This is a genomic window from Streptomyces sp. SudanB25_2051, assembly GCF_964272635.1.
Lineage (GTDB): Bacteria > Actinomycetota > Actinomycetes > Streptomycetales > Streptomycetaceae > Streptomyces.
The window spans coordinates 5,164,644-5,222,314 of record NZ_OZ186787.1 but is presented as its reverse complement, the minus strand read 5'-3'; the positions used below and the strand labels follow the sequence as shown (position 1 = coordinate 5,222,314).

Below are 57,671 nucleotides of genomic sequence, written 5' to 3'. Positions count from 1 at the left end.
CGGCGCTGGCCAAGGCCAAGCTGGAGACGACCGACCTGGACCTGGTGGAGATCAACGAGGCGTTCGCCGCCGTCGGGATCGTCTCCACCGAGCAGCTCGGCGTCAGCCCGGACATCGTGAACGTCGACGGCGGGGCCATCGCGCTCGGCCACCCGATCGGCGCCTCGGGCGCCCGGCTCATCGTGCACCTGGCGTACGAGCTGCGCCGCCGCGGCGGCGGTCTCGGCGCGGCCGCGCTGTGCGGCGGCGGCGGTCAGGGCGACGCCCTGCTGCTGCGCGTACCGTCCGCCTGACGCCCCGTCCACCCGCCCGGCGGCCCCGCACCGGGGCCGCCGGGCGGTCGTGGTCCTGGTTTCAGCGCGCGTATACCGGGCCCGCCCGCGGCCGTCCCAGGGCGTGGGTGCCGGGTCCAGTCGCGCGGCCCTCAAGGCGTGGGCGCCCGGTCCGCCCCTGCGGGTCTCACCGCGGGGAGCAGCGTGCACACCAGGGCGGCGCACAGGATGTTGACCGCCATGGCCGCGATGAACACCCGGTGGTAGGAGGCGATACCGCCGGGGTCGGGGCCCGACGCCATGATCGCGGCGAAGCCGGCGACTCCCACCGCGCCGCCGATCTGGCGCACCGTCAGCGTCATCCCGAGGCCGCCCGCGAACAGCGGCGGCGGCACCGCCCCGGCCGCCAGCGACGACAGGCAGGTGAGGGCCAGGCCCAGCCCGCCGCCGCCGAGGACCGCCGCCGGGAGCCAGCCGCCCAGGAAGTCGGGCGTGGGGCCGAAGAGGTCGGACGCCCAGAGGGCGTTGCTGCCGGTGAAGGAGAGCGCCCCCAGCACCGCCGTCTTCACCTGGGCCGCCGGCCGGGTGAGCCGTCCGGCGGCCAGGGAGCCGACCGTCGAGGCGACGGCCCCGACGCTCAGCGCGCCGGCCGTCCGCAGGACCGGCCAGTTCCAGATGTGGGCGGCGAAGAGCGGCGCGGCCAGCATCCAGGCGAACATCGTCGCGTTCAGCATGCCGAGGCCCGCGTTCGCCGTCCGGTAGACGGGGCTGCGCCACACGACCGGCTCCAGGGCAGGCGCCGCGTGGCCGCGTGAGCGCAGCACGGTCACGCCGACCAGCGCGAGCCCGCCGAGCCCGAGCCCGGCGGTCCGGATGTCGCCCCAGCCCCAGGCGTGCCCCTCGGTGAGCGCGGTCACCACCCCGCCGACGCCCAGGACGAGCGCGGCGCTGCCCACCGCGTCCGGCAGCCGGCCCCCGCTGCCGCGCGACCACCCTCTCGGCAGGGCCACGGCCGCGGCGGCCAGCATGGCCCCGCACAGCGGGAGGTTGACGAAGAACACCGACCGCCAGCCGAAGCCGCGCAGCAGCAGCCCGCCGGCGGCCGGGCCGACGACGGCGGAGAACCCGGCCACCGCGGACCAGGTGCCGACCGCCCGGGCGATCCGCCCGCGCGGTGTCGCGGCGAGGATCAGACCGAGGGCTGCGGGGATCATGCCGCCGGCCGCCGCGCCCTGGACGCACCGGGCCGCGATCAGCCACCAGAGGGACGGCGCCACGGCGCACAGGAGCGAGGCGGCGGTGAAGGCCCCCAGGGACCAGAGGAACACGGTGCGCCGGCCGACGCTGTCGGCGATCCGCCCGGCGGGGGTGAGCACCGCCGCCAGCAGGACCGTGTAGCCGCCGAGGACCCAGGCCGCGGTGTCGAGCGAGGCGCCGGGGAAGTCGTCCAGGACGTCCGGGAAGGCGAGGGTGACGATCGACAGGTCGAGGAAGGCCATGAAGCCGGCGCCGCTGCACAGCGCCAGTACGAGCGCGGGGTCCGCCGGGCGCGAGGGGCTTCGCGCGCCGCCGTCCCGGCCGTGGGCCGGCTCCTCGGGCATGTCGGTCGGCCCCCTCGGCTCGTCTGCGCCTCGTACCCCGCGGTGATCAACTGACTGTGCGGACCGGCTGGTTGAGGTGGTGCGGGGACAGCAAGTGTGCCCGGCTCGGCGTCGAACGCAAGGGCGAATCACAGGACCGGTCCATGTGATCACCATCACCCGCGATTGGCTCGAAGATCTTCGCCGTCATGCCTTGCGGTCGCTCTCGCGGCAGGCCAATGATGGGCGAGGCGCCCGGGAGGAACCGGCGCGACGGCGAGGGGGCCGCTACCGCCCCCTCCCCTGCGAGCGCACCCCGCGGCCCGGTACTTCCGCACGTCCGCACGACCGCATTCGCACGACCGCACCCGCACGACAGCGTTCACGACAGCGACAGCGTCCACGACAGCGTTTCCACACGACAGCACTTGCGCATCCGGCAGTTCAGCACTCTGGCGTACTTGCAATCCTGACAGCGCGGACGGCTCACGGAGCAGCCCTCACATGACTGCTCGTGGGACGGTCGCCGCTCGATCTCGGGGGGATCGGCACGGGCGCACGGGGGACCGACCCCGTGCGCGCGTTGTGTTCCGGCACGGGGCCCTCACAAGGGCAGCCCCGGATGCCGTGTGCCCCTGACCCGGGACCGGGCGGCGCTCACCCGACGCGCCGCGGGCCTTCACGGGGAGACACGGCTTTGACTTCTTTGAGTTCCGTCCTGATCGGCAGCGGAAGCGTCCTCGCGCGCTGCGGCGAGGCACTCGTGGCGAAGGGGCACCGGATCACGGCCGTGGTGACCAGCGACGCCACCGCGCGGTCCTGGGCGGTCAAGGCGGGCGTCCCGCACCACGAACTCGCCGAGGCCGTGGCCCTCGCACCGAGGCTGACCTGCGACCTCCTGCTGAGCGTGGGCAACTACGCGGTCGTGCCCGAGGCGCTGCTGCGCTGCGCGGAGCGCGCCGCCGTCAACTACCACTACGGCCCCCTCCCCGAGTACGCGGGCCTGCACGCGCCGTCGTGGGCCATCGCCGAAGGGGCGCGCGAGTACGGCATCACCTGGCACCGGATGGCGCGGACCGTCGACACCGGCGAGGTGCTGGGGCGGGTGCCGGTGGCGATCGAGCCGGATGACACCGCGCTCTCGCTGGGCCTGAAGTGCGACGACGCGGCGGTCGCCGGCCTGGGCGAACTGGTCGACGCGATCGCGGAGGGCCGCGAGACCCCGGTGCCGCAGGACTCCGCGACGCGCCGCTACTTCTCACGGCACACCCAGTTCCCCGCCGAGGGGCTGATCGACTGGAGCCTCCCGGCCGAGCGCGTCGCCGCCATGGTCCGGGCCACCGACCACGGACCGTTCGCCAGCCCGCTGGTGTGGCCCAAGACCGGTGCCGGCGGGCGGTTCTACGCCGTGCGTGAGGCCCGCGCCGACGCCGGCGGCGCCGCCCCGGCCGCCGGTGGCACCGCCTCACAGGCCGCCGCTCCCGGCACGGTCCTGGCCTGCGACGACGCGTCGGGCCTGCGGGTGGCCACGGGATCCGGAAGCGTCACGCTGACCCGGCTGTGCACCCTGGAGGGCGAGGAGCGGAGCGTCGGCGCGGTCGCCGCGGCCCTCGGGATCCGGCCCGGCACGGTCCTGGACCGCCCCGGCGACGAGGCGGGCGCCCGGCTGACGGAGGCGGGCGTACGCGCGTCGAAGGCCGCCCGCCACTGGCGTGAGCGCCTGGCCGGGGACGGCTCGCACCCCTACCGCCTCCCCTTCCCGAGGCCCCGCGCCGCGGACGCCGCGCCGGAGGCGGAGCCCGTACGCGTACGCTGCCACGTCCCGCCCGCGCAGGGCGGCGACGGTCCGGACGCCGCCGCGGCGGCCGCCGCCCATCTGGCCGGCGCGCTGGCCGTGTTCCTGAGCCGGGCGAGCGGCGTTCCGGAGGTCCGGCTCGCGATGGCGGCCCCGCGCGAGGGCGTCGACCCCGCGCACCGGGACCTGTTCGCGGCCTGGCTGCCGCTGCCGTGCCGGGTCGACGCGGGCGCGACGATCGCCGAGAACCTGCGGGCGGTGCGGGAGGAGTTCACCGCCGGCCAGGAGCGGGGCTGGCTGCGCCGCGACGCGATCGGCCGGGACGAGGCGCTCCGGGAGCGCTGGAGCGGCGGCGCCCTCACCCCGGACGTCCTCGTCTCCTGGGGCCCCCGCGCCGCCGGGACGGACACCGGTGTCCGGGGCGGCGACCGCCCGGCTCTGGAACTCCACATCGAATCCGACGGCTCCGAAGACGGCGTCCTCGTCGCCTTCCACCACGACGGCACGCGTCTGGCAGCACGTGACGTCGCCCGGCTGGCCGGGCAGTTCGGCGCCTGGTGCGGCCGTCTGCCCGCCGCCGCGGAGCAGCTCACGGCCGCCGCCGACCTGCTCACCGCCGCGGAACGCGCGCTGTTCGTCGAGGAGTTCAACGACACCGGCGCGGCGGACCTCCCCGACCGGGCGCTGCACCGGCTCTTCGAGGAGGCCGCGCGCGCCCACGCCGACAAGACCGCGCTGCTGTGCGGGGACACCGGCCTGACCTACGCCGGGCTCGACTCCCGCGCCAACCGGCTCGCCCGCGCGCTGGCCGACCGGGGCGTGGGCCGGGGCGACCTGGTCGGCGTGGCCCTGGACCGCTCGATCGACCTGGTCGTCGCCCTGCTGGCGGTGCTGAAGACCGGCGCCGCGTACATGCCCGTCGACCCCCGGTTCCCGGCCGAGCGCGTCCACCAGATGATCGAGGACGCCGCTCCGGCGCTCGTCGTCACGCCCGCCGCCACCCCGGCCGCTCTGGCCGCCTGGGAGGACCGCTGTGTCAGCGTCCACGCGGGCGCGGAGGGGGACGCCGACGCGGACCTCGCCGTCGAGGTGGGCGCCGACGACCTCGCGTACGTCATCTACACCTCGGGCTCGACCGGCCGCCCCAAGGGCGTCGAGATCACCCACGGGGCGCTGTGCAACTTCCTCGGCGCCATGCGCGAGCGGCCCGGGTGCGACGCCGGCGACCGGCTGCTGGCGGTGACCACCGTGTCCTTCGACATCTCCGTGCTGGAGCTGTTCCTGCCCCTGCTGGCCGGCGCGACCGCGGTCATCGCCGAGGCGCGGGAGACCCTGGACGCGAAGGCGCTGAGCGGTCTGCTGGAGCGGCACGCGATCACCGTCATGCAGGGCACCCCCGCGACGTGGCAGCTGCTGCTGGACGGGGGCTGGCAGGGCACCCCGTCCCTGCGCAAGATCCTCTGCGGCGGCGAGGCGCTGCCCCGCGACCTGGCGGACCGGCTGCTCGCCGCCGCGGGCGAGGGCTCGGTGTGGAACATGTACGGCCCCACCGAGACCACCGTGTGGTCCACGGTCTGGGAGGTGGAGGACCGGGCCGGGCAGGACGGCGTCCTCATCGGCCGCCCCATCGACCGCACGCGGGTCTACGTCCTGGACGAGAACCTGGCGCCCGTGCCGCCCGGCTTCCCCGGTGAGCTGTGCATCGGCGGCGCCGGCGTGGCGCGCGGCTACCGCGGCGACCCGGAGCAGACCCGGCTGCGCTTCGCGGACAACCCGTTCCACCCCGGCACCCTCTACCGCACCGGCGACCTCGCCCGCTTCACCGCGCCCGGCGAGCTGACCCTGCTGGGCCGCAACGACCGCCAGGTCAAGCTGCGCGGCCACCGCATCGAGCCGGCCGACGTCGAGGCGGCCCTCGTCCGCCACGAGCAGGTCTGCCGCGCCGTGGTCGTCGGCCGCGACGAGCAGCTGGTCGCCTACTGCGTCCGCGACACCGCGGCGGCCGGCGGGGCCGCCGCGGACCGGGGCACCGCCCTCGCCGAGTGGGCCGCCGCCTGGGACCGCGCCTACGAAGCCGACACCGGCGCCTTGGACGGCGGCACCGGCGCCACCGCTCCCGGCGGGGACTCCGGCACCGGCCCCGCCACCGCCGACGCCCCGTTCAACCTGGCGGGCTGGCGCAACAGCTACGACGGACTGCCCTTCGCCGAGCGGGAGATGCGCGACTGGCAGCAGGCGTCCGTCCGGCGCGTCCTCTCCCACGCGCCTTCGAGCGTCTTCGAGATCGGCTCCGGCAGCGGTCTGATGCTGTTCGCCCTGGCGCCGCACTGCCGCGCCTACCACGCCGTGGACGCCTCCGCGGCGGCCGTCGAGGCGACCCGCAGGCACCTGGCCTCCCTGCCGCACGTGACCTGCGAGCAGCGCCCCGCGCACGAGCTGCCCGAGGTGGCCGAGGGCGCCTACGACACCGTGGTCGTCAACTCGGTCGCCCAGTACTTCCCCGACGCCGACTACCTGACGTCGGTGCTGGAGTGGGCGACCAGGGCGGTCACCAGGGGACGGGTGTTCCTCGGCGACGTCCGCGACCTGTCGCTCCTCGAGGTGTTCCACGCCGACGTCGCGGAGTTCCGCGCGGGCGCCGAGGGCGGTCTGCCCGCCGCCGACGAGCTGGCCCGCCGGGCCGAGCGCGGCCTGCGCGCCGAGCGCGAACTGGTCCTCGACCGGGCGTACTTCGCCGGACTCCAGGCCCGCTTCCCGCAGATCGCCCGGGTCGACATCGCCCTGCGCGAGGGCCGGTACGTCAACGAGATGACGCGGTACCGCTACGACGTCACCCTCCACATCGGTGAGGACACCCCGCCCGCGACGCCGGCGCGGGAGCGGGACTGGCAGGCCGACGGCCTCGACCGGGCCGCGCTCCGCGCCGAGCTGGACACCGTCACCGACCGCCCGCTCCGGCTGAACGGCGTCCCCAACGGCCGCCTCGCCGAGGTGTCCGGCCGGGTCGCCGCCGTCCTGGAGGCCATGGGCGCGGACACCTCCCCGGTGCCCGCGTCCTGGGTCGACCCCGCGGACCTCGCGGACCTCGCCGGTGAGGCCGGCCTGGAGCTGGCGCTGCTGCCCAGCGGCTCCGGCGACACCTGGCGGTGCGACGCCGTGTTCTGGCGGCCGGGCCAGACCCCCGACCTGAGCCCGCGCCCCGGCGCGCCGGCCGGCGACGCCGCCACCCGGTACGCCAACACGCCGGCCGTCGGCGAGCCCGACAGGGCCCCGCTGTCCCGCGTCCTGCGGCCCTGGCTGGCCGAGCGGCTGCCGGAGTACATGGTGCCGGCGTTCATCGTGGAGCTGGACGAGCTTCCCCTGACCCCGAACGGCAAGATCGACGAGAAGGCCCTGCCGGACCCCGTCGTGGAGGCCGACACCACGGCCAGGCCCGCCACCGAACTGGAGCGGGACATCATCGCCGTCTGGTCGGAGGTCCTCGGCCACGACCGGATCGGCGTCAACCAGAACTTCTTCGAGATCGGCGGCAACTCGCTGCGGGTCGTCCGCGTCCAGTCGCGCCTGGAGGAACTGCTGGGACGCCCCGTCCCGGGCGCCAAGCTGTTCGAGCACTTCACCGTCAAGTCCCTGGCCGCCTACCTGGCCGGCGACGACACCCGCGCCGGCCGGCAGGCCGTGCCCGGTCTGCGCCGCGCCGTCCACGACGAACCCATCGCCATCATCGGCATGGCCTGCCGCCTCCCCGGCGACGCCAACACCCCGGAGGAGTACTGGGAGCTGCTGGAGCGCGGCGGCGACGGCATCGTCGAGGCCCCCAAGGACCGCTGGGACGCCGAGGCCCTGTACAACCCGGACCCGGAGGTGCCCGGCACCTCGTACTGCAGCCGGGGCGGGTTCGTCTCCTCCCCCGTCGACCTGTTCGACGCGCCCTTCTTCGGCATCTCCCCGCGCGAGGCCCGCTCGCTCGACCCGATGCAGCGGATGGTGCTGGAGACCACCTGGGAGGCGTTCGAACGCGCCGGTTACACCATGGACCGGCTGCGCGGCAGCCAGACCGGCACCTTCGTCGGCGTCGGCAAGACCTCCGCGTACCACGAGTACGGCCTCACCATGGCGGGCGGGCTGGCCGACCTCGACGGCTATGTCGGGCCCGGCTCCGCCGGCGGCACCATGTCCGGCCGGGTGTCGTACGTGTTCGGCCTGGAGGGCCCGACCCTCACCCTGGACACGGCGTGCTCGTCGTCGCTGGTCACCACCCACCTGGCGTGCAACGCGCTGCGCAACGGCGAGTGCGACCTCGCGGTGTCGGCCGGTGTGAGCCTGATGCTCACCCCGGAGCTGCACGTCGAGTTCAGCCGCCTGCGCAACATGTCCCCGGACGGGCGCTGCCGCTCGTTCTCCGCCGACACCGAGGGCACCGGCTGGAGCGAGGGCTCCGCCGCGGTGGTCCTCAAGCGGCTGTCCGACGCCCAGCGCGACGGTGACCCGATCCTCGCCGTGCTGCGCGGCACCGCCGTCAACCACGACGGGCACAGCGCCAGCCTGACCACGCCCAGCGGCCCCGCCCAGCAGCGGGTCATCCGCGCCGCGCTGGGCGCGTCCGGGCTCCAGCCCGACGACATCGACTACCTGGAGGCGCACGGCACCGGGACCAAGCTCGGCGACCCCATCGAGGGCACCGCGCTCGCGGAGGTCTTCGGCGGCAGCCACTCCGGCCGGGAACCGCTGTGGGTCGGCTCGGCCAAGTCGAACCTCGGCCACACCCAGGCCGCCGCCGGCCTCGCCGGTGTCATGAAGGTCGTCCTGGCCCTGCGCAACGACACGCTGCCCCGCACCCTGCACGTCAGCGAGCCCACGCCGACCGTGGACTGGGAGGGCGCGGGCATGGCGCTCCTGCGGGAGCAGCGGCCGTGGCCGGCGAAGGACGTGCCGCGCCGCGCCGGCGTCAGCTCGTTCGGCATCGGCGGCACCAACGCCCATGTGATCGTCGAGGAGCCGCCGCGGCCCGCCGCGAAGGACGCGGAGGAGAGCGCGTCCGCGCCGCCGCCCACGCTGCCGTTCCTGGTGTCCGGCCACACCGACGCGGCGCTGCGCGCCCAGGCGGAGAGCCTGCACCTGCACATGGGCATGAACATCCAGGACCGCCTCGGCGACGTGGCGCGCTCCCTGGCGACGACCCGCAGCCACTTCCGCCACCGGCTGGTGCTGCTGGCCAAGGACAAGGCGGAACTCCTCGACAGGCTGGCCTCGTTCGCCCGTACCGGCGAGGTGCCCGCGGAGTCGGTGCGCAGCGGGAGTCTGACCGAGGAGCCGTCCCTGGCCGTGCTGTTCACCGGACAGGGCAGCCAGCTCCCCGGCATGGGCAAGGACCTGTACGACGTCCACCCGGTCTTCCGGGAGGCGCTGGACGAGGTCGCCGCCCGCTTCACCGGCCTGGAGCGGCCGCTGCTCGACGTGATGTGGGCCGCCCCGGACAGCGAGGACGCGGCGCTGCTGCACCGCACCGACTTCACCCAGCCCGCCCTGTTCGCCCTCGAGGTGGCGCTGTGGCGGCTGTGGGACAGCTGGGGCGTGCGCCCGGAGCTGCTGCTCGGGCACAGCATCGGCGAGCTGGCCGCCGCCCATGTGGCGGGGGTGTTCGACCTGGACGACGCCTGCCGGCTGGTCGCGGCGCGCGGCCGGCTGATGCAGGCCCTGCCCGCCCGCGGCGCCATGGTGTCGCTGGAGGCCGACGGCGCGGAGGCGGAGGCCGCCATCGACGCGCTGGGGCTGCGCGGCGCGCTGGACGTCGCCGGGCTCAACACCCCGACGCAGACCGTGCTGTCCGGTGACACCGAGGCCGTGGAGGCGATCGCCGCGCACTTCGCGGAGCGGGGCCGCAAGGCCAAGCGGCTGACGGTGTCCCACGCCTTCCACTCCCACCACATGGACGGCATGCTCGACGAGTTCCGGGCCGTCGCTGAGACCGTCCGCTTCCGCCCGGCGCGGATCCCCCTGGTCAGCAGCCTCACCGGGGAACTCGCCGCGCCCGGCGAACTGGAGCGGCCCGGCTACTGGGTGCGCCAGGTGCGCCACGCGGTCCGCTTCAGCGACGGCATGCGCGGCCTGCGCCGGGAGGGCGCCAACACCTTCCTGGAGCTCGGGCCGCAGCCGGTACTGTCCGGTCTGGGCGCGTCCTGCCTGGCCGACGAGGGCCCGGTGTCCTGGGTGCCGTCCTGCAAGGCCGACGGGAACGGGGCCACGGTCGTCCAGCGGGCGCTGGCCGAGCTGCACGTGCGGGGCGTCGCGGTCGACTGGGACGGCTACTTCGCGCCGTTCGGCAGCGGCCGGGTGGACCTGCCGACGTACGCCTTCCAGCGGGAGCGGTTCTGGTTCGAGCCGCCGGTGTCGCGTGAGGTCGGCGCGGGTCTCGACCCGACCGGGCACGCGCTGCTGGGCGGCGGTGTGGAGATCGCCGGGACCGGGCTGTCGCTGTTCACCACCGTCGTGGCGGCCGACCAGCCGGTGTGGGTGCAGGAGCACCGGGTGATGGACGCCGTCCTGATGCCGGGCACCGCGTTCTTCGAGGCCATGCGGGCGGCGGGCGACGCGGCCCACGAGGGCCAGTGGGACCTGTCGGACGTGGTCATCGCCTCGCCCCTGGTCCTCGCCTCCGGGGTGCCGGTGCGGATGCAGGTCACCGTGGGCCCCGAGGTCGGCGACAGCCGTCCCGTGCAGGTCTACAGCGCGCCCGAGGGCGAGGACGGCGGCTGGCAGCTGCACGCGGAGGGCCGGATCAGCCCCGCGCGGGACATGGCCGGCGCCGCCGTGACGGTGCCGCCCCGCGGCGCCGAGCCGCTCGACGCGTCCGCCCTCTACCGCGACCTGGACGCCCTCGGCTACGGCTACGGGCCGACCTTCCAGGGCATCAAGGAGGCCTGGCACGTGGGCGGGGAGGTGTGGGCGAGGGCCGCGCTGCCGGAGAGCGCCGAGCAGACGGCCGCCGGCTACGTCCTGCATCCGGCGCTGCTCGACTCGGCCATGCACTCCCTGCTGCTGACGCAGCGGCTGCGGAATCGCACCGGCGACGACCTGTTCGTGCCGTTCGAGGCGGAGCGCCTGTCGCTGCGGGTCAAGGGCCTGAAGGAGATCTGGGTCCGGGTCGCGGACTTCGAGCTGGGCGACGGCGAGTTCTGGGCGTCGCTCGACATCCACGACGGCGACGGCGCCTTCGTCGGCCGGCTCCACCGCCTCCACGCGCGGCGGGTGGACCGGGCGGTGCTGCGCCGCCTCGCCGCGGCCGGGGTGGAGCGCTTCCAGTTCGACGTGGACTGGCGTCCCGTCGACACCGGCAACGTCGAACTGGGCGGCTCCTGGGGCATGATGACCCCGGCCGGGGACGTGCCGTGGGCGCGGGAGGTCAAGACCCTCCTCGCCCGTGCCGGAATCCAGGTGATCAAGGTCCGGGAGCTGGAGGACGCCGAGGACCTGGACGGCCTGGTGTGCCTGTGGGACTCCGGCGCGGACGTCCCGGCGCAGGCCCACGCGTTCGCCGCCGGGGCGCTGGAGCAGCTCCAGGAGGCGGTCGGCACGGAGTTCCGCGCGCCGCTGGTGTGGGTGACCCGCCACGCGGTGGGCACCGGCGCCGACGACATGGTCTCCGGTCTGGGCGCCGGACCGCTGTGGGGCCTGATGCGGACCGCCCGCAACGAGCACCCCGAGCTGAACCTGCGCCTGATCGACCTCGGGGACGAGGAGGCGGACCGCGGGGCGCTGCCCGCCGCGCTGATGCTGGAGGCCGAGCCGGAGTGCGCGCTGCGCCGCGGCGAGGTGCTGGTGCCGCAGCTGACGCGGGTGGGCGCGGAGCGGGAGCTGCAGCTCCCGGCGGACGGCCCCTGGCAGCTGGAGATCGCCGCGAAGGGCCGCCTGGACGAGCCGCTGAAGGTGCGGACCCTCCCGGAGCGGGTCCTCGCGCCGGGCGAGATCCGCGCCGAGGTGAGGGCCACGGGCGTCAACTTCCTCGATGTGCTCAACGCCCTCGGCATGGTGGAGATCCCGGCGTTCGGCCTGGAGTTCGCCGGTGTGGTCACCGAGGTCGGCGGCAGCGTCGACCGGGTGAAGGTGGGCGACGCCGTGCTCGGCCTGGCCCGGGGCTCCTTCGCCTCCGAGGTCGTCACGGACGCGCGCCAGGTGGTGCGCGTGCCGGAGCACCTCTCCTTCGAGGAGGCCGCCACCATCCCGATGACCTTCCTCACCGCCTGGTACGGCCTGCACGAGCTCGGCGGCCTGCGGGCGGGCGAGCGGGTGCTGGTCCACGCCGCGGCCGGCGGCGTCGGCATGGCGGCCGTGCAGCTGGCGCGGCTCGCCGGCGCGGAGGTGTACGGCACCGCCAGCGAGCCCAAGTGGCCCGCGCTGCGGGAGCTCGGCCTCGACGACGCGCATCTCGCCTCCTCGCGCGACCTGGGCTTCGTGGAGCGCTTCGGCAAGGGGACGGGCGGCGCGCCGGGCGGCGGCTTCGACGTGGTGCTGAACTCCCTGGCGACCGAGTTCATCGACGCGAGCCTCGACATGCTGGGCGAGGGCGGGCGGTTCCTGGAGATGGGCAAGATCGATGTGCGGGAGCAGTCCGCCATCGACCGCAGCCACCCGGGCGTGACGTACACCGTGTACAACCTGCCGGAGGCGGGCCCGGACCTCATCCAGCGGATGCTGGTCGCCATCGCGGCGCTGTTCGACGAGCGCAAGCTCACGCCGCTTCCGCTGCGGACCTTCCCCCTCACCCAGGCCTCCGACGCCCTGCGCTTCATCGCCCAGGCGCGGCACGTGGGCAAGGTGGTGCTGGTCCCGGCCCGGCAGCGGCAGTTCGTACGGCCGGACGGCGCTGTCCTCGTCACCGGTGGCGTGGGCGACCTCGGGCGGCGTGTCGCCAGGTGGCTGACCGGCGTCCACGGCGTGCGCGACCTGGTGCTGACGTCCCGGCGCGGCCCCGACTCCCCCGGCGCGCAGGCGCTGGTGGACGAGCTGGCCGGGCTGGGCGCCGAGGCGACCGTGGTGGCCTGCGACGCGGCCGACCGCGACGATGTGGCGGCGGTGCTGGCCCTGTTCGGCGAGGAGCGTCCGCTGCGCGGCGTGGTCCACGCGGCGGGCGTCCTGGACGACGGCGCGCTGACGGCGCTGACGCCGGAGCGGTTCGGCGCGGTGCTGCGGCCCAAGGTGGACGGCCTGTGGCATCTGCACGAGCTGACCGCGGACATGGACCTGGACCTCTTCATGATGTTCTCGTCCATCGCGAGCGTCATGGGGGCGCCCGGCCAGGGCAACTACGCCGCGGCCAACGCGTTTCTGGACGCGCTGGCGCATCTGCGCCGGGCCAAGGGCCTGCCGGCCACGTCGGTGGCGTTCGGCCCGTGGGAGGGCGACGGCATGGCCGCCGGGCTCAGCGAGTTCGACCGGGCACGCTTCGCGCAGCTCGGCCTGGACCGGCTGTCCCCGGACGAGGGCCTGGAGCTGTTCGAGCTGGCCGTCAGGAGCGGCCGCCCGCTGACCATGGCCGCCGCGCTGGACCTGAACCGCGTGCAGCACTACTACGAGAACCGGGGCGGCATCCCGCCGCTGTTCCGGTCGCTGCTCTCGGCCAACGCCGGCGGGCGCGCCCGGGCCGGAAGCGGCACGGACCTGCGCAAGCTGCTCGCGGAGGCGGCACCGGAGGAGTACCCGGCCGTGGTGCTCGGCGTGGTCCGCGAGGAGGTGGCGAAGACGCTGGGCTTCGCCTCGCCGGACGCGGTGGACGTCGGCGTACCGCTCCAGGACATCGGCATCGACTCGCTGACGGCGGTGCTGATGCGCAACCAGCTCGCGGATCTGACGGGGCTGGCCCTGCCCGCGAAGATCGCCTTCGACCACCCGCACCTCACGTCGCTGGCCGAGTTCCTGCTCGCCAAGCTGCTGGAGGCGGGGCTCGACGAGGCACGCGGGGCGGCGGGTCCCGTCGCCGCCGAGGAGGGGGGCGCGGCGGACGCCCCGGGCGCGGACGTGTCGACGGCCCGGAAGGGCTGCCTGCACCCCGAGCTGCGCTTCGACAACGCCGCCGCGGCGCCGGTACGCCCGGAGGCGGTGTTCGTGACCGGCGCCACCGGGTTCGTCGGCGCCTACCTGCTGCACGAGCTGCTCGCCTCCGACGTGGTCGCCTACTGCCTGGTGCGGGCCGGCGACGCCCGGCAGGCCATGGACCGCCTGGTCGCGTCCCTCGACGCGTACGGCCTGTGGCGGGAGGAGTTCGGGCCGCTGCTGAACCCGGTGGTGGGCGATCTGACGAAGCCGCTGTTCGGCCTGCCGGAGGAGGAGTTCGACGAGCTGGCCGAGCAGGTCGACGCCATCTGCCACTCCGGCGCCCTGGTCGACTGGATGCGGCCGCTGGAGGACTACATCGGCCCGAACGTGGTGGGGACGCACGAGGCGCTGCGGCTGGCGTCGCGGGGCCGCGGCAAGGCGTTCCACTTCGTCTCCACCTTCGCCACGCTCCCCAAGTACCTGGGGTACGAGGTGAGCGAGGACGACCGGGAGTACGGCTACCTGACCTCGAAGTGGCAGGCGGAGCAGATGGTGGCCGCCGCCCGCTGGCGGGGCGCCCGGGCGTCGACGTACCGGCTGCCGTTCGTGGGCGCGTCGACCCGCACCGGGCACTTCCGGCTCGACCGCGGGGACTTCCTGCACAACCTGATCACCGGTTCCCTGGAGCTGGGGAGCTTCCCGTCGGTGGCCACCGACCTCACGGCGGTGCTGCCGGTGGACTACCTGTGCCGGACCATCGCCGGGGCGGTGACGGACGACCTCGGGCGCATCGGCAGGGACTACGACTTCGTCAACTCCGGCGCCCCGTCGTTCGACCGCTTCTTCGAGATGGTCGGCGCCGCCGGCGGCGGGGCCAAGGTCGTGCCCTTCGACGAGTGGCGGCGGCAGGCGCTGGAGTACGCCGCCGGGCATCCGGCCGGCCCGCTGGCCCGGATCGCCGCCGTGGTGGACGGCCTGACGGCGGAGGGCCTGGCGGACATGTTCGCCGCGCTTCCCGTGGGAGGCGCCGTCTTCGGCGCGGAGGACTACCCGTCCCCGCCGATCGACGAGGACTTCGTCCGCACCTATGTGGACCGCATCAACACTTCGGACCGAGCGGAGAACACGACGGCATGAGCGACGCGACCCAGGCGGCAGACATGACGGCGGACGCGGCGGTGGACGACGACGCCACGGTCACCGGCACGTACCAGAAGACCGGCACCTTCCTGCACTCGTCGGCGGCGGCCCACGCGGAGCAGCTGTCGCCGGTGCTGGACAAGTACCAGGTCGACAAGGAGGAGATGGCGTCCCGGCTGCCTCCGCACCGGACGCTGAACACCAGCTGCTTCCACCCCGAGGTGCTCCCCACCGAGGTCGTCCGGATGAACCTGGACGACGACCTGGCGGACAACCTGGCGCGGCAGCTGCGCTGCCAGGCGGTGATCCAGGAGAGCTTCGCCGCCGCCTCGATCGGCAGCTACTTCCCGGTCTCCACGATGTTCGAGAACTGCGTGCTGTTCGTGCCGTCGGCGAAGCGGTTCTACGACCTGAACCAGGACATCGTCCACGAGCACTTCCCCGAGGTCGAGACGGCGGTGGTGAACGCGTTCATCGTGCCGGCGGAGAAGCGCCCGTACGGCACGCACGCGGCCAGCTCGATCGCCCTGCAGATCCCGTCGCTGGTGAAGAAGCAGCTCGGTTTCCCGACCGAGTACCGCTCCTTCCACACCGCGCTCACCCCGACGCCGCTGACCCGGCAGCCGTTCGTCATCTTCGAGGAGGCCGAGGTGGAGGCCCCGAACCTCCCCTACGTCTACGAGAAGATGCTCGAACACGGCCTGGAGGGCGAGGAGAAGGAGGCCGTCGACAAGGCGCTGTACCTCTTCCTCGAGGGGAAGCTGTCGGAGATCGACCTGCCGACGGTGCGGGACTTCCTCATGGCGATGTACTGGGCGAAGACGTACGCGGACAGGCCGTCGCCCGGCTACTACTGCGACAGCCGGGTCGGCGACGCGCTCGTCTTCGACAACTACCGGGCGCACGCGGACAGCACCCTGCCCCGCACCAGCAAGGACCGCCTCACCATCGACCTGCGCTGCTTCAACAAGGTGCACTACCCCAAGGGCATGACCAGCGGCCTGGACTTCATCGTCGACCCGGACGAGCGGGCCTACCAGATCAAGCGCAAGTGGGCGTCGATCGACTTCCTCCTGGCCACGCTCGGCTACGAGAGCGTCGACGAGTTCCTGCGCCTGGTGTTCGGCGGGTCGCGGACCGCGGCGGACATCGACCCGTTCGGCCTGATGACCGATCTGCAGTTCGGCATCTACAACAAGTCCGAGTACCACCTGCTGGACCAGAACCTGGACGACCACTACGAGCGGGTCGAGGCCCTGTACGACCGGATCGCGAAGGAGGGCGAGTACGTCCTGCCGGAGCGGGCCCGGCGCTGCCTCGCCGCCCTGAGCGAGCAGCCCGGCGGCTGAGGCCCGGGCCCCGGGCCCGTCGCGGGTCGCGGGCCCGAGTCCGGGACCCCGGCCCGGGGTCCGGGTCGCGTGACGCGGTCCCGGGGCCCGCCTCGCGGACCATCCGCGGGGCGGGCCCCGCGGGCCTTCGACATCGATGGAGGAAGGCGCAGTGAGCGCAGCAGAGTCCGTGGACGACCTGGTGGAGCGCTTCTTCACGGTCGTGAAGCTGCCGCACGACCCGTTCGCGAGGGCGTTCCTCAACCGGTGCCGTTCGCACACGGTCAAGGTGAACGGCCGCTTCTACAAGTACTTCCAGAGCGGAAGCGGCCCGACCGTCCTGCTCGTCCACGGTCTGAACACCAATCTGGGCAGCATGGTCCCGCTCGCGGAGGAACTCCTCGCGCAGGGCTACCGCGTGGTGCTGCTCGACGTGCCGCCGCACGGGGAGGCGCTGGGCACCACGGGCGACCCCGCAGAGATCCGCGCCCTGCTGCGCGCCCTGTACGACAGGCTCACGGGCCTGCACGCGGTGGTGGCGCACTCCATGGGCGGCCTGTGGGCGCTCACGGCGTGGCACGCCGGGGTGACCGCCAGGACCGTGGTCTCCATCTCCGCCCCGCCCGCCATGATGTTCCTGGTGGAGCGGTTCGCGGAGATGAACGGCCTGGACGCGGATCGGGTCCGGGAGGTCGTCGGCCGTATCGAGGAGCGCTGCGGGCAGGCGGTGTGGGACGAGTACTCGACGCTCGGGGCGGCCCGCACGCTCGGTGTGCCGGGGCTGGTCGTCCACGGCGCGGCCGACGACTACGTGCCCGCCGTGCACGCGGCCGAGCTGCACGCCGGCTGGCGGGGCTCCGCCGTGGAACTGGTCGAGGGCGCCGGCCACTTCGACATCGTGGAATCACCCGAGGTCAGGAAGATCGTCTCCGCTCATCTGCGGAGTGTGGAAGAGACAAGGTAAGGGGCTCTCACATTGGACACCGACACCACGGAGAAGCTGCGCAGGCTGGCCTTCACCCCGCTGCGGACGCAGCCTCCGAACGCCACCCGGCCCGTCCTGGAGCAGGCCGCCAAGGAGGTCGAGGTCGTCGACGGCGACAAGGTGGTCCACTACCTCTGGGGCACGGGCGAGCGGCGGGTCCTGCTGGTCCACGGCTGGGCCGGCAACGCCGGGCACCTGACGGTCCTGGCGGACGCGCTCGCCGGGGCGGGCTGCTCGGTGGTCGTCCCCGATCTGCCGGGCCACGGCGAGTCGGAGGGCGGCGAGTCCTCCGTGATCCACTTCGCCAGGGCGGTCGAGGCGGCCCACGAGCGGTTCGGCCCCTTCCACGGCGTCGTCGCCCACTCGCTGGGCGCCGCGGCGACGACGTACGCCATGTCGCGCGGGGTCACGCTGGAGCGTGCCGTGTTCGTCAACCCGATCAGCAGCTACACCAGCCTGTGGCGCCGCTCCGGCGAGGTGATGCAGGTGTCGCCCGAGGCGATCGGGAAGGTCCGCGCCCGCGCGGAGGAGTGGCTCGGCATCTCCTTCGACGCGATCGAACCGGCTCTCGCGGCCCGTGACTTCACCAGCCGCCTGCTGGTCGTCCACGACGAGAACGACCCGGAGTCGCCGATCGGCGACAGCGAGGCCCTGGCCGCCGCCTGGGGTGAGGCGGAGCTGATGCGGGTCCGCGATCTGGGCCACACGAAGGTGCTGCGCGACGAGTCCGTGGTCCGCCGCGCCGTCGGCTTCCTGACGGAGGACGACGCGGGCGCGTAGCGGCAGCGCGGCACGACACCGCGGAGGGCGGCCACGCCACGGGCGAGGGCCGCCCTCCGCGCCGTGTCGCGGGCTTCCGGCGCAGGCCGCCCGGCGGCCGGGCTGCCACCGGTGCCGGGTGGACACGCGACGGGCCCGGCACGCCCTCGCACGCCGGGCCCGGACGGGGTCCCGTGGAAGCAGGACCTACTCGCCGGGCGGGACCCGGACGAAGCCCTCGGTCCAGTCATCCTCATCGAGCTCGCGGCGATCGATGTGGAAGCACTCCGGTTCGTCGCGGAAGCCCGGCAGCAGTCGAGCCTGACGCGCGCGCTCTTCGGCCCGTTCAAAAGTCGAGTAGACGCCGAGCAGCTTCACGTCGTCACCGTCCGACTCGTCGCAGAACACGCCGCCCTCGTCGACATGCACGGTCGAGCCGTCGGCGCCGGCCTCGTTCTGGTGGCCGACATGCCACAGCGGATACACGATCACGGACGCGAAGCTACAGCACTCACGTGCGCGGACGTCCGGCCTCCTCGCCCACGGTGCCCCACGGACATCCACCGGGCGTCACACGCCCCCCGAGGCCCTGACGCCTTCCCGCCCCTTCGCCGAACCGGCCCGGAACAGCTGGCTGGAGCAGCTCCGAAGATACGCGGCACCGACCCGGAAAAGGTATCGGAATCAACCATCTGAAAGCTCCCCCTTTCCCCTGAAAGGCCCTTGTAAAACTCGGCAGGACGCAGATCGGGGCGTATTCTGAAGACAGACCGCACATACGGAAGTACGACACCGTTCAACTTCCGCACCCCTCCTGATGACAGCGCCGACTTCTTCACGCGGTCGACCGTGTGCCTCCGGACGAGAGGAGCGGGAAAGAAGCACCGACGCCTGCGGACAGGCAGCACCATCATGGTTTCCTACGCATCGGCGGATCAGGGCGAGATGGACGTCCGCGAGGACCTCCTGGAGCCCGACGAGATCACGGCGGACCAGCGGATCGTCGATTACACGACCTTCATCTTCCCCGCGCGCGGCGTCTTCGCGAGGCGGCTGGTGTGCGGCCCCACCCTCAAGTCGTACAGCCGGGCCTTCGTGTCGCTGTGCGAGGTGGACGGGAACAACCGCCCCTTCCGGGGCCTGGCGACCATGAGCGTCGCCAATATCGTCCCCCATGACGACGGAATCCTGGAGATCGTGGGCGCGATTCAGTGGAACAGCGACATCAGGATACGTGCCAGCGTGTTCTGGCAGTAGCGGTCACGCGTCCGCCCGGCGCGCGCCGGCGGGCCGCGAACGGCCCCGCCGGCACAGGCACAGCCGGCATCGGACGGCCGCTCAGGACCGCCGGTCCAGGACCGCCGGCCCAGGACCACCGGCACTGGACGGCCGGCACTGGACGGCCGGCACCGGACGGCCCCCGGTCCGCCACCGGGCCTTCCGGCGGCCGCACCGACACATACATCCGCGACGCTCCGGGAGCGGAAGTGTCCGAAGACGGCGCACAAGGGCAGCGAACACCGGAAAGCCGGCTGCTGGACCGGTTCCCCGGACTGCGGGAGACCGTCGAGTCGCTGCCGGAATTCACCGCCTGGCTCGAACGGCATCCCCCTCTCGAGGTGGACGGCGAGATGTTCCGGGTCGCGCGGGGCGACCAGCTCATGGACCGCGACCAGTTGATCGTCGAATGGATCAGGCTTTTCCGGCCGGAACTGCTGGAAGAAGGAAAAGAACCATGACCTACAGCTCCGACAAGCGGCCGCCCGAGATCGTCATCGACGGCCAGGTCTTCTACCGGGTGGAGGGCGATCTGCTCCTCGACTCCGACGAGCTGGACGTCTATCTGGAGACACAGCAGGCACTGCGGGCCCAGCGCGAGGCCGCCCGGCGTCTGAGGGAGCGGGGCGTCGCCGGCGTCGACGGGGACACCGGCCCGCTGGGGCGGCTGACCAGCGGACTGCTCGGCATCCTCCAGGACGGCAAGATCGTCCGCTGGGAACCGGGCACGGTCCTGAAGTACTGCGTCCTGCGGAAGACCTTCCCCAAGAGGGAGTGGTACACGGCGGTCGTCGAGAACATGCAGCGCGCCACCGAGGACTGGTCGGCGACGTGCGGCGTGCGGTTCGAACACGTCACCGCCGCCGACGAGAGCGACGCGCTGCGACCGCCGGAAGTGGTCTTCCCCGTACGGCACCTGGACTCCGGTGGCCAGTTCATCGCCTCGGCGTTCTTCCCCAACGACCCGGAGGGCCGCCGGCGCGTCTTCATCGACCCGTCGTACCACACCACCAGCTTCGACCACGTCGGCGTGCTGCGGCACGAGCTGGGCCACGCCATCGGCTTCCGGCACGAGCACATCCGCTCCGGCGCGCCCGCCCTCTGCCCGGACGAGTCGACCGTGGGGACGGTGGACCTCACCCAGTACGACCCGCGGTCGGTCATGCACTACTTCTGCGGCGGTGTGGGCTCGCGCGAACTGGCCATCACGGAACTCGACCGCGTGGGCGCCCAGTACGTCTACGGCCCTCCGCTGTCCAGCTTCCTGCTCCTCGCCGCCTGACGGCGCCCGCGGGAAGCCCGAACGAAGGAGGCAGACGGTGCACACCGTCCCGTACACCCCCCGCGAGGGGACGGCCCGGGGCGACCGCGTCGTCGAACTGATGCGGCAGCCCGCGGAGCTCAGGGACGCCGCGTGGGTGCGGGACGCGCTCCAGCAGGCGGTCCTGCTGGAGCTGGCCACCCTCCCGCCGTACCTGTGCGGCATGTGGTCGGTCGACGAACCCGGCAGTCCCCCGGCGCTCGGCACCCTGCGGACGATCGTCTTCGACGAGATGTCGCACCTGGGCCTCGCCTGCAATCTGCTCACGACGACCGGCGGGACGCCCCGCCTCGCCGACGAGGCGCTGGTGCCCCGCTATCCGGGTCCGCTGCCCGGCGGGGTGCGGCCGGAACTGACCGTGTACCTGAGCGGGCTGACGGCGGACTCGGTGAAGATGTACGCGAGCATCGAGAAGCCCGACACGCCGGTGACGCGGTCGGCGCGGGAGTCGTTCACCTCCATCGGCGCCTTCTACACCGCGATCCTGGAGGCGCTGCGCGCGGACCCCGGCCTCATCACGGGAGCCCGGCAGGTGAGCCGGGACATGGCTCACCACGGCTCGGGAAACACCCTGACGCCTCTGACGACCCTCGCTGAGGCGGAGGCGGCGATCACCGTCATCAAGGAGCAGGGCGAGGGCACGTCCACGTCCCCCGAGAACCCGCATCCGGGCTCGGGCGGCGAACTCGCCCACTACTACGCCTTCATGGAACTGGTCGACGGGCGCGTGCCGTTGCCGGCGGCCTTCCCCATGGGCGTCGTCCCGGAGGGCGGCTGGCCCCGCACGGGCCCGGACGCCCCCGCCCCGCCGGTGACGGCCCTGCTCGACAAGTCCAACCGCGCCTACAGCGACCTGCTGAGGACCCTGGAGCAGGTGTGGAGCCAGGACGACCCCGCACAGGCGGCGGACCTGCTCGGCGAGGCGGAGGTGAAGATGTTCACCCTGCGCTCCCCCGCCCGCGACCTGATGAGACGCCCCCTCCCGGACGGCAGCGGCAAGAACTACGGCCCGGAATTCCGCTACACCCCGCCGTGAGCCGCCCGAGCGGGGCCGCCGGGCGCCGAGCGGGGCTGATGCTCCCCCGGAGCCCGAGCCCGGCTGGCGGCCGCGGCGGCGGTCGGCCGACCGAGAGGGACCTCCGTCCGACCGAGAGGGGCCTCCGGTAGCGCGTCCGGCTGAGAGGCGTTCCGTAGCGCGTGGCGGCCTGCGCGGGCAGGGGGCCGCCGTAGACGTACGGTCTGCGCGCGGGAAGGGCCCGCGCTCGTACGGCCCCGGTGCTCGTACGGCCGGTGTCCGCCGCGCGCTCCGGGCTGCGCGCGCAGGGCCTGGACGCCGAGCCCGGCGTGAGGCCGTACCGGCCGGCGGCGGAACCGGCAGCTCACCGCCGCCGCCGACGGGACCCGCCCCGCCGGACCGTCCCGGCCGGACGCCGCGTCACCGGCCCAACTCCCTTGCCGCTTAAGAAAACCGCAGCCGTACGGAACCTTGCGGCTGTCACAGGCGTCACCCTATCCTCCGGAACAGAAAGCGCTTTCACCGCACCCTCGGGACGGGGTGCCGGTGAGGCGATCGAGTCGTGGCCATCGCAGCCGCGATCCGCTCACGAGCCGCCACCGCCCGGCGCCCGGGCCGCACTCGGGCCTGCCCGCGCGCCCAGCACGAAGGACGTACGCCGCGACGCGACCCGTCGCGCGGTCCGCCGTGCCCCCGTCGGTGACGGCTCGCAGACAGCAGGTGGAGCACCCGGCGCGCGATGCCGCGCGCCCGCGCACAGCAGCACCTGGCCCGCGACCAGACGACCAGGTGTCCAGGTGATCAGGTGATCAGGAAGACGAAAGGGAGGCGAGAATGAGACGACGAGTCGGACTGCGGCTCTCCGCGGCGCTGGCCACGACGGCGCTCGCGGCCGCGACCGGGGCGGTGCTGTCGGCACCCGAGGCGTCGGCGGCGGCCGCCGGAGCCAGTGGGTACGCGACCCAGAACGGCGGGACCACCGGCGGCGCGGGCGGGCAGACAGTGCGCGCCACGACGGGGACCGCGATCCACGCGGCCCTGTGCGGCCGGGCCAGCAGCAGCACCCCCATCACCATCCAGGTCGAGGGGACCATCAACCACGCCAACACCAGCAAGGTCTCCGGCAGCAGTTGCAGCACCGCCGACGGCGTGATCGAGCTCAAGCAGATCAGCAACGTCACCATCGTCGGCGTCGGCAGCGGCGCCGTCTTCGACCAGGTGGGCATCCACATCCGGGAGGCCCGCAACATCATCATCCAGAACGTGACCGTCCGGAACGTCAAGAAGTCGGGCTCGCCGACCTCCAACGGCGGTGACGCCATCGGCATGGAGAGCGGCGTCCGCAACGTCTGGGTGGACCACGTCACGCTGGAGGCGTCGGGTGGCGAGTCGGAGGGATACGACGGCCTCTTCGACATGAAGGACAACACCCAGTACGTGACCCTCTCCTACAGCGTCCTGCGCAACTCGGGCCGCGGCGGACTGGTCGGTTCCAGCGAGAGCGACCTGTCCAACGGCTTCATCACGTACCACCACAACCTGTACGAGAACATCGACTCGCGCGCCCCCCTCCTGCGCGGCGGCACGGCCCACATCTACAACAACCACTACGTGAGGCTGAACGAGTCCGGCATCAACTCCCGTGCCGGCGCCCGCGCCAAGGTCGACAACAACTACTTCGAGGACTCCAAGGACGTCCTGGGCACCTTCTACACCGACGCGGCCGGCTACTGGCAGGTCGGCGGCAACATCTTCGACAACGTGACCTGGTCCGGCCCCGGAACCGACTACAAGCCGGCCGGCCCCAACCCCCAGTCCAACACCACGGTCAGCGTGCCGTACTCCTACGTCCTCGACGACGCCCGGTGCGTGCCGGCCGTCGTGAGCCAGACGGCGGGCGCGAACAAGGGCCTGCGGGTCTCCGACGGCAACTGCTCACCGCAGACGCCGGCGCCCACGCCCACGCCGACCAACCCGACGCCGACACCGACGCCGACCCCGACCGCGAGCAACCCGACGCCGACACCGACCGGCCCCACGCCGAGCCCGACGCCCCCGACCGGGACCAACCTCAGCATCGGCGCCGGCTCCGACGGCTCCAGCAAGGCCGACGGTACGAGTTACGGCAACGTACGGGACGGCAGCATGAGCACGTACTGGTCACCGGTCGGCTCGACCGGCGCCATCTCCGTCAAGTGGTCCTCCCCCACCACCGTGTCGCGTATCAACATCCGCGAGGCGGCCGGCTCCGAGGGCGCCATCAGGACCTGGCGGGTCGTCAACGGCGACACCGGCGCGGTCCTGGCCTCGGGCAGCGGAGCGGGCCTCATCTCCGTACCGCGCACCACCCTGAACAAGATCACCTTCGAGATCACGGGCTCGGCCGGCACCCCGAAGGTCGCCGAGTACGAGACCTACGCCGGGTAGGCCGAAGGACCCGGCCGAAGGATCCGCACGCCCCCGCCCCGGCCGGGAGTCGCACGTCCCACCGACTCCCGGCCCCGGCCAGCGACCCACCCGGAACCGTGCCGTCCCGCCGGTCCCGGACCCCGCTCCCGTCCCGGCCGCGGCCCGGAGCACCGGGGCCCGGGGAGCCGGGTCCTGTCCGGCGGATCACTGACGGAGCCAGAGTCCTCAACAACGCGACCAGGCCTTTCTCGGAAGCCAGTGGGGCAGGTCGTCCATGGCTTCGAGCGGTACGAACACCGGTCGAGTGAGCAGGTGGTCGCCGGCTCGCTGCACATCGATCACGACCCCCAAGGATTCCGACCCGGGTACGCCTGCGGCCATATAGCCGAGCTCGTCATGGGGCGCGCGAGCCTCGGCCCGGTCGGTCATCCACTGCTCGAGTGTCGAGGGCACCCGACCCACCAGCGGCATGTCGTCTGCAAGGACCTGAGGCCCGCGCAGCGCGTCGACGACAACAGCTGCCAGTCGCTCTTCCCGGTAGTACAACGTGAGGCCGAACTCCGGGTAATTGCCCTCCACGACCATGGAGACGACGTCGAGCGAGGGCTGGTGCGGTGTGGGCCGTTGGGACTCCATCGTGACGCCGCTCAGCGCCCTCGACACCTCATTGTGGCTCACGCCGAAACGTAGCGGCCCCACGGCCACGAAGGGATCCAGCGGCCAATGCTGCCGCTCGTTGTCCGGCAGCATGTCCCACCAGTTCACCATGGCCATGAAGAGTAGGGCAGTCACCAGATGCGCCGGACAGGCCCTAGACCCTGGTGTTCAGCGACGACAGGTAGTCGTCGAGCAGCTCCACCTGGCGGCGCGGCGGGAACGCGGCGGGGTCGAACAGGGCCTGCACCGTCAGGCCGAGTACGAACGACTGCGCCCCGGCCGCGATGCGCGCCGGGTCCCCGTCCGGCAGTTCGCCGAGCTGCTGGGCCGCGGCGACCAGCTCGCACAGCCTGTCGCGGCTCCGCCCGTACTTGCGGGCGTAGTCCTCGCTCAGGGCGGGGTCGGCGAGCGCGGTGTCCCAGGACGACACCCAGATCCGGTTGGTGGCGGTGGCCTCCTGCGTGGTCGGCAGGATGCCGAGCAGAGCGGCCCGCACGGCGGCCAGGCCCGGTCCGCCGGCCGGGCGGGGCCGGGCGGCGGTGCGCTCCGCGAGCAGGTCGAGGGCGTACGCGACGAGGTCCCGCTTGGCGGGGAAGTAGTGGGTGAGCAGCCCGGTCGTCGCGCCGAGCTCGGCGGCGACGGCGCGCAGGGTGAGCCCGCCGAACCCGTGCGCGGCCAACACCCGCCAGACCGCGGCGGATACGTCACGGCGACGGGCTTCGTGGTCCCCCTTGGAGCGTGGCATGCTGCTACGGTACATAACCGTAACGCTTGTTATGCGAATGTGGGGTCCTCATGTTCTCCCTTCCGTTGCGGGACGGCGCCTGCCTCCGCCCGCTGGAGATCCGGCACGCCGCGGAGTTCGCCGCGCACATGGACAGGGCCCGCGAGCACATCCGGCCCTGGGTCGGGGCGGCGTTCGTCGCGGACGGCCTGGACGGCGCGCGCGGCACGCTGCGGCGGTACGCCGAGCGCCAGGCGGCCGACGGCGCCCGGCTGTTCGGGATCTGGCTCGACGGCACGCTCGTCGGCGGCGTGCTGTTCGCGGCCTTCGACGCCGCGTCCGGCACCTGCGAGGTGGGCTGCTGGCTCGAACCGGCCGCCGAGGGGCGCGGCCTGGTCACCGAGGCGTGCGGCATCCTGCTGGACTGGGCCTTCGACGACCGGGGCATGCACCGCGCGGAGTGGCACTGCCGGGCCGACAACGAGCGGAGCGCCGCGGTGGCGAAGCGGCTCGGGATGACGCTGGAGGGCGTACTGCGCGAGTGCTGGCCCGTCGGCGGAACGCGCCACGACAAGCAGATCTGGTCCGTCCTCGCCCCCGAATGGCGGGCCCGGCACCGGGGTCTCGCCGTCACATGACCGTCCCGCCGGGGGTCGGCGCGGGGGCCCGCGCGCCCCGGCGCCGACTCCCGGCCTGTGGAGGAACCGCACGATGACCGACGAGGACGAGAGGGCACTCGACGACCCGGTGGGCCGGTCGCTCGCCGGCCGGCACGCGCATCTCGCCAGGCGGCGCGGCCGGGCCGCCACCTACCGCGAGGACGTGGCGGCGTTCTCCGCCGTGCCCGCCGATCCGGGTGCGGAGGACTGGGCCGACCTGGCCCGGCTGCTGGGCCCCGGCGCCGTCGCCGACATGTTCAGCTGCCCGGCCGTACCGCCGCCGGGCTGGGAGCCGGTCTTCGGCGTCGACGGCCGCCAGATGGTCTGGCACGGCGGCGGCGCACCGGACCTGCCTCACGACGGACAGGACACCGGCCTGGTGGAGCTGGGCGCGGACAGCGTGCCCGAGATGCTCGACCTCGTCGCGCGGACCAAACCGGGGCCGTTCCGGCCGCGCGCCCGCGAACTCGGCACCTACCTCGGCGTCCGCGTCGACGGTGTCCTGGTGGCGATGGCGGGGGAACGTCTCAGGCCGCCCGGCTGGGCCGAGATCAGCGCGGTGTGCACCGCCCCCGAGGCGCGCGGACAAGGCCACGCCGCCCGTCTGGTCGGCGCGCTCGCCGCACGCATCGTGGCGCGGGGCGAGCGTCCCTTCCTCCATGTGATCGAGACGAACACGGGCGCGATCGCGCTGTACGAGCGCCTCGGCTTCCGCACCCGCAAGCAGGTGACCTTCCGCGGCTTCCGCATCCCCTGACAACCGGGGACGACGAGCCGGCGCCATCCGGTGAGCGCCGGCGGGGGGGCGGCAGAGCTCGCGCGGGCCGTCCGCCCGTCGGACGGTGTCCGGCCTTCGCTCACGGCGGGGAACCGGACTTGTCCGCCTCCGGTGTTTCCGCGTCGCGCGGGAGCGGGTGCCAGGGCGCGTCGGGGCGGGTGGCGCGGGCGTCGGCGGAGAGCCGCAGCGCGTACACGTGCTCCCTGCCCGGCACCGTGCCGAGGTACGTGTGGCCGGTCATATGGCACCAGGCGGGCAGGTCGAGTGGTGCGGCCGGGTCGGTGGCGACGACATGGACCACCGTGCCGGGCGGCGCGCCGCCGATCCGCCGGCGCAGGCGGAGCAGCAGGGTCACGCACAGCAGGCCGGTGCCGTCGACGGTCAGATCCGCTTCGGCGGGCGCGGACGGGTGGTTCACCGGCTGCCGGGCCGGGCGCGGTGGCGGAGTTCGCGGTGCGGGATGTCGGCGCTCATGGGGGGACAGGCTACGACCGTGTCCGGCTCACCGGTCTGCCGGGGGCGGTGCGGGCGCGCGGTGGATCCGATGTGCCTCCGACCGCGCGGCGGAGCGCGTCGCCGCATGCCCCGGAGGCGCCGTGAGCCGGGCCGGCGACGCGGCGCGCGGGGTGCCGGGGCTCCGCATGCCGACGTGTGGCGCGGGTCCGCGGGCTCACAGCGGACCCGCGCCACACCGGACGCCGCCTATGTCAGCGCTCAGGCGGCGGGGTCGCAGGTCCGCAGCCCCGTGACGTAGTTGCCGTCGGTGCCGTAGCCGGCGAAGGTCGCCCACGCCCCGGGCGAGATGACGCGGCACGGGGCCCACTGGCCGTTCGTGTACTCGACCGTGACGGCGACGGTGTCGCCGCAGCCGTTGAAGACGTCCGTGTAACGCCAGCTCTGGTAGTACTCCACGCAGTCCGGGGCGGGGGACCCGGTGCTCGCCACGGCGGACGGAGCGGCGGTCAGGGCCATCAGCACACCGGCCGCGGCGGTGGCGGCGAGGGCGACGGGACGGGTCATGCGCTGCATCAGGTTTGTCATGCTCCGCATCTTGGGAGGCGCAGCAAGATCCATGCAAGTTTCTGAAAAAGTTTTCAGCCATGCCCCCTAGCCGTCCATTCATGCGCAGGTCATATGCCATCCAGGCATGTGAAAGCCGTTGCACACGATGGTGTGCCACACGGCCGCGAAACCCCCAGCTCGGCATGTCGCCGCTTGACCCGGCAAGGTTGTGGGGCGACGGGAGCCGCTCGGCGGCCCCCTTCCGACAGTGGCCGAGACTCGACGCCGCCAGCGGAACGTCATCTGCGACCCACCGCTCGCCCGACCGCGCCCCACCCCGGCCGGGGAGAGACTTTCGGCCAACCGCACCCAGAAACCCGCCCGACTCGCCCCACACCGGCCGTCACCGCAAGAGCCAGCTCTGCAAGTATTTGCAGCCGCTTGCAGAAATTTCGGTAACAACCCTTGACGGCTGCCTGCGCGGCGAGACATGGTCGACGCAGCCCTTCACAGGACGAATCAGCCGCTCGCCCGGCTCTCGCCGAACGGCCTGTTCCGCCGTGTCAGCGCGGACCACCGGTCAGCGCGGACCACCGGTCGCCAAGGGGACCGACGGACAGCACGGACCGACGGACAGCACGGCTCGACGGACAGCACGGCCCGGCCGATGGCGTGCCGCCGGCCGGTCCGGGCGCCGCCCCGACGGTTTCGCCTGTGAGCCGCGACACCGCAGGAGACACCATGACCGTGATCCCTCACCCCGTGAGCTCCCTGCCGCGAACGGCGCCGGTCTTGCGGCCGGGCATCCTCCGCTCCGCGAAGCGGGAGCCGGAGGTCCTGCCCGTGTGGCTCGTCACCATGTCCACCGTCGCCGCGGACGGCACGGGCGGCACCCAGTGGTTCGCGGTCCGTACCCACACGGCGGCGCAGGCGATGGCGGAGGCCGCCGTCCAGGCGCGAAGCGCCGCGGCGGTCGCGCACCGGCGCGGGGCCCGCGTCCGCGTCGAGCAGGCCGAGGTCGCCCTGTGGAAGGCGGACAGTCCCGCGTACGGATGAGAGCCCGGTCGCGCCCAAGGCGTTGCCTTCCCGACGGCCCATCGTTGCCCAGCGCGACGGGCGCACTCCGTGCCCCGTTCCCGGTGCTCATATCCACGAGGAGCGATGATGGCCGACCAGGCGTTTCTGACAGCGAAGATCGAGCGGGGCTTCGACCGGCTCGACGCGAACGGCAACGGTGTGCTGACCGAGGACGACCATGTGGAGATGGGCCGCCGGGTGGCGCTCGCCCTCGGCCACCCGGAGGACTCACCGGAGACGCGGCGGATCATCGACGCCTACACGTCGATCTGGCGCGAGGTGCATCTGCCGTTCGTCCCGGACGGCGGCGAGGGCATCCCCAAGGACCAGTTCGTCGCGTCGACCCGGACGCTGGCCGAGGACCCCGAGGCCGCCAGGGCCTCGCTCGGCAGGCTCGCCGAGACCTATCTGCGGATCGCCGACATCGACCAGGACGGCCTGATCGGCCCCTCCGAGTTCCTGGCGTTCCAGCGCGGGCACTTCCCGGCGTTCTCCGAGGACGACGCGGCCGAGGCGTTCAGCCGCCTCGACGCCGACGGCGACGGCGTGCTGTCAGCCGGCGAGTTCACCAACGCGATCGTCGAGTTCTGGACCAGCCCGGACCCCGAGGCGCCCGGCAACTGGTGGATGGGGCGCCCCTCCTTCGCACAGGCCTGATCCCCGCGGGCTGTGGCCCCGTGCGCTGTGGGCAGGTACCGGCTGCGGCCGGACCTGCCCACGCGCGTACCGGTGACGGGTCAGCCGCGCCAGGTGTCGTTCAGCGTGACCTTGCCGTCGGCGGGGACGGTGGCGGTGCGGTTGGCGCCGCTCTCCCAGGTGACGTTCCCGGCGGCGTCCTTGCGGATGTACTTGTACGCGAAGGCCGTGCCCGCGGGCAGTTTCACGTCGAGCCGCCACGCCGGGTACGCGGCGGGGTCGAGCTTGAGGGCCGCGGCGGCGGACCAGTTGCCGAGGGCGGGGTGGTCGCCGGTGACGTAGATGTCCTGGCCGGGGACGGTGGTGGCGGTGACGGTGAAGGACGCGCCGGGCTCGGCCTGCTGTCCGGCGCAGGGGTTGCCCGTGCCGACGGTGCCGTTGCGGACCGTGATGTCGCCGGTGCCGAGGGCGTAGTCGGCGCCGTTGTTGTTGTCCCAGGTGCCGGAGCCGTTGTTGAACGCCGCCTTGAGGCCGGTGGCGGAGCCGAGTGCGATGCTCCTCTTCACCCAGCCCGGGCAGGCGCTCTCCATGGCGACACCGGGTGAGGCGGTCCACATACCGCCGGTCGCGGCGTAGTGGATCCTGTAGGCGGACCAGTTCCTGTCGGTGCTGTAGTAGACGGTGGCCGTGTTGTCGCCGGGCTTCTCCTCGACCCGCGCGCCGATGTGGAGGGCGACGGCTTCGTTGCTCGCGAGGGTGGCGGTGAACGTGCCGTCGGCACCGACGGTGTACGTGGTGCCGGTGCAGCCGCCGCCCGCCGTCGGGTCGCCGTGCTGGACGTCGCAGTAGGTGCCGGCGGGCAGCGCGGTCTGGAAGGTCCGGGTGAGGGGGCCGCTCTCGTGGTTGATGGCGACGAACGCCTTGCTGCCGCGGCCGAACGCCACGGCGTTGTTGCCGTTGTCCCACCAGTGGGTGAGGGCGGTGCCCTCGGAGACGTTGCGGAAGGCCACCATGTTGGCGATCTGGCGCCAGGCGTGCTGGCAGCTCCAGCCGTCGCTGTAACAGGCCCTGACCGCGTTGCCGTTGGGGGCGCCGGCGTCCCGGTTGGTGAACTCGTACCCGGAGTGGACGGACGGGGCGCCGTAGGGGTGGGCGAGCATGAAGACGTGGGCGAGCGTGTAGTTCGCGCCGTCGCGGTAGCTCAGGCTGGAGCCGTTGCGCTCGGTGTCGTGGTTGGCGACCATGGAGCCGCTCTGCGCGGAGGGCATGTAGCCCCAGCCCTCGCCGAAGTTCTTGAGGTAGGACAGCTTCTCACCGGTCAGGACCCGCTTGAGGTCGGTGGTGTAGCGGAACTCCTGGACGTCGCCGGTGGCCAGGTACTCGTTCGGCGACACGGCCTCGCCCGCGCCGTGGATGGCCTCCTGCATCCAGTGGACGCGCGGGTTGCTGAGCCTGGCGCGGATGGCGGCGAGGTCGGTGGCGGACATGTGCTTGACGGCGTCCATGCGGAAGCCGTCGACGCCCAGCGACAGCAGGTCGTTGAGGTACCCGGCGATCCGGTCCCGGACGTACTCGCTGCTGGTGTTCAGGTCCGACAGCGACGGCTGCCCCGTCTCACCGAGCTCGCATTCCTGGACGTTGTAGCGGTCGGCGTAGTTGCTGCCGATGGGGCGGCGGCAGCCGTGGAAGTCCCCGTCGGAGTAGGTGCCGGGATAGTGGTACTTGCTGTACGGCGTGCCGGCGGTGCCGGTGCCGGAACCGGACGTCATGTGGTTGAGCACCACGTCGGCGACGACCTTCACCCCCGCGCCGCGGCAGGTGTCGACCATGTTCTCGAAGGCGGCGCGGTCGCCGAGCGGCCCCTGGATCTTGTAGCTGACCGGCTGGTACGCGGTCCACCACGCGCTGCCCTGGATGCGCTCCTGCGGCGGGGAGACCTGCACGTACCCGTAGCCCTTGGGGCCGAGGGTGCGGGTGCACTCGCGGGCGATCGAATCGAAGTTCCACTCGAACAGAACGGCGGTGACCTTCTTGTCGCCGTTGGAGACCGGCGCGGCGGCGGCCGGCGGGGCGGGCGAGGCGAGGGTGGTCACCAGACCGAGTAACAGTCCGGCGCCCGCCAGGGCGGCGGACGTCCGTCTCCGGGCGGAGGCGAGCGGGCTCATGAGGCGCTCCCAAGGGTGGGGGTGAGGTTGAGGAGTGGATGCGATCACGGGCGTAACACCACGGCACGCTCCGCAAAACATTGCTGCAACTTTCAGCAAGTGCCAGAAAGTTAAGGTTTCCACCGCACCCGGTCAAGACTCCTGACACGCCCTCTTCGACTCCGGACTGCCCGCACGCGCGGCCCCGTACCGCGACCCCGGCCAGGCCCTCCGGTGCCGTGGAGGCCGCGTGCCCCGCGGCTCGGGGGGCGCGCACCGGACCCGACGGGTGCCGCCGTCCCCGCTCCGCCCGCAGGTCAGAGCTTGAACGCCCCGGGCCGGGTCCACCCCGCGCCGGGAACCGTTCGCGCGAGGGGTCCCTCCAGTCGCCGGCGCTGTTCCACCTGCCTGCGGGCCGGGCCCGAGCCCTGGGCGGGGTCGAGGAACCGCCGCTCCGCGAGCGGGTCGGCCCGGCCCGCACCGGTCTCCCGGACCGTGAAGGGGACTCCGGTGCCGTTCGAGGCGAGGAACGCGGCCCGCGGTTGCGGCGAGCGCATGCGCGGGCAGAAGCGGCCGCTCCGAAACCGGAGTGCGGGAGGGGCACCGCGCTGCGACACTGCGCTGATGATCGACATACCTGCCGCCGTGCCGGACTCGTTGCGCGGCCTCGCGTTCGGCGACGCCTTCGGTGACCGCTGGTTCGGCATCCTGCGCAGGCAGGGTCCGGCGGCCCTGGAGGCGCGGGCGCTGCCCCCGGAACCGCTGTGGCAGTGGAGTGACGACACCGCTCAGGCGCTGGTCCTCGTACGGGAACTCGTCGAGGGCGGGGGCATCGTCGACCAGGACCGCCTGGCCCTGCGCCTCGCGGCGGCCTACGCCGAGGACACGCACCGCGGCTACGGGGCCTCGATGCATGACGTGCTGCGCCGGATCGACGCGGGCGAGCCCTGGCGGGAGGTGGTCGCCGGACAGTTCGGCGGCCAGGGCTCCTGGGGCAACGGCGCGGCCATGCGGGTCGCCCCGCTCGGCGCCTGGCACAGCGCCGACCTGGATGTGGCCGCCGAGCAGGCCGCCCGCCAAAGCGCGGTCTCGCACCACCACCCGGAGGCGGTCGCCGGAGCGGTGGCCGTGGCTCTGGCCGCGGCGCTGGCGACGCGGAGCCGGGGCGGGGCCGCCCCGGCCGGACCGGACTTCCTGCGGGCGGTCGCCGACCGGCTCCCCGACAGCGACGTCCGGTCGGGCGTGCGGATCGCGGCCCGGATGCCGGAGCACACCTCGGTTCGGCACGCCGCGGAGGTCCTGGGCTCCGGCTACCGGATGTCGGGGCCCGACACCGTCCCGTACGCCCTGTGGTGTGCGGCGGGGCACCTCGACGATCTGCACGAGGGCCTGTGGGTCACGGTCGCCGGGCGCGGCGACATCGATACCACCTGCGCCATCGCGGGCGGGGTCATCGCCGCCCGCACCGGCGTCGCCCTCCCTCCCGCATGGCACGCGGCCTGCGAACCGCTGCCGCCGGTCGTGACGTAGCGGGGACTCCTGACGCAGCCCCCGCCGGGCGTGCTCACGGGGGCGCCGTGCGGGCGGTCAGGGGCGCAGGGTGGTGAGGGTGTGGGCGAGGCGGGTGATGCCCTCGGTGAGGGTGGCCTCGTCGGCGCTCAGGCTGAGGCGGAAGCAGCGCGTCGCGTGGGGGGCGAGGCCCGGGGTCTCCAGCGGGTCCACGAAGAAGTGACGGCCCGGCACGACGAAGACGCGCTGCTCCTTCAGCCTCGTGTAGAGGGCGAGGTCGTCGAACCAGTCGTGGTCCACCCACAGCCAGCAGAACATGCCGCCCTCGCCGGAGTGGAGCCGCCAGTCCACGTCCGACGGCATCCGCTCCGCGAGGAGCTTCTCGGCGAACCGCCGCTTCTCCTCGTAGTGCGGGGTGATCGCGTCGCGGACCACGGTGTCGAGGCGGCCGTCGGCGAGGACGCGGGCGAGGGCCGCCTGCGCGAGCTTCGGGGCGTGCAGGACCGAGTTGGACATGAACGAGGCGAGCGGGGCGATATGGCGGGGCGCTCCGATGGCGAAGCCGATCCGCTCGCCGGGCAGTCCGGCCTTGGACGCGGAGAAGCAGTGCACCACGTGGTCGTCGAGCGCCGGCTCACCGTGGGTCTCGCCGATGCGGGGGAACGGGGCGCCGTACGCCTGGTCGAGGAAGAGCGGCACGTCGCGTTCGGCGGCCAGGTCGGTGAGGGCGCGCAGCTCCGCCGGGTCGAGCGCGCGGCCCGTGGGGTTGCCGGGGCTGGAGACGAGCATCATGCCGATGTCCGTCCGGCGGCTCAGCGCCTCGGTGTCGAGGGCGTACCGGAAGCGGTGGTCGCCCTCCCGCTCCACGCGGGGCGGCACGCCGACGATGCCGCCCTCGTGGAGGCACAGCCCCTGGTAGCCGGTGTAGTCGGGGACCATGGGCAGCACGACCCGGCGGGTGCCCCCGGCGGACGGCCCGGCGAACAGCGCGGCGGCGGCGAAGCAGACCATCTGGCTGCCCGGGCCGACCGCGATGTTCTCCGGGCCGAGCCGCCAGCCGTACGTCCGGTGGAAGTACGACGCGATGGCCTCGACCAGCACGTGGCTGCCCCGGCTTGCGCCGTAACTGCCGCTCGTCCCGCCGAAGTCCTCCTCCAGGACCTCCGCGAGGGCGGCCCGCCACATGTCGCGCGCCTCGGGGATGAGGGCGGGGTTGCCGACGCTCAGATTGAGCCACTCCCCCGCCGACGCCCCGGCGGTGCACGCGGCGACGTCCTCCATGATGCTGCGCAGACCGGACAGCCCGGCCAGCTTCGTGCCGATGGTGGACAACTGCATGACGTCTCCTCGTGCGGGGGGGGTGGGAGGGGGTGGGTGGCGGGTGCGGGCGGGCGTCAGCGGGTGAGGGCCGCCACCGCCTCGGCGTACTCGGTGACCTCGGACGCCTCGAACACCAGGTGCATCGGCACCTGGAGGCCGGTGCGCTCCTCCAGTTCGCGGACGGCGCGGACGGCGCGGAACGAGTCGCCGCCGAGGGCGAAGAAGTCGTCGTCCGGCCCGACCGCCGGGACGTCGAGGACCGCCGCCCACACCTCCGCGACGACGGCCGCCAGGTCCGCCTCCCCGGCCGGGGTGCCCGTGCCGGGCGCGGCGCCCGCGGGGGCGGCGTCCGCCGGGGCGGGAACGGTGGCGGGGGCGGGAACGGTGGCCGCGGTGGGCAGGGCCTCGGCGGCGCGGGCGGTCAGCTCCGCGTGGTCGAGCTTGCCGTTCGGGGTCAGCGGGAACCGCTCCAGGGCGACCACGGCGGCCGGCACCATGTGCGCGGGGAGCCGGTCGGCGAGGGCGGACCGTACGCGCTCCGCCCCGCGCCGGGCGTCGCCGTCCGGCGCCGGTCCTTCCCCGGCTCCGTCCAGGACCAGGAAGCAGACCAGGCGCGTCTCGTGGCCCGTGCCGTCGGCGACCACGGCCGCCTGCCGCACCCCGGGCACGCCCAGCGCGGCGCCCTCGATCTCGCCCGGCTCGATGCGGAAGCCGCGGATCTTGACCTGCCGGTCGACCCGGCCCAGGTACTCCAGCTGTCCGGGCGTCACCTCCCGCACCAGGTCCCCGGAGCGGTACAGGGTGCCCGCGGACGGGTCGACCGGGTCGGGGACGAAGCGTTCGGCGGTGAGCTCGGGACGGTCGTGGTAGCCGAGGGACACGCCGACACCGCCGATGTACAGCTCGCCCGGCTCGCCCTGCGGCACGGGCCGGCCGTGCTCGTCGAGGATCCGCAGCGTCGTCTCCTCGATGGCGGAGCCGATCAGGACGGTCTCCGGGTCCGGGTCGCGCGGGCACACCCACGCGGTGCAGTACATGCTGCACTCGCTCGGCCCGTACAGGTTGCTGAGCGTGGCGCGGGAGCGGCTGTGGAACCGGCGTACGAGCTCCGGGCTCAGCGCCTCGCCGCCGGTGAGGACCTGCCGCAGCCCGTCGACGCGCTCCCCGGGGCCCAGCGCCAGCAGGAACAGCTCCAGCAGCGACACCACCCACCAGACCGTCGTGACGCGCTGGTCGCGGATGAGCCGGGCCAGGTGCTCCGGGTCGCGGTGGCGGCCCGGGGCGGCGATCACGATGGCCGCGCCGTGCAGCAGCGGCCAGTACACCTCGACCAGGAACATGTCGAAGGTGCAGGCCGTGTGGTGCAGCACCCGGTCGTCCGCGTCGATGGGGTGGCTGCCCTGCAGGGACCGCAGGCGGGCGGTCACCCCGCGGTGGCTGAGCAGCGAGCCCTTGGGGCGGCCCGTCGACCCGGAGGTGTAGATGACCACGGCGGGGCGGTCGGCGAGGTCGTCCGCCGGGGCGAACCCGTCGGGGTCGGGGGCCTTCGCGCACTCCTCGACGGTCAGGACGCGGGTGCCGAGCCCGTCGGGCAGCCCGGGGCGCAGCGCGTCGGAGGTGAGGACGATGCGGGGCGCGCTGTCCTCCAGCAGGAAGTGCACGCGGTCGCGGGGGTTGGCCGTGTCGATGGCCACGTGGGCGCCGCCGGCGAGGACGACGGCCGTCACCGCGATCACGAAGTCCGCGGAGCGCTCCAGCAGGACCGCGACCCGGTCGCCGGGGCGGACGCCGCGCTCCCGCAGGAGCGCCGCGGTGCGCACGGCGCGGTCCCTGACCTCCCCGGCGAGGACGACGTCGTCGCCGTCGACGATCGCGGGGAGGCCGGGGTGGGCGTCCCAGCGGGCGAGCAGGGCCGTGTCGAGGCGGTGGGCGGCGTCGGCTGGCGTTTCCATGGCGGGGGACCTTTCTGCGTCAGTTCTCGTCGGCCGTGGTGCGGGCGGCGCCGGGGCCGCCGTCGGCGGTGGTGCCGGTGCCGCCGTCGGCGGTGATGCGGGCGATGCCGGCGGCCAGTTCGCGGACCGTCGAGTAGTCGAAGAGCAGCTCGACGTCGAAGTCGGAGCCCAGCTCGGTCTGGAGGCGGCCTGCCAGGCGCATGGCGCGCAGCGAGTCGCCGCCCAGGTCGAAGAAGTCGTCGTCGGGCCCGACCTCGGGGAGGGCGAGGACCTCCCGGAACAGGCGGGCGACGAGCTCCTCCAGGCCGCCGGACGCCCCGGCGCCCTCCGCGGCCGCGTCGGTACCGGCGGCGGGGGCGGGCAGTTCGTCGGGGACGGTGAGCGCGAGGAGGTCCGTCTTGCCGGCGGGGGTCAGCGGGAGGTCGTCCAGCGTGACCAGGACCTCGGGGATCATGTACGAGGGGAGGCGGTGGCGGAGCCGTTCGCGCAGCCGGTCGGGGCCCGCCGGGGCGGTCCGGTCGGCCGGCACGGTCCACGCCACGAGCCGGTCGTCGCGTACGGCCACGGCGGCGGCGGCCACCTCGGGCGCCTCCAGGAGGACCTGCTCGATCTCGCCGGGCTCGATGCGGTAGCCGCGCAGCTTCAGCTGGCGGTCCATCCGGCCGAGCACCTCCACCCGGCCGTCGGGCAGGACGCGCGCGTGGTCGCCGGTGCGGAACATGCGGGTGCGGCCCGCGTCGTACGGGTCGGGCACGAACCGCTCGGCGGTGAGCTCCGGCAGGTTCCAGTAGCCCTCGGCGACGCCGTGGCCGCCGATGCACAGCTCGCCCACGCAGCCGAGCGGGACCAGCGCGCCGTGCGGGTCGAGGACGCGCAGGGCGGTGTGGGAGATCGGGCGGCCCACGGTGACGCGGGTGGTTCCGGCGTGGATCTCCTCGACGCTGGAGTACACGGTCGTCTCGGTCGGGCCGTACATGTTCCACACCGACCGGCCGCGCTTGGCGAGCGGTTCGGCGAGGTCCGGCGGGAACGCCTCGCCGCAGCTGTACAGGCGCAGCCGGTCGCCGCCCTGCCAGCCGGAGTCGAGGAGGGCCCGGTACCGGGACGGGGTGGCCTGGAGGGCGGTGATGCCGTGCCGGGCGGTGTACGCGTCGACCTCGCGTCCGCTCAGGCCGAGCGTGCCGCCGCCCACGTGGACGGTGGCGCCCGCGGCGAGCGGGACGAGGAGTTCGGCGAGGGACGTGTCGAAGGTGAGGGTGGTCAGGGCGAGGAACCGGTCGTCGGGGCTCAGGCCGGGGTGGCGCAGGGCGAGGCTGTCGACGAGGTTGGCGAGCGCGCGGTGGCCGATGGCGACGCCTTTGGGGCGGCCGGTGGAGCCGGAGGTGTAGATGACGTAGGCGAGGCCGTCGGCGGTCGCGCCGGGCAGGGCCGCGGTGTCCTCGGGGGCGGCCGGCGCGGTGGGCGGGAGCGGCTCGCGGGTGAGGTCGAGGACGGGGCCGTCCCAGGCGTCCGCGGGGAGGGCGGCCGGGGCGTCGGTGAGGAGCAGCGCCGGGGCGGCGTCCCGCAGGACGTACGCCGTGCGGTCGGCGGGGTGGGCGGGGTCCAGCGGTACGAACGCCGCGCCCGCGCGGGCCGCGGCGAGGAGGGCGGTGACCAGGTCGGCGCCGCGGCCCAGGCAGACGCCGACCCGGTCGCCGGTGCCGACGCCGTGCGCGGCCAGCCGGTGTGCCAGGGCGGTGGCCCGGTCGTCCAGTTCGCGGTAGGTGTACGCCGTGCCGTCCGCGACGACCGCCGGGTGGCCGGGCCGGGTGCGGACCGACTCGGCGATCAGGTCGGGCAGGAGGGCGCGCGGCGGTGTCCGGTCGACGTCCGTGCCGTTCCACCGGTCCAGCAGCAGGGCGCGGGTGTCGTCGGGCACGGCGATGACGTCGCGCAGGGGGGCGCCGGGGTGGTCGGCGAGGCGGGCCAGGACGGTGGTGACGTGGCGGACCAGCGCGTCCGCCTCGGCCTCGTCGAACGCGTCGGCGTCGACGACGAGCTGGACGCGCAGCTCGCCCGCGGCGCGGACGACGAGCGTGGCGCGGTAGTTGGTGCGGGTCTCGTAGTGGACGTCCGTGGTGCGCAGGGCGCCGCCCGCGAGGACGGCCTCGGAGGCGTCCGGGTAGTTCTCGAACACCACGACGGTGTCGAAGAGCTGCCCGCCCCGCTCGACGCCCGCCCACCGCTGCACGTCGGTCAGCGGGGTGTGCTGGTGCTCCAGGACGGAGTGGCGGGAGGCCGCGTACCCGGCGATCCACTCCTCGGCGGGCAGGTCGTGGTCGACACGGGCCCGTACGGGGACGGTGTTGATGAACATGCCGATCATCGACTCGGCGCGGGGCAGCGGCGGGCGGCCGGAGACGGTGACGCCGAACACGACGTCGTCGCGGCCCGAGTAGCGGGCGACGGTGCCCGCCCAGGCGGCCTCGACCAGGCTGCCGAGGGTGGTGGAGCGGGCCGCCGCGAGGGCGCGCAGCCGGGCGGTGGCGTCGGCGGGCAGCGTGTCCCGCACGGTGCGGAACCGGCCCGACGGCTTGGCGCCGGGCCGGACGCCGGGCAGGGTGAACACGGCCGGTTCGTCGTAGCCGTCGAGGTACGCGGTCCAGAACGCGCGGTCGCGCCGCGGGTCCTGGCGGCGCAGCCAGGCGATGTGGTCGCGGAACGGGGGCGGCGGGGCGGTGCCGGCGCCGCCGGGGCGGGCCAGTTCGGCCGTGACGTCCGCCATGAGCAGGGCGGCCGACCAGCCGTCCAGGATCATGTGGTGGTACGTCCACACCATCAGGTGCTCGTCGGGGCCCAGCCGCAGGGCGAGGAGCCGCATCAGCGGCGGCCGGGTGAGGTCGAACGGCTCGGCGCGGCGGCGGGCGGTCTCGGCCGCCACCTCCTCGTCGCGTGCGGCGGGGTCCAGGCCGGTGAGGTCCCGCACGTCGACGCGGACCTGGGCGTTCGGGAGGACCACCTGGTGGGGGGCGCTGATGCGTTCGTGGACGAAGGCGGTGCGCAGCACGGGGTGGCGAGCGACGACGGCCTGCCAGGCGGCCGTCAGGGCGTCCACGTCGAGCGGGCCGGTGAGGCGGAACGTCGTCGTCTCGACGTAGAGGCCCTGCTCCGGAGAGGTGGTGGCGTGGTAGAGCATCCCTTCCTGGACGGGGGAAAGGGGGTAGATGTCCTCGATGTCGTTCACTGGGTGTCCTCTCCGGACCGGAACAGGTGCATGACCTGGGCCAGGTCCTCGGTGCTGAGGTCCGCGTCGGGGAAGTGGCCCGGTGCGTCGGCGGACGGGGTGGCGCCGGGGGCGTGGCTCGGGGCGGGTGCGGCGGGTGCCGCGGATGCGTCGGGTGTATCGGGCGGGGTGGTGGCGTCCGTCCCGGAGGCGGGGCCGGCCGGGGTCTCCGCCGCCGACTCGGCGATCCTGCGGGCGAGGGCGGCGGGGGTGGGGTGGGCGAAGATGTCGCCGGGCGACACGGGCAGTCCCGCGCCGCGCATCCGGGCGGCGATCTGCACGATGGCCAGCGAGTCGGCGCCCAGTTCGAACAGGTTGGCGTCGCTCGCCACGGCGGGCAGCCCGATCATGTCGGCCCAGACGCGGGCGATGCGGGACGGGACGTCCTCCGGCGCCGCGTCGTCCTGCCCCGCCCCGGTCCCGGCGTCCGCGCCCGCAGGCGCCTGCGCCGGGTGCGGTTCCGCCGCGGCGCGGGGGGTGACCAGCACATGGGCGAGGTGCGGGTTGGCGAGGACGCGGGTGAGGGCGCGCAGTCCCTCGGCGGTGGGAATGCCGTCGGGGTGCGCGGCGGGGGCGTCGTGCGGGGCGGGGTCGTGCGGGCCGGCCGCGGCGGGCACCGGGCGCAGTACGAAGCCCTCCACGATGACTACGGGGTCGCCCTCGCGGTCGGTGAGGGTGACGTCGGCGACGAGGGTGCCGTCCTCGGCGGCCGGGTCACCGGAGCGCAACGCCACCAGGGCGCGGCCCTCGGCCGGTATGTCCCGGTACACCGTCAGCTTGCCGTAGGCGACGGGGAGGTGGCGCCCGGTGGCCTGGGCGACGGCGCCCGTGGCCGCGTCGAGCAGCGCCGGGTGCAGCGGGTGGGCCGCGGTGTCGGCGCGGTACTCCTCCGGGAGGCGCAGCGTCAGCAGCAGGCGCCGCTCGCCGTCCCGGCCGGGCCGGTCGGTGCGGGTGACGCAGGCCCAGCGGGGCCCCGTCCGCAGCAGTCCGCTCCGCGCGTCGTCCGTCGCCTCGGCGCCCGTTGCCGCAGGCCCGACCGGCGCGGTGCCGCCGGACGCGGCGGCGTCGGACTCGGCGGCGGACTCGGCGGCGGTGGTCGTGAGCGGGACGCGGGCGGGGCGGGGTCCGTCGTGGGGCCTGAGGCGGCCCTGGGCGTGGGGCCGGGCGCCGGTGGAGGAGCGGACCTCCCAGTCGTGGCCGCCGTCGGCATGGGGCCGCAGCCGTACGGCGACCTCGGGGGCGTCCTCCTCCGGCATGCGGACGGGCGCGGTGAACACGGCGTCCAGTTCGACTGCGCCCCCGGCGGCCTCGCGGGCGTCGCCGTCGCCGTCCGGGTGCGCGAGCGCGCGGTGGGCGGCCACGGCCAGGTCGAGCAGGGCGGTGCCGGGCAGCACCGGCTCGCCGGCCATGCGGTGCTCGCGGGACAGCCACGCGGTGTGCGGGCCGTCGCGGAGGACGAGTTCGGTCCAGCCGCCGGGCGCCGCGCGGCGGGCCGCGAACAGCGGGTGGTCCAGCGGCTCGCCGGGGTCCGCCGCGCGGGCCGGGGCGGCGGCCACCGCCATGCCCGTCTGCGACCAGCGGTCCCAGCCGATCGACACGGCCGTGTCGGTGGTGTGGGCGAAGCTGTCGAGGAAGGCGTTGGCCGCCGCGTAGTCGGCCTGCCCGGCCGCGCCGGCCACGGCGAGCACCGAGGAGCACAGCACCATGAGGGGCTCGTCCGCCTCGGTGAGCCGGTGCAGGAGCACGGTCCCGCGGACCTTCGGCTCCAGGACGCGGGCGATGTCACCGGGCTCGCGCAGCGCCAGCACGCCGCCACCGGGCAGCCCGGCCGCGTGCACGACGCCGGCGATGCGGCCGTACCGCGCGCGGACCTCGCCCAGCGCGGCCGTCAGGGCCGGCTCGTCGGACACGTCGCACTGGACGACGCACACCTCGGCGCCCTTCTCGGCGAGCCCGGCCAGGGCGGCCTCCACGGCGGGCGGGCACTGGGGGGCCGGTCCGGCGCCCTCGGGCCGGATGACGTGCCGGGCCGGGCCGTCCGCCACCGGTCGGCGGGTGAGCAGGACCAGGGTGCGGCCGGGAGCGGCGAGCCGCTCCGCGACGGCGCCGCCGATGCCGCCCAGACCGCCGGTGACCAGCCAGGTCCCGTCGGGCAGCGGGTCCGCGTCCCGGCCGGGCGGGGTCAGCGCGGGCCGCGCCGGGACCGGGACGAGCCGGGAGCGGCCCCGGACGGCGACGACCGGCTCGGTGGCGCCCGCCGCAGCGGGCGTGCCGGTGGGGGCGTACGGGGCGGCGAGCGCGGCGAGTTCGGCGACGACCGCGCGGGCGGCGCGGGCGGGCCCGGAGCCCGTGCGGGGGAAGCGCTCCAGGTCGAGGACGCGCACCGCGCAGTCCGGCAGCTCGTGGGGCAGCACGCGGGCCGGGCCGGTGGCGGCGGCGGCGTGCGGGGTTCCGGGGCGCCGCCCGGCCACGGCGAGGGCGTCCTCGGTGACCAGCAGCAGGCGCAGCGGCCGGTCGGGGAAGCGGTCGCCGAGGGCCCGGCTCAGCGCGGCCGGGACGGTGACGGCGCGCCGCGCGCACCGGGCGACGGTGTCGGCGGAGGCGTCGTCCAGGGCGGGGTCGTCGGCGGCCCAGCAGGACACGACCGCGTCGGGGGCCTCGCCCCGGGCGGCCAGTGCGGCGGCGAGCGCGGCGAAGGCGCCGGGGTGGTCAGGGTCCAGCAGGTGACCGCGCGGGCCGCCGCCCAGGCCGTCGTCGGCCGCGAGGCCGTCCGGCAGTCCGGGGCCGCCGACGCGCACCCGGTGCACGCGCGTGCCCCGCGCGGCCAGGCGGTCCGCGACCGCGTCGGCGAGGCCGCCCTCGTCGGCCAGGAGCAGGACGCTGCCCGGTACGGCGGCCTCCGCCGCGGCGGGCAGGGAGGGCGCCCAGTCGAGGACGCGCAGCCACCCGTCGAGCGGGGCGCCGTCCCCGGCCGCGCCGCCGTCCGCCGTGGCCGCGCTGCCGGGCGCACCGGCCGGGGACGCGGCGGGCGAACCGGCCGGGGGCGTGGCCGGAGAAGCGGCCGGGGTCGCGGACACGGTGCCGGCGAGCGCCCCGGCGGGAGCGGCGGCGGCCGCCCCGGCGGGCCGGAACCAGTGGCTGGTCCGGGCGAACGGGTACGTCGGCAGCGCGACCTTGCGCCGCCCGGCCCGCTCCCCCAGCGCCGTCCAGTCGATGTCGGCGCCGCGCTCCCACAGCCGGGCCACCGCGGTGAGCCGCGCCGGGGGCTCGTCGTCGCGGAGCGCGCCGAGCACCGGCAGCACGGTCCGGTCGGCGCCGAGCGTGCGGCGGGCGAACCCGGTGAGCGCCGTTCCCGGCCCGGCCTCCAGCAGGACGAGGCCGTCGGGCAGGGCGCGCAGCGCGTCGGCGAACCGGACGGGCTGCCGCAGCTGCCGCGCCCAGTGCGCGGGCGACGCGGCCTCCTCGGCGGTGAGCGGCCGCCCGGTCAGGGAGGAGATCACCGGCACGCAGGGCGTGCGCGCCGGGGTGGCGGCGACCAGCGCGGCGAAGTCGTCGAGGAGCCCGTCCGCGTGGCGGGTGTGGAAGGCGTGCCGCACGGGCAGCCGGCGGGCCGGTACGCCCCGGGCCGCGAGCAGCTCCGTGAGGCGGGCGACCGCGCCGGGGGTGCCGGCGGCGACGGTCCGGTCGGGCGCGTTGACGGCGGCGATCGCGGGCACGCCGGGCGCGGCGCCGTCGCCGGGCCAGGGGCCGGAGTCCGCGATGAGGGCGCGCAGTTCCGCCTCGGGCAGCGGCACGGCGAGCATCGCGCCCTCCGGCATCCCGCCCATCAGCGCGCCGCGCCGTACGACGAGGCGGGCGGCGTCGGGCAGGGTGAACACCCCGGCGGCGCAGGCGGCGGCCAGCTCGCCGACGCTGTGCCCGGCGACCGCGGCGGGGCGGACGCCGAGCGCGGCCCACCATTCCGTCAGGGCGTACGCGACGGCGAACAGCGCGGGCTGGGCCGTCTCCGTGCGGTCCAGGCTGCCGGGGTGGCCCGGGTCGAGGAGCAGGGCGCGCAGGGGTGCGTCGGTCCACGGGCGCAGCGCGTCGAGGCAGCGGTCGAGGGCGTCCCGGAAGGCGGGTTCGCGGGCGTACGGCTCGGCGGCCATGCCGGGCGTCCCCGCGCCCTGGCCGGGGTAGAGGAACGCCGCACCGGCGAAGACGCCCCCGGCGCGCACGGCTTCGGCGGACGCGCCGGATCCGGTCGCGGCGCCGCTAAGGGCGTCCGTGCGGCCGGGCGCGGCGGTGACGGCGCGCCGCCACGGGTGCGGGTCGCGGCCCGTCTGGAGGGTGTGGGCCGCGTCGGCGAGCGCGGGCGCGCCGGGCGTGGTGAGCGCCTCGCCCAGCCGTGCGGCGAGGCGGTCGAGCGCCTCGGGGGCGCGGGCGGACAGCGGCAGCACCTGCCAGGCGTCGTCCTTCCCGGCGGCGGGGCGGCGCGCGGCGGGCGGCGGGTCCTGGAGGATCACGTGGGCGTTGGTGCCGCCGATGCCGAAGGAGCTCACGCCGGCCGTGCGGGTGCCGTCGGCGCCGGGCCACGGCTCGGGCGCGGTGAGCACCCGGAAGCGCTGCGGGTCGAGGTCGGGCGAGGGGCGCGTGAAGTGCGCGGTGGGCAGCAGCGTGCGGTGCTGGAGGGCGAGGACCGTCTTGATGAATCCGGCCATGCCCGCGCAGGTGTCGAGGTGCCCCACGTTGGACTTGACCGCGCCGAGGACCCGGTGGGCGTCCGGCGCCGGGGCGAACACCCGGTTGAGGGCGGTCAGTTCGATGCGGTCGCCGAGGGCGGTGCCGGTGCCGTGGGCCTCGACACAGGAGACGTCCTCGGGGCCGACCCCGGCGACGGCCTGCGCGGCGGTGATGACCCGCACCTGCCCGTCCAGTCCGGGCGCGGTGAAGCCGACCTTGCGGTCGCCGTCGTTGTTGACGGCCGAGCCGAGGAGCACGGCCCGTACCGTGTCGCCGTCCGCGACGGCGTCGGCGAGCCGCTTGAGGACGACGACGCCCACGCCGCTGCCGAAGACGGTGCCGGTGGCGGAGGCGTCGAAGGGCCGGCAGTGGCCGTCCTGCGAGAGGATGCCGCCCTCGGTGTGCAGATAGCCCAGGCCCTGCCCGACGCCCGCCGAGACGGCCCCGGCGAGGGCGACGTCGCACTCGCCGCTGAGCAGCGCCTCACCTGCCAGGTGGAGCGCCACCAGGGCGGACGAGCAGGCGGTCTGCACGCTGAGGCTGGGACCGGTCAGGCCGAGCCGGTACGAGGTCTGCGTGGCCAGGTAGTCCTTGTCGCCCGCCGCGAGCCACTGCACGTCCGCGCGGTGGCCCAGCTCGGCGGCGTGCGGCAGCAGGTGGTGGGTGAGGTACGAGTTGAACCCGGCCGACGCGTACACGCCCACGCCGCCCGCCGCGTCCCGCACGCGCTGGCCCGCGTCCTCCAGGGCGGCCACCGCGCACTGGAGGAACAGCCGCTGCTGGGGGTCCATGAGCGCGGCGTCGGCGGGGGTGATCCCGAAGTACTCGGCGTCGAACTCGTCGATGCCCTCCAGGACGCCCCCGGCGGGCACGAACCGGGGGTCGTCCAGCCGGTCGGCGGGCACGCCGAGGGCGGCCAGCTCGTCGCGGCCGCGGAACGTGACGGTGTCGCGGCCCGCGAGCAGGTTCTCCCAGAAGGCCCCGGCGTCGGGCGCGCCGGGGAACCGGCACGCGAGTCCGGTCACGGCGATCGCGTCCGGCAGGTCCGGTGGGCCGTCGAGGGCGCTGCCGGTGTCCTGACTGGTCATGAGGTCCTTCTCCTTAGGGCGGTACGTGACGCGAGCGCGGGGGGCGCGGCGCGGACGGGGCTCCGGGCGGGAGCCCCGTCCGCGCGGGCCGCCTCAGTCGGCGGCCGGGCTGCCGGGGCCTTGGGCGCGGCGGGCGGCGCGCCGCCGCTCGTGGTGCCTGCGCCGTCCGGCGGGCGGTTCGGCGCCCTCCTCGCCGGCCGGGGTGCCCGGCGCGGCGGGCGGAGCCGTGTCGGCGGCTCCGGGCAGGGCGGCGGGCGCCGGCGCCTCGGCGGGCGCCGGGGCGGGCGCCGGCGCGGCGGGGGCCGGGGACCCGTCGAGCAGTTCGGCCAGGAGCCGTACCGTCGGGCGGTCGAACATGTCGACGACCGACAGCTCCGTGCCGAACTCCTCGGTGATCCGGCGCTGGACGCGCACCAGGTGGATGGAGGTCGCGCCCGCGTCGAAGAAGTTCGTGTCGACCGCGACCTCCTGGCCGTCCAGCACCTCCCGCCACAGCGCGGAGACCCGTTCGACGGTGGATCCGGGCAGCGCGCCCCGGCCACCGGCCGCGACGGGCGCCGCCGGGGCAGCCGGAGCGGTGCCACCGGAGGCGGGGACGGCGGCGACCGGCGTGGCGGCGACGCCCCCCGCCACCGGCAGCGCGGCGGACGGAGCCGTGGAGCGTTCCCGCGCCTCGCCCAGCCGGGCCAGCGCCTTGCGGTCGACCTTGCCGTTGGCCGACAGGGGCAGCGCGTCCACGGCCCGCACATGGCGGGGGACCATGTACGCGGGGAGGCGGCGCGCCAGTTCGGCGCGGAGCTCCGCCGCCCACGCCTCCGGGTCGCCGGGGCCTGCGGCGGCCCCGTCCGGCAGGCCGCCCAGCAGCGTGTGCAGCACCGTCTGGTCGTCCTCCAGCCGCAGGACGCGGTGCAGCGGCTCGGCGTACACGTCGCCGACCGGGCACAGCCCGATCCGGCAGTCGGCGGCGCGCTGCCGCAGCAGCTGCGCCATCGCGCCGGCCTCCAGCAGCGTGAAGGGGCGGGCGAGTTCGCCGTAGACGGGCGTCACGGCCGCGTTCCTCGCCACGAGGTACACGGCGAAGCGGGCCGCCCCGGCCAGCGGCCGGTTGAACTCCCCGAACAGCGCCGGGTCGAGCGCCCGTCCGGCGCCCTCCGGCCCGTCGAGCGCCACCAGGGCGGGGCCCGCCGGGTCCAGGTAGTACGTTCCGGCGCCGATCCCGTCCACACCGCCCGGTGCCACCGCGACGTACGTCTGGACCGGGTAGAGCCCGCCGGCCGAGCCGTACGCGTAGCGCGGCACGCCGTCGTCGTCCTGCCGGGCGAGCACGGTCAGCAGCGCGTACAGGCCGGAGGCCGGGACCGGCCCGCGGCCGAAGCGGGTCGCGGCGCCGCGCGCGGCGGACGCGGCCCGCAGTTCGCGGGTGTCGGCGGGCAGGGCGAACGGGACGATCTCGCGGCCCGCGAGGTCCCGGCGCCGCCCCGGCTGGCCCAGCCGGGTCTGAAGCCGGCGCACCCGCTCGGCGTCCAGCGCGGCGGGTGCGGCGTCCGCTCCCGCGCCCGCCTCCCCGGCGCGCGCCTCGGCCGCCGGCGCGGTCTCGCGCACCACGTACGCGGCGAGCTGCGCCGACATGCCGGAGCCCTCGACGAGGGCGGCGGCCTCGCGCACGCCGCCCGTCCGGACGAGCGCGGCCTCGATCTCGCCCAGCTCGATCCGCATGCCGCGCACCTTGACCTGCGAGTCCTCCCGGCCGAGGAACTCCAGTTCGCCGTCCGGGTGGAGGCGGGCCAGGTCGCCGGTGCGGTAGAGGCGCTCGCCCGTCACGGGGTGCTCGGGGAAGGCGCGGGCGGTCAGCTCGGGCGCGTTGCGGTAGCCGGTGGCCAGGCCGACGCCGCCGATGAACAGGGCGCCCGGCACGCCGGTGGGCCGCAGCCGGAACGCGTCGTCGAGGACGTACATCCGCTGGTTCCGCATGGGCCGGCCGTACGGGATGCTCGGCCGGTCCGGGTCGACGGCGCCGACCGGGTGGAGCACCGACCAGATCGACGCCTCCGTGGCGCCGCCCAGGCTGATCACCTCGGCCTTCGGGGCGACCCGCCGGATGTGGCCGGGCATGCCGACCGGGATCCAGTCGCCGCTCAGCATGACCAGGCGCAGGGACTCGACGTCCACCGCCGGGTTGCCGGAGGCGTGGACGAGGAGCATCTCCATGAGGGCCGGCACGGAGTTCCAGACGGTGACCGCGTGCTCGGCGACGAGCCGCGCCCAGCGGACCGGGTCGCGCTCCTCGCCGGGGCCGGGCAGCACGAGCGCCGCGCCGGCCGCGAGGGTGCCGAAGATGTCGTACACGGACAGGTCGAAGCCGAGCGACGACAGGCCGAACACGCGGTCCTCGGCGTGGACGCCGAACCGTTCGTTGATGTCGGTGACGGTGTTGAGGGCGCCCCGGTGGTCGGTCATCACCCCCTTCGGCTCGCCGGTGGAGCCGGAGGTGTAGATGACGTACGCCAGGTCGCCGGGGGCGGTCGCGGGCCGCGGGTCCCGGCCGGAGCCCAGGGCGGTGCCGCGGCCGACGGCGTCGCCGAACCGCAGGACGGTCACGCCGTCGGGCGCCGCGTCCCCGGCCGGGTGGCCGTCCGGGAGGGTGTCCGGGACGAGCAGCGCCACGGCTCCGGCGTGGGCGAGGGAGCGGGCCACGCGGTCGGCGGGCAGCCCGCTGTCGAGCGGCAGGTAGGCGCCGCCCGCCCGCAGGACGCCGATCGCGGAGGCGACCTGCTCCCAGCCCCGGTGGGCGAGGACGCCGACGAGGTCGCCGTCCCGCACCCCGGCGTCGCCCAGGGCGCGGGCGACGGCCAGGGAGGCCCGGTCCAGCTCGCCGTAGGTGACGGTGCCGGTGGCGGACACGACGGCGGTGCGCTCCGGTTCCGTGGCGGCGCGCGCCAGGAACGGCTCGTGCAGCAGCCCGTCGGGCAGCGGCCCGTCGGTGGCGTTGAGCGCCGTGTACCGGGCGAGCTGGCCGGCCGGGAGGATCTCGCGGTGCGGGTCGTCCCAGGCGGCCGGGTCGTCGGCGAGCGCGGTGAGCAGCGCCGTGTACGCGCCGAACATGTCGTCCAGCGTGCCGGGCGCGAACAGCGCCTCCACGGCGTCCCAGGTGAGGCGGAGCCGGCCCTCGTGCTCGGCGATCTGGTGGTCGAGCCACACCTGCGGGGTCTGCGTGATGGTGTACGCGACGCGCGCGCCCTGACCGGCGCCGAGTGCGCCGCCGCCGGTGTCGGCGCCCAGCTCGCTGGTGAAGACGACCGGCATGACGGCCTCGGCGACGCCCCGGCGGCGGGCCAGTTCGCCCGCCACCCACACGCCGCTGACGAGCTGGTGGTCCAGGTCCTCCCAGAGGCGGTCCTGGATGCGGCGCGCCCGCGCCTCGAACGCCCCGTCGGTCGCGCCGTCGACCTCCAGCATCGTCAGCGCGGTGAAGTCGCCGACGAGCGCGGGCAGGTCGGGGTGGTCGCCCACCCGGTTGAAGAGGGTGAGGTTCAGGGTGAAGCGGCCCGCGCCGGACCACGCGCCGAGGACGGTGGCGTACGCGGACAGGGCGAGCGCGGACGGGGTGATCCGCGCGGCGGCGGCCCGCTCCTTCAGGCGGGTCCACACGTCGGCCGGGAGGTACGCCTCGCGGCGCCCGAACCGGGTCTCGGCCAGCTCCTCGGGGCGGCGCACCAGCGGCAGCGGGGGCGCGGGCGGCAGCGTGTCGAGACGGTCCCGCCAGTAGGCGAGGTCGCGTTCCCGCCGCGGCCCTTCGCGGCGGGCCCGCTCGGCCAGGACGTAGTCGCGGAACGACAGCTCCAGCGGGCGCGGGTCGAGTTCGCCCCGGTAGACGGCGAGGAGTTCGCGCAGCAGGATCTGGGTGCTGCCGCCGTCGGCGATGAGGGTGTCGATGCCGAAGTGGAGGCGTGCGCCCGTGCCGGTGGTGCGGCTGGCGCGCAGGTCGAACAGCGGCCACACCTCGGAGGGCAGCACCTGGTGGGACATGTCCCGGCGGATGGCCTCCAGCCGGCTCTCGCGCCGGTCCGCGTCGAGGCCGCGCAGGTCCTCGGCGGCGATGCGGTAGTCCGGCACGTCGGCGAGGACGCGCTGCTCGCCGTTCTCGTCGACGACGATGCGCAGGGCGTCGTGGCGCCGCACCAGCGCCTGCCAGGCGCGTTCGAGGCGGGGCAGGTCCACGTCGTCCACGTCGAGTTCGACGTACAGGTGGCAGGACACGTCGCCGCCGACGGTGCCGCTGCGGCCGATCCAGTAGGCCCGCTGCACGTCGGTGAGCGGGAACGGGTCGTGCCGGCGGGCCGGGTCGGGGCGGAGCGCGACCGGGGCCGCCTCCCGCTCCGCGGCGTCCCGGTCGGTGCCGGCGAGGGCGTCCACGGCTGCGGCGAGCGCGGCGACGGTGGGCGCCTCGAACAGGGTGCGCAGCGGCAGCCGCACGCCGAGCGCGCGGCGGATCCCGGCGACGACCTGGGTGGCGAGCAGGGAGTGCCCGCCGAGCGCGAAGAAGTCGTCGTGGACGCCGACCCGTTCGGCACGCAGGGCGTCGGCCCACACCCGGGCGACGGCCTCCTCGGTCGGGGTGCGGGGCGCGGTGTACTCCCCTGCCCCGGTCCGCTCCGGCACCGGCGCGGGCAGCGCGCCCCGGTCCACCTTGCCGTTGTCGGTCAGGGGCAGCGCGTCGAGGACCACGTAGTGCGAGGGCACCAGGAACGACGGCAGGCGGCGGACCAGTTCGGCGCGCAGCTCCTCCGGGGCGGGCGGGGCGTCCGGCTCGGCCGGGACCAGGTAGGCGGCGAGGGCGGCGCGTGAGGTGCCCGGCTCGTACGCGGTGACCACGCACTGGCGCACGGAGGGCAGGGCGGTCAGCGCGGCCTCGACCTCCCCGGCCTCGACGCGGAAGCCCCGGATCTTGAGCTGGTTGTCGTTGCGGGACAGGTACTGGAGGCGGCCGTCGGGGCGTACCCGGACGAGGTCGCCGGTGCGGTACAGGCGCGGTCGCGCGGCGTCGCCCTCGGCCCCGTCCGCGCCGGGGTCGGCGGGGACGAAGCGTTCGGCGGTCAGTTCCGGGCGGCCGAGGTAGCCGGCGGTCACCCCGGCCCCGCCGATGTACAGCTCGCCCGGGACGCCGGGCGGCACGCGGCGGCCGTGCGGGTCGAGGACGCGGACGGTGGTGCCGGCGATGGGCCGTCCGATGGTGACGGCGCCGGCGGCCGGGTCGACCGTGTCGGTCGTCGACCAGACCGTGGTCTCGGTCGGCCCGTACATGTTGCGGATCGTGCCGCGCACGTGCGTGGCGAGCGCCCCGACGAGGTCCGCGTCGAGGGGTTCGCCACCGAGGAGCAGTTCGCGCAGGGTGCCGAGCGCCGCCGCGTCCTCCTCGTCGAGCAGGGCGCGGGCGTGGGACGGCGTGCACTGGAGGTGGGTCACGCCGTGCGCGCGGATCAGGGCGGTCGGCGAGGCGGCGTCGCCGCTCTCCTCCCGCGCGGCCGTGCCCGGCGCGGCGGCGGTGGCCGCGCGGTCGCGGAGGGCGGCCAGCGCGGGCAGCGCGCCGAGCGCGGCGTCCGCGTCGACGCCGAAGTCGATCAGGCAGGCGATCTCGTCGACCCCGGCCTCGGTGAGCCGGCGGACCAGCGGCAGCCGGTCCTCGACGGAGCCGATCAGGGAACTGTCCGCGAGGTAGCGGGCGCAGGCGTGGTCGAGGAGGGCCTCCTGGTCGTCCTCGGTGAAGTCGTCGGCGGTGACGTCGACGCCCAGCGCGCGGGCCATGTTCTGGATGAGCCCGACGGAGGAGCGCAGGTACGAGCGGAACGGCTGCCAGGCGTGGGAGCGCACGTCGTCGGCGTCGGCGCCCACGAAGGTGTGCAGCATCAGTGTGACGTGCGGCGCCCCGGCGTGCCCGGCGCGGTGCCACGCCTCGCGGTAGACGGCGATCTTCTCCGCGAGCTCCTCGACGCTCTGCCCCAGCAGGTGGGTGAGCAGCCGGGCGCCGGCCTCGCCGGCGGCGCGGCAGGTCTCCGGGTTCCCGGACGAGGTGAGCCAGAACGGCAGTTCCGGCTGGACGGGGCGGGGCAGGACGGCGGTCTCGACGGTGCGGCCGCCGGGTGCCTCGAACGGGACGCGTTCGCCGCGCCACAGCCGCCGCACCTGGTCGATGCCGGTGAGGGTGCGGGCCTGGCGGTCGTCGTAGGCGTCCTTGGCGAGGACGAAGTCGTCCACGTGCCAGCCGGAGGCGAAGGACACGCCGACGCGGCCGCCGGAGAGGTTGTCGACGACGGACCACTCCTCCGCGACGCGGACCGGGTGGTGCAGCGGCATGACGACGCTGCCCGCGCGGATGCCGACGCGCCGGGTGGCGGTGGCGACGGCGGCGGCCAGCACGGACGGGGCGGGGAACGGCCCGCCGAACGCGTGGAAGTGGCGCTCCGGCATCCACACGGCGCAGAAGCCGTGGTCGTCGGCGAAGCGCGCGCCGTCCATGAGGAGGCGGTACTGGCCGGGGCCGGGCGGGGTGCCGCCGGTGTCGCTGGCGAAGTAGAACAGGCTGAACTCCGGCGCCCGTTCGCGTACGGGCTCCTCGGCCGCGGGGGCCGGGGCGGGGGCGTGGTCCTTGTCGGGGGTGAGGACCACGCGGTGGCCCCGGCTGAGCGTCCACAGCAGTTCGAGCACGGAGATGTCGAAGGAGACGCTGGTGACGGCCAGCCAGGTGACGGGCTCACCGCCGGTCTCCACCACGCGGTCCATCGCGGCGAGGAACGCCGTCAGGTTGCGGTGGCGGACCACGACGCCCTTGGGGCGGCCGGTGGAGCCGGAGGTGTGGATGACGTACGCGGCGGACTCCGGGTCCGGCCGGCCGCCGTCCCCCTCGCCCCCCTCGCCCGCGGCGGCGGCCGGGACGGCCGTGGAGGAGCCGGCGCCGGTGCCGGTGCCGGCGTCCGTGCCGGTGCCGGCGTCCGTGCCGGTGCCGGCGTCCGTGCCGGTGCCGGCGTCCGTGCCGGTGCCGGCGTCCGTGCCGGTGCCGGCGTCCGTGCCGGTGTCGGTGCCGGTGTCGGTGTCGGTGTCCACCAGGGGCACCCCGGCCGGCACGACGCCGTCCGCGAAGGCGGCACGGGTCGCGGCGTGGACGAGGACGGCGGCGGGCGCCGCGTCCTCGCACACGTACCGCAGCCGCTCCGCCGGGTAGTCCGGGTCGAGCGGCACGTACGCGGCGCCCGCGGTGAGGACGCCGAGCAGCGCGGCCGGCAGGTCGGCGCAGCGGCGCAGGGCGACGCCGACCCGGTCGCCGGGGCGGACGCCCGCGTCCCGCAGCCGGGCGGCGACGCCGTCGGCGCGGGCGCGCAGGGCGCGGAAGGTGAGCGTCTCGCCCGCACAGGTCACGGCGTCGGCGTCGGGCCGGGTCCGTACGGCCCGCTCGAACGCGGTGAGCACGTCGGGGGCGTCGTCCGGCAGGGGCCCGCCGTCGCCGGCCGCGTCGAGGAGCGCCTGCTCGGCGGGGGTGAGGGCGAGCAGCTCCGACAGGCGCAGGTCCGGGTCGGCGGCGGCGCGGCGCAGGACGCGGGCGAGCGCGTCGGTCAGGGTCCGCGCGGTGGGCTCGTCGAAGAGGTCGCGGCTGTACTCGCAGATGCCCTCGGTGACGTCGCCGTGCCGGGCCAGTTCGAGGCTCAGGTCGATGCGGCACAGGCCGTTGTCGAGGTCGGCGGGCTCGACGTCGACGCCGGGCAGGGACAGGGCACGCTCGGGGACGTTCCGGTAGCCGAACTGCACCTGGTAGAGCGGCGCGTGGCCGAGGTCCCGGTCGGGGCTCAGCTCGCGCACGAGCCGTTCGAAGGGCACCTGGGCGTGGGCGAACGCGCCGAGGGACGCCTCCCGGACCCGGCCGAGCAGCTCGCCGAACGACGGGTCGCCGGACAGGTCGGAGCGCAGCACCAGGCTGTTGACGAACATCCCGGCCAGGCCCGCGAGTTCGGGCCGGTCGCGGCCGGCCGTGGGGACGCCGACGACGATGTCCTCCTGGCCGGAGTGGCGCATGAGGACGGCCTGCCAGGCGGCGAGCGTCACCATGAACGGGGTGGCGCGGGCCTGCCGCGCCGCCGCCTCGACGGACTCCGTGAGCGCCGCGTCCAGGGTGAAGCGCACCCGGCCGCCCCGGTGGGTGGGGACGGCGGGCCGGGGCCGGTCGGCGGCGAGGTGGAGCAGCGGCGGGGCGCCCGCGAGCCGCTCCCGCCAGTACGCGAGGTGCCCGGCGAGGTTCTCGTCGGTCAGTTCGCGGCGCTGCCAGGCGGCGAAGTCGCCGTACTGGACGGGCGGGGCGGGCGTGTCGGCGCCGGTGCCGTCGAGGTGGGCGCGGTAGCCGGCGCACAGTTCGTCGACGAGGACCGCGCGGGACCAGGCGTCGCCGACCATGTGGTGGTTGACGACGACCAGCAGGGCGCGGTCGGGCGCCGAGCGGAGCAGCACGGCCCGGAAGAGGGGGCCGCGCTCCAGGTCGAAGGGGCGGGCGGCCTCCTCCTCGGCCCGCGCCTCCTCCGCGCCGGGCTCCACGTCCACGACCTCCAGCACGGAGCGGCCGGGCGGCAGGACCCGCTGGAGCGGGGTGCCGTCGACGGTGTCGACGACCGTGCGGAGCGCCTCGTGGCGGTCGGCGAGCCGGGTGAGGGCGCCGTCGAGCGCGGCCAGGTCGAGCGGTCCGGTGAGCCGCAGCCCGACGTACTCGTTGTGGACGCCGAGTCCGGGGGCGAGCTGCTCCAGGAACCACAGGCGCTCCTGGCCGAAGGAGAGCGGCGCGGGGCGCGGGGCGGGGGTGACGGCGCCCCGGTCGGGGGCGCCGTCGGGGTTGCCGGGGGCGGCCGCGGACGCGTCGGTGCCGGTCGCGGCGGCGCGGCCGCGGGCGCGGGCCTCGAACGCGGCCCGCTGTGCGGGCGTGAGCCGGGCGAGTCGGTCCTCCCGGCCGGTGGGCTTGGTCACTGGTTCTCCAGTTCGGCGAGGATGCGGTCCTCGATCAGCTCGGCGAGGTCGGCCACGCGGCCGCCCTCGAAGAACGCGCGGGCGGGCACCTCGACGTCGAACTCGGCGCGGAGCCGGGCGGCGATCTGCGCGGCGAGCAGGGAGTGCCCGCCGAGGTCGAGGAAGTCGTCGTGGACGCCGACCCGGTCGACGCCGAGCATCTCGCCGAAGATCTCGGCGAGGCGCTCCTCGGTCGGGGTGCTCGGCGCGGCGTACGGGGTGGCGAGGTCGGGTCGGGGCAGCGCGACGGCGGCGGGGCGCGCGGCGGCCGGCTCGTCCGCGGCCAGGGTGAGCGTGCCGTCGGTGACGACCGCCGACGGGCGGGCCACCACATGGCGTCCGGCCGGTCCGTCGAGCAGCGCGGCGAACGCGCGGGCGCCCTGGCGGGCGGTGAGGGCGCCGGCGAGCATGCGCTCCTGGAGGGCGCGCAGGTCGGCGGGGACCTCGGCGTCGGCGGCCATGCCGACCCCGGCCCACATGTCCCAGTCCACGGCGATGGCGTGGCGGGTGCCCGCGGCGGCCTCGGCCTCAGCGGCGGCGGCCAGGTAGGCGTTGGCGGCGGCGTAGTCGGCCTGCCCGTAGGTGGGGACGAGGGTGGCCAGCGACGAGCAGACCACCAGGACGTCCGCCTCGTCGGGGCCGAGCGCGGCGAGCAGGTGGCGTGTGCCGTCCACCTTCGGGGCGAACACGGCGCGGGCCTCGTCGTCGCCGCGCAGGGCGACGGAGCCGCCGCCGGGCAGGCCCGCGGCGTGGACGACGCCGTCGATGCGGCCGAACCGGGCGCGGACCCGGTCGAGGGCGGCGGCGAGCGACGCGGCGTCGGTGACGTCGGCGCGTACGGCGACGGCCTCGGCGCCCGCGGCGCGCAGCTCCCGCAGGAACGCCGCGTGTCCGCCGTCGTCCCCCGCCCCGCTCTCGCCGCCGGTCTCCGGGGCGGTGCGGGAGAGCAGCGCGAGGCGGGCCCCGCGGGTGCGGGCCAGGTCGGCGGCGAGGGTCCGGCCGATGCCGCCGAGGCCGCCGGTGACGACCCAGGTGGCGCCGTCGGCGAGCCGGACGGGCGCGGCCGGGACGGGCCGCTCGGCGGTGCTGACGGTACGGGTGAGGAGTGTGCCGTCGCGCAGGGCGAGGAGGCGCGCGGGCGCGGTGAGGACGGCGCCGAGCACGGTCTGCGCGGCGGTCTCGTCGAGGGCGGCGCCGGCCGCCAGGTCGATCTGGGCGCAGCGGAGGTTGGCGTACTCCTCGGGCAGCACCTGGACGGGGCCGCTGAGCATCGCGGCGGCCGGGTCGGGGCGCTCGGACGGGGCGGTGCGGAACGCGCCGGCGGTGAGCACGCCGAGGCGGACCTCGTTGACGACGCTCTCCTCGGCGAGGGCGCGGGCCAGCCGGACCAGCCCGAAGTAGCAGGCGGTCTCGTCGGCGCCGCCGTCCCGCGCGCCGCCGCCGCTGTCGAGGCCCCAGGCGTACAGGATCGCGGTCGGGGTGCGGACGAGGGCCCGCAGGTCGGCGAGGAGCTTGGCGTACTGGGCGGGGTCGGCCGGGTCGAGTTCGTACACGCCGCGCCGGACGCGCCGGTACTCGGGGCCGGGCCGCACGACGGTGACGATCTGGCCGCGCGCGGTCAGCAGGTCGACGGCGGGCTGGGCGGCGCCCTCGCGGTCCATGAGGACGAGCCAGGTCTGGCGGCGGCCGCGCAGCGGGTCGGCGGCCTCGCCGTCGGTGCCCGGCGCCGTCCCGGTGTCGGGGCCCGTGCCGGTGTCCGTGTCGAGGGGGCGCCAGACGAGCGTGGCGTGCAGGGCGTCGGCGAGGTCCTGCTCCGTGGCGGCGTCCGCGGGGGCGGTGCCGACCGGGGCAGTTGCCGTGCCGGGGTCGATCCAGTGGTGGAGGCGCTCGAAGGGGTAGCCGGGCAGGCTCGTGACACGGGCGCCGGGGGCGGCAGGCTCCCAGGTGACGGAGGCGCCGTGCGCCCACAGTCCGGCCAGGGACAGGGCGGCGCTCGCCGGCTCGTCCTCCGGGCCGCGGCGGCCGCGCGAGGGGAGCGGCGCCGGGGCGGTGCGCGGGGCGTCGGCGCCGGGCCGCGCGGACCGCACGAGGTCGGTGAGGACGCTGCCGGGGCCGTTCTCCACCAGCACCAGGCCCTCGTCGAGGGCGGTCAGGGTGCGCAGGCCCTGGTCGAAGCGGACCGGGGCGCGCATCTGGCGGGCCCAGTAGCCGGGGTCGGCGGCCTGTTCGGCGGTGATCCAGTCGCCGGTCACGCCGGAGACGAACGGCACGCGGGGCGCGTGGCGTGCGGTCTGGGCGACCTCGTCGGCGAACCGGGCGGCGGCCTCGTCGCACAGGGCGCTGTGGAACGCCCGGTCGACGGGGAGCCGCAGCGCGCGCAGGCCGCGCTCCTCGAAGGCGCGGGCGGCCCGTTCGACGGCGTCGGCCGGGCCGGACAGCACGGCGGCCCCGGGTCCGTTGACGGCGGCGAGGTCCAGTCCGAGGGCGGCGGCCTCCGCGGTCGCGGCGTCCTCGGCGAGCGGCACGGCGAGCATGGCGCCGGGTGCCGTCTCCGCCATGAGGCGGCCGCGTACGGCGGCGAGCCGCAGCGCGTCGGGCAGGTCGAAGACGCCGGACAGGGCGGCGGCGGTGAACTCGCCCAGGCTGTGCCCGAGGAGCGCGGCGGGCCGTACGCCCCAGTGCTCCCACAGCCGGGCCAGGGCGTGGCCCACGGCGACGACGGCGGGCTGGAGCAGGTCGGTACGGCGCAGTTCCTCCTCGGTGCCGTCGCGCAGCAGCGCGATCAGGTCCCGGTCGAGGAGGGGCCGCAGCAGGGCGGCGCACTCGTCCAGCGCGGCGCGGAAGACGGGGTGCGCGTCGTACAGGCCGAGGGCCATGCGGGGCAGCTGCGCGCCCTGGCCGGGCAGCAGGAACGCCACGGGGGCGTCGGTCCGGTCGGTGCGGGCGGCGACGGCGTCGCGCCGGCCGCCGCCGCGCAGGGCGGCGACGGCTCCGGCGGTGTCGCGGGCCAGGACGACCCGGCGGTGGTCCAGCAGGCGGCGGCCGGTGCGCAGGGTGCGGGCGACGTCCGCGAGCGGCACGCCGGGGTGGGCCTCCAGGTGCGCGGCGAGCCGCTGGGCGGCGGTGTCGAGCGCGGTGGCGGTGCGGGCCGACAGGGGCAGCGCGACCGGCACGGCGGGCGTGCCGTCGGC

At 75.3% G+C, this 57,671-nt stretch carries 29 protein-coding genes (2 of these 29 cut by a window edge); 15 read left to right on the top strand and 14 right to left on the bottom strand.

Annotated elements, in window-relative coordinates; translation table 11 throughout:
• On the top strand, nucleotides 1-293 hold the end of the coding sequence (locus tag ACSUPT_RS23225) for an acetyl-CoA C-acetyltransferase (RefSeq protein ID WP_351968003.1). 898 nt of this gene lie to the left of the window's left edge; the window shows 293 of its 1,191 coding nt (coding positions 899-1,191); its start codon lies off the left edge, out of view; the stop codon is at nucleotides 291-293.
• A 131-nt stretch (nucleotides 294-424) separates the two neighbouring features.
• Here the strand turns inward: ACSUPT_RS23225 and ACSUPT_RS23220 are convergent, their stop codons facing one another.
• The gene (locus tag ACSUPT_RS23220) at nucleotides 425-1,873 is read right to left on the bottom strand and encodes an MFS transporter (protein ID WP_436945421.1); all 1,449 of its coding nucleotides are present in this window, start codon (nucleotides 1,871-1,873) and stop codon (nucleotides 425-427) included.
• Nucleotides 1,874-2,549: 676 nt separating this feature from the next.
• Between ACSUPT_RS23220 and ACSUPT_RS23215 the strand changes: the two genes are divergently transcribed.
• The 4 genes from ACSUPT_RS23215 to ACSUPT_RS23200 all read left to right on the top strand — a co-directional run bounded on the left by ACSUPT_RS23215 (nucleotide 2,550) and on the right by ACSUPT_RS23200 (nucleotide 17,912).
• On the top strand, nucleotides 2,550-14,816 hold the full coding sequence (locus ACSUPT_RS23215; protein WP_436945420.1) for an amino acid adenylation domain-containing protein: 12,267 nt from the start codon (nucleotides 2,550-2,552) through the stop codon (nucleotides 14,814-14,816).
• The gene (locus ACSUPT_RS23210) at nucleotides 14,813-16,168 is read left to right on the top strand and encodes a hypothetical protein (protein ID WP_351968006.1); all 1,356 of its coding nucleotides are present in this window, start codon (nucleotides 14,813-14,815) and stop codon (nucleotides 16,166-16,168) included. Before ACSUPT_RS23215 ends, ACSUPT_RS23210 begins: the two co-directional genes overlap by 4 nt.
• A 151-nt stretch (nucleotides 16,169-16,319) precedes the next feature.
• Nucleotides 16,320-17,111 carry an alpha/beta fold hydrolase gene (locus ACSUPT_RS23205; protein WP_403505775.1) on the top strand — a complete coding sequence of 264 codons (792 nt, stop codon included), beginning with the start codon at nucleotides 16,320-16,322 and terminating at the stop codon, nucleotides 17,109-17,111.
• Between the two features lie 12 nt (nucleotides 17,112-17,123).
• A complete protein-coding gene (locus ACSUPT_RS23200) occupies nucleotides 17,124-17,912 on the top strand; it encodes an alpha/beta hydrolase (protein ID WP_351968008.1) in 789 nt (262 codons plus the stop codon).
• A 186-nt stretch (nucleotides 17,913-18,098) separates the two neighbouring features.
• On the opposite strand, the gene ACSUPT_RS23195 is transcribed toward ACSUPT_RS23200, so the two are convergent.
• On the bottom strand, nucleotides 18,099-18,383 hold the full coding sequence (locus tag ACSUPT_RS23195; RefSeq protein ID WP_404148448.1) for a DUF7336 domain-containing protein: 285 nt from the start codon (nucleotides 18,381-18,383) through the stop codon (nucleotides 18,099-18,101).
• 420 nt (nucleotides 18,384-18,803) lie between these two features.
• On the opposite strand from ACSUPT_RS23195, the gene ACSUPT_RS23190 reads away from it, so the two are divergent.
• The 5 genes from ACSUPT_RS23190 (at nucleotide 18,804) to ACSUPT_RS23170 (ending at nucleotide 23,932) form a co-directional block, all read left to right on the top strand.
• A complete protein-coding gene (locus ACSUPT_RS23190) occupies nucleotides 18,804-19,148 on the top strand; it encodes a hypothetical protein (RefSeq protein WP_351968010.1) in 345 nt (114 codons plus the stop codon).
• Between the two features lie 230 nt (nucleotides 19,149-19,378).
• A complete protein-coding gene (locus tag ACSUPT_RS23185) occupies nucleotides 19,379-19,630 on the top strand; it encodes a hypothetical protein (protein ID WP_351968011.1) in 252 nt (83 codons plus the stop codon).
• Nucleotides 19,627-20,451, top strand: a complete 825-nt coding sequence (locus ACSUPT_RS23180; RefSeq protein WP_351968012.1) for a matrixin family metalloprotease — start codon at nucleotides 19,627-19,629, stop codon at nucleotides 20,449-20,451. The genes ACSUPT_RS23185 and ACSUPT_RS23180 overlap by 4 nt, the downstream gene beginning before the upstream one ends.
• Before the next feature lie 37 nt (nucleotides 20,452-20,488).
• The gene (locus ACSUPT_RS23175) at nucleotides 20,489-21,526 is read left to right on the top strand and encodes a ferritin-like domain-containing protein (RefSeq protein ID WP_365725713.1); all 1,038 of its coding nucleotides are present in this window, start codon (nucleotides 20,489-20,491) and stop codon (nucleotides 21,524-21,526) included.
• 813 nt (nucleotides 21,527-22,339) lie between these two features.
• Nucleotides 22,340-23,932, top strand: coding sequence for a pectate lyase family protein (locus ACSUPT_RS23170; RefSeq protein ID WP_436945419.1), 1,593 nt, complete (start codon nucleotides 22,340-22,342; stop codon nucleotides 23,930-23,932).
• Between the two features lie 207 nt (nucleotides 23,933-24,139).
• Here ACSUPT_RS23170 and ACSUPT_RS23165 read toward each other — a convergent pair whose 3' ends face one another.
• Nucleotides 24,140-24,682: a hypothetical protein gene (locus tag ACSUPT_RS23165; protein ID WP_436945418.1), complete on the bottom strand. Its 543-nt coding sequence runs from the start codon at nucleotides 24,680-24,682 to the stop codon at nucleotides 24,140-24,142.
• A 43-nt stretch (nucleotides 24,683-24,725) separates the two neighbouring features.
• Nucleotides 24,726-25,316, bottom strand: coding sequence for a TetR/AcrR family transcriptional regulator (locus ACSUPT_RS23160; protein ID WP_361661999.1), 591 nt, complete (start codon nucleotides 25,314-25,316; stop codon nucleotides 24,726-24,728).
• A 50-nt stretch (nucleotides 25,317-25,366) separates the two neighbouring features.
• Here ACSUPT_RS23160 and ACSUPT_RS23155 point away from each other — a divergent pair, with 50 nt between their 5' ends.
• Nucleotides 25,367-25,933, top strand: coding sequence for a GNAT family N-acetyltransferase (locus ACSUPT_RS23155; RefSeq protein WP_351968017.1), 567 nt, complete (start codon nucleotides 25,367-25,369; stop codon nucleotides 25,931-25,933).
• Between the two features lie 73 nt (nucleotides 25,934-26,006).
• Entirely contained in the window at nucleotides 26,007-26,711 is a 705-nt protein-coding gene (locus ACSUPT_RS23150) for a GNAT family N-acetyltransferase (RefSeq protein WP_365726542.1), read from the top strand.
• Between the two features lie 100 nt (nucleotides 26,712-26,811).
• Here the strand turns inward: ACSUPT_RS23150 and ACSUPT_RS23145 are convergent, their stop codons facing one another.
• Together ACSUPT_RS23145 and ACSUPT_RS23140 are read right to left on the bottom strand one after the other, a co-directional pair.
• A complete protein-coding gene (locus ACSUPT_RS23145) occupies nucleotides 26,812-27,150 on the bottom strand; it encodes a sulfurtransferase TusA family protein (protein ID WP_351968019.1) in 339 nt (112 codons plus the stop codon).
• Between the two features lie 296 nt (nucleotides 27,151-27,446).
• Entirely contained in the window at nucleotides 27,447-27,773 is a 327-nt protein-coding gene (locus ACSUPT_RS23140) for an alpha-amylase (protein ID WP_351968020.1), read from the bottom strand.
• 702 nt (nucleotides 27,774-28,475) lie between these two features.
• Here ACSUPT_RS23140 and ACSUPT_RS23135 point away from each other — a divergent pair.
• Nucleotides 28,476-28,790: a hypothetical protein gene (locus ACSUPT_RS23135; protein WP_365726538.1), complete on the top strand. Its 315-nt coding sequence runs from the start codon at nucleotides 28,476-28,478 to the stop codon at nucleotides 28,788-28,790.
• A gap of 108 nt (nucleotides 28,791-28,898) precedes the next feature.
• Nucleotides 28,899-29,468, top strand: coding sequence for an EF-hand domain-containing protein (locus tag ACSUPT_RS23130; RefSeq protein ID WP_365726537.1), 570 nt, complete (start codon nucleotides 28,899-28,901; stop codon nucleotides 29,466-29,468).
• Between the two features lie 80 nt (nucleotides 29,469-29,548).
• Here the strand turns inward: ACSUPT_RS23130 and ACSUPT_RS23125 are convergent, their stop codons facing one another.
• A complete protein-coding gene (locus ACSUPT_RS23125) occupies nucleotides 29,549-31,612 on the bottom strand; it encodes a carbohydrate binding domain-containing protein (RefSeq protein ID WP_436945417.1) in 2,064 nt (687 codons plus the stop codon).
• A 296-nt stretch (nucleotides 31,613-31,908) separates the two neighbouring features.
• Nucleotides 31,909-32,148 (bottom strand): hypothetical protein, encoded by a 240-nt coding sequence (locus ACSUPT_RS23120; RefSeq protein ID WP_436945416.1) that lies wholly within the window; start codon nucleotides 32,146-32,148, stop codon nucleotides 31,909-31,911.
• Between the two features lie 67 nt (nucleotides 32,149-32,215).
• Between ACSUPT_RS23120 and ACSUPT_RS23115 the strand changes: the two genes are divergently transcribed.
• Nucleotides 32,216-33,121, top strand: coding sequence for an ADP-ribosylglycohydrolase family protein (locus ACSUPT_RS23115; RefSeq protein ID WP_436945415.1), 906 nt, complete (start codon nucleotides 32,216-32,218; stop codon nucleotides 33,119-33,121).
• A 57-nt stretch (nucleotides 33,122-33,178) separates the two neighbouring features.
• Here the strand turns inward: ACSUPT_RS23115 and ACSUPT_RS23110 are convergent, their stop codons facing one another.
• The 6 genes from ACSUPT_RS23110 to ACSUPT_RS23085 form a co-directional block, all read right to left on the bottom strand.
• Complete coding sequence (locus tag ACSUPT_RS23110) at nucleotides 33,179-34,438, bottom strand: valine--pyruvate transaminase (RefSeq protein WP_403505479.1); 1,260 nt, start codon at nucleotides 34,436-34,438, stop codon at nucleotides 33,179-33,181.
• A gap of 56 nt (nucleotides 34,439-34,494) precedes the next feature.
• Nucleotides 34,495-36,372 carry an amino acid adenylation domain-containing protein gene (locus ACSUPT_RS23105; protein WP_436945414.1) on the bottom strand — a complete coding sequence of 626 codons (1,878 nt, stop codon included), beginning with the start codon at nucleotides 36,370-36,372 and terminating at the stop codon, nucleotides 34,495-34,497.
• Between the two features lie 19 nt (nucleotides 36,373-36,391).
• Nucleotides 36,392-39,595 (bottom strand): non-ribosomal peptide synthetase, encoded by a 3,204-nt coding sequence (locus ACSUPT_RS23100; RefSeq protein WP_436945413.1) that lies wholly within the window; start codon nucleotides 39,593-39,595, stop codon nucleotides 36,392-36,394.
• Nucleotides 39,592-45,444, bottom strand: a complete 5,853-nt coding sequence (locus ACSUPT_RS23095) for an SDR family NAD(P)-dependent oxidoreductase (protein WP_436945412.1) — start codon at nucleotides 45,442-45,444, stop codon at nucleotides 39,592-39,594. Before ACSUPT_RS23095 ends, ACSUPT_RS23100 begins: the two co-directional genes overlap by 4 nt.
• Nucleotides 45,445-45,537: 93 nt before the next feature.
• On the bottom strand, nucleotides 45,538-54,441 hold the full coding sequence (locus tag ACSUPT_RS23090; protein ID WP_436945411.1) for an amino acid adenylation domain-containing protein: 8,904 nt from the start codon (nucleotides 54,439-54,441) through the stop codon (nucleotides 45,538-45,540).
• On the bottom strand, nucleotides 54,438-57,671 hold the 3' portion of the coding sequence (locus ACSUPT_RS23085) for a type I polyketide synthase (RefSeq protein WP_436945410.1). It continues 1,401 nt past the right edge of the window; only the last 3,234 of its 4,635 coding nucleotides appear in the window; its start codon lies beyond the right edge, outside the window — the gene reads right to left on this strand; its stop codon occupies nucleotides 54,438-54,440. The genes ACSUPT_RS23090 and ACSUPT_RS23085 overlap by 4 nt, the downstream gene beginning before the upstream one ends.

Coding starts and splice junctions, on each gene's coding strand:
- ACSUPT_RS23155 (WP_351968017.1), top strand. CDS start 25,367: ATGTTCTCCCTTCCGTTGCGGGACGGCGCCTGCCTCCGCCCGCTGGAG.
- ACSUPT_RS23220 (WP_436945421.1), bottom strand. CDS start 1,873: ATGCCCGAGGAGCCGGCCCACGGCCGGGACGGCGGCGCGCGAAGCCCC.
- ACSUPT_RS23120 (WP_436945416.1), bottom strand. CDS start 32,148: ATGCGCTCGCCGCAACCGCGGGCCGCGTTCCTCGCCTCGAACGGCACC.
- ACSUPT_RS23130 (WP_365726537.1), top strand. CDS start 28,899: ATGGCCGACCAGGCGTTTCTGACAGCGAAGATCGAGCGGGGCTTCGAC.
- ACSUPT_RS23115 (WP_436945415.1), top strand. CDS start 32,216: ATGATCGACATACCTGCCGCCGTGCCGGACTCGTTGCGCGGCCTCGCG.
- ACSUPT_RS23160 (WP_361661999.1), bottom strand. CDS start 25,316: ATGCCACGCTCCAAGGGGGACCACGAAGCCCGTCGCCGTGACGTATCC.
- ACSUPT_RS23140 (WP_351968020.1), bottom strand. CDS start 27,773: ATGACAAACCTGATGCAGCGCATGACCCGTCCCGTCGCCCTCGCCGCC.
- ACSUPT_RS23125 (WP_436945417.1), bottom strand. CDS start 31,612: ATGAGCCCGCTCGCCTCCGCCCGGAGACGGACGTCCGCCGCCCTGGCG.
- ACSUPT_RS23095 (WP_436945412.1), bottom strand. CDS start 45,444: ATGACCAGTCAGGACACCGGCAGCGCCCTCGACGGCCCACCGGACCTG.
- ACSUPT_RS23105 (WP_436945414.1), bottom strand. CDS start 36,372: ATGGAAACGCCAGCCGACGCCGCCCACCGCCTCGACACGGCCCTGCTC.
- ACSUPT_RS23135 (WP_365726538.1), top strand. CDS start 28,476: ATGACCGTGATCCCTCACCCCGTGAGCTCCCTGCCGCGAACGGCGCCG.
- ACSUPT_RS23150 (WP_365726542.1), top strand. CDS start 26,007: ATGACCGACGAGGACGAGAGGGCACTCGACGACCCGGTGGGCCGGTCG.
- ACSUPT_RS23170 (WP_436945419.1), top strand. CDS start 22,340: ATGAGACGACGAGTCGGACTGCGGCTCTCCGCGGCGCTGGCCACGACG.
- ACSUPT_RS23190 (WP_351968010.1), top strand. CDS start 18,804: ATGGTTTCCTACGCATCGGCGGATCAGGGCGAGATGGACGTCCGCGAG.
- ACSUPT_RS23210 (WP_351968006.1), top strand. CDS start 14,813: ATGAGCGACGCGACCCAGGCGGCAGACATGACGGCGGACGCGGCGGTG.
- ACSUPT_RS23180 (WP_351968012.1), top strand. CDS start 19,627: ATGACCTACAGCTCCGACAAGCGGCCGCCCGAGATCGTCATCGACGGC.
- ACSUPT_RS23110 (WP_403505479.1), bottom strand. CDS start 34,438: ATGCAGTTGTCCACCATCGGCACGAAGCTGGCCGGGCTGTCCGGTCTG.
- ACSUPT_RS23165 (WP_436945418.1), bottom strand. CDS start 24,682: ATGGTGAACTGGTGGGACATGCTGCCGGACAACGAGCGGCAGCATTGG.